The 54954-nt window shown below is 73.6% G+C and carries 59 protein-coding genes (1 of these 59 only partly in view); 19 read left to right on the forward strand and 40 right to left on the reverse strand.

What is annotated here, in order from left to right; all coding sequences use genetic code 11:
• The 16 genes from E1284_RS03325 to E1284_RS03400 form a co-directional block, all read right to left on the reverse strand.
• On the reverse strand, nucleotides 1–1898 hold a 1898-nt coding region (locus E1284_RS03325), incomplete at its 3' end, for a [protein-PII] uridylyltransferase (RefSeq protein ID WP_243714220.1).
• A gap of 8 nt (nucleotides 1899–1906) precedes the next feature.
• Entirely contained in the window at nucleotides 1907–2245 is a 339-nt protein-coding gene (locus tag E1284_RS03330) for a P-II family nitrogen regulator (protein WP_067632136.1), read from the reverse strand.
• A gap of 2 nt (nucleotides 2246–2247) precedes the next feature.
• The gene (locus E1284_RS03335; RefSeq protein ID WP_131936904.1) at nucleotides 2248–3585 is read right to left on the reverse strand and encodes an ammonium transporter; all 1338 of its coding nucleotides are present in this window, start codon (nucleotides 3583–3585) and stop codon (nucleotides 2248–2250) included.
• A gap of 170 nt (nucleotides 3586–3755) precedes the next feature.
• Nucleotides 3756–4910, reverse strand: a complete 1155-nt coding sequence (ftsY, locus tag E1284_RS03340) for a signal recognition particle-docking protein FtsY (protein WP_131936906.1) — start codon at nucleotides 4908–4910, stop codon at nucleotides 3756–3758.
• Between the two features lie 110 nt (nucleotides 4911–5020).
• Nucleotides 5021–8674: a chromosome segregation protein SMC gene (gene smc, locus E1284_RS03345; protein ID WP_131936908.1), complete on the reverse strand. Its 3654-nt coding sequence runs from the start codon at nucleotides 8672–8674 to the stop codon at nucleotides 5021–5023.
• Nucleotides 8675–9408: 734 nt separating this feature from the next.
• Nucleotides 9409–9606, reverse strand: a complete 198-nt coding sequence (locus E1284_RS03350) for a hypothetical protein (protein ID WP_083946295.1) — start codon at nucleotides 9604–9606, stop codon at nucleotides 9409–9411.
• Nucleotides 9607–9784: 178 nt separating this feature from the next.
• Nucleotides 9785–10075 (reverse strand): acylphosphatase, encoded by a 291-nt coding sequence (locus E1284_RS03355; protein WP_131937026.1) that lies wholly within the window; start codon nucleotides 10073–10075, stop codon nucleotides 9785–9787.
• Between the two features lie 14 nt (nucleotides 10076–10089).
• The gene (gene mutM, locus E1284_RS03360; protein WP_131936910.1) at nucleotides 10090–10968 is read right to left on the reverse strand and encodes a bifunctional DNA-formamidopyrimidine glycosylase/DNA-(apurinic or apyrimidinic site) lyase; all 879 of its coding nucleotides are present in this window, start codon (nucleotides 10966–10968) and stop codon (nucleotides 10090–10092) included.
• Entirely contained in the window at nucleotides 10961–11767 is an 807-nt protein-coding gene (gene rnc, locus E1284_RS03365; protein ID WP_131936912.1) for a ribonuclease III, read from the reverse strand. The genes mutM and rnc overlap by 8 nt, the downstream gene beginning before the upstream one ends.
• 284 nt (nucleotides 11768–12051) lie before the next feature.
• On the reverse strand, nucleotides 12052–12231 hold the full coding sequence (gene rpmF / locus E1284_RS03370; RefSeq protein ID WP_067632153.1) for a 50S ribosomal protein L32: 180 nt from the start codon (nucleotides 12229–12231) through the stop codon (nucleotides 12052–12054).
• A 1-nt stretch (nucleotide 12232) separates the two neighbouring features.
• The gene (locus tag E1284_RS03375; RefSeq protein WP_131936914.1) at nucleotides 12233–12877 is read right to left on the reverse strand and encodes a YceD family protein; all 645 of its coding nucleotides are present in this window, start codon (nucleotides 12875–12877) and stop codon (nucleotides 12233–12235) included.
• Between the two features lie 74 nt (nucleotides 12878–12951).
• A complete protein-coding gene (gene coaD, locus E1284_RS03380; RefSeq protein ID WP_131936916.1) occupies nucleotides 12952–13434 on the reverse strand; it encodes a pantetheine-phosphate adenylyltransferase in 483 nt (160 codons plus the stop codon).
• 120 nt (nucleotides 13435–13554) lie between these two features.
• Complete coding sequence (locus E1284_RS03385; RefSeq protein ID WP_243714221.1) at nucleotides 13555–15012, reverse strand: penicillin-binding transpeptidase domain-containing protein; 1458 nt, start codon at nucleotides 15010–15012, stop codon at nucleotides 13555–13557.
• 24 nt (nucleotides 15013–15036) lie between these two features.
• Nucleotides 15037–15603: a 16S rRNA (guanine(966)-N(2))-methyltransferase RsmD gene (gene rsmD / locus E1284_RS03390; protein ID WP_131936918.1), complete on the reverse strand. Its 567-nt coding sequence runs from the start codon at nucleotides 15601–15603 to the stop codon at nucleotides 15037–15039.
• Nucleotides 15600–17888, reverse strand: coding sequence for an ATP-dependent DNA helicase RecG (recG, locus tag E1284_RS03395; protein WP_279433016.1), 2289 nt, complete (start codon nucleotides 17886–17888; stop codon nucleotides 15600–15602). Before recG ends, rsmD begins: the two co-directional genes overlap by 4 nt.
• Nucleotides 17824–19398, reverse strand: a complete 1575-nt coding sequence (locus E1284_RS03400) for a DAK2 domain-containing protein (RefSeq protein ID WP_243714229.1) — start codon at nucleotides 19396–19398, stop codon at nucleotides 17824–17826. The genes recG and E1284_RS03400 overlap by 65 nt, the downstream gene beginning before the upstream one ends.
• Nucleotides 19399–19587: 189 nt before the next feature.
• Here E1284_RS03400 and rpmB point away from each other — a divergent pair, with 189 nt between their 5' ends.
• Complete coding sequence (gene rpmB / locus E1284_RS03405; protein ID WP_067632165.1) at nucleotides 19588–19782, forward strand: 50S ribosomal protein L28; 195 nt, start codon at nucleotides 19588–19590, stop codon at nucleotides 19780–19782.
• 89 nt (nucleotides 19783–19871) lie between these two features.
• Here the strand turns inward: rpmB and thiD are convergent, their stop codons facing one another.
• The 3 genes from thiD to E1284_RS03420 form a co-directional block, all read right to left on the reverse strand.
• On the reverse strand, nucleotides 19872–20684 hold the full coding sequence (gene thiD, locus E1284_RS03410) for a bifunctional hydroxymethylpyrimidine kinase/phosphomethylpyrimidine kinase (protein WP_131936924.1): 813 nt from the start codon (nucleotides 20682–20684) through the stop codon (nucleotides 19872–19874).
• Between the two features lie 40 nt (nucleotides 20685–20724).
• Entirely contained in the window at nucleotides 20725–21603 is an 879-nt protein-coding gene (locus E1284_RS03415) for a cellulose binding domain-containing protein (RefSeq protein ID WP_131936926.1), read from the reverse strand.
• A gap of 101 nt (nucleotides 21604–21704) precedes the next feature.
• Nucleotides 21705–22619 (reverse strand): thiamine-phosphate kinase, encoded by a 915-nt coding sequence (locus E1284_RS03420; protein ID WP_131936929.1) that lies wholly within the window; start codon nucleotides 22617–22619, stop codon nucleotides 21705–21707.
• A gap of 133 nt (nucleotides 22620–22752) precedes the next feature.
• On the opposite strand from E1284_RS03420, the gene E1284_RS03425 reads away from it, so the two are divergent.
• Both E1284_RS03425 and E1284_RS03430 read left to right on the forward strand, forming a co-directional pair.
• Nucleotides 22753–22986, forward strand: a complete 234-nt coding sequence (locus E1284_RS03425; RefSeq protein WP_131936931.1) for an Lrp/AsnC ligand binding domain-containing protein — start codon at nucleotides 22753–22755, stop codon at nucleotides 22984–22986.
• A 34-nt stretch (nucleotides 22987–23020) separates the two neighbouring features.
• Nucleotides 23021–23455: a DUF3515 domain-containing protein gene (locus tag E1284_RS03430; RefSeq protein ID WP_243714222.1), complete on the forward strand. Its 435-nt coding sequence runs from the start codon at nucleotides 23021–23023 to the stop codon at nucleotides 23453–23455.
• On the opposite strand, the gene E1284_RS03435 is transcribed toward E1284_RS03430, so the two are convergent.
• Genes E1284_RS03435 through E1284_RS03455 form a run of 6 tightly spaced genes read right to left on the reverse strand, consistent with a single transcriptional unit; the run spans nucleotide 23456 to nucleotide 28121 of the window.
• A complete protein-coding gene (locus E1284_RS03435) occupies nucleotides 23456–24007 on the reverse strand; it encodes a nuclear transport factor 2 family protein (RefSeq protein WP_131936935.1) in 552 nt (183 codons plus the stop codon). It lies immediately after the preceding gene.
• Nucleotides 24007–24213, reverse strand: a complete 207-nt coding sequence (locus E1284_RS42365; protein ID WP_207923540.1) for a ferredoxin — start codon at nucleotides 24211–24213, stop codon at nucleotides 24007–24009. Before E1284_RS42365 ends, E1284_RS03435 begins: the two co-directional genes overlap by 1 nt.
• Nucleotides 24210–25550: a cytochrome P450 gene (locus E1284_RS03440; protein ID WP_207923541.1), complete on the reverse strand. Its 1341-nt coding sequence runs from the start codon at nucleotides 25548–25550 to the stop codon at nucleotides 24210–24212. The genes E1284_RS42365 and E1284_RS03440 overlap by 4 nt, the downstream gene beginning before the upstream one ends.
• A complete protein-coding gene (locus E1284_RS03445; protein ID WP_131936937.1) occupies nucleotides 25547–26326 on the reverse strand; it encodes an SDR family oxidoreductase in 780 nt (259 codons plus the stop codon). Before E1284_RS03445 ends, E1284_RS03440 begins: the two co-directional genes overlap by 4 nt.
• Nucleotides 26327–27523: a cytochrome P450 gene (locus E1284_RS03450; RefSeq protein WP_207923542.1), complete on the reverse strand. Its 1197-nt coding sequence runs from the start codon at nucleotides 27521–27523 to the stop codon at nucleotides 26327–26329. It abuts the gene before it with no gap.
• A 10-nt stretch (nucleotides 27524–27533) separates the two neighbouring features.
• Nucleotides 27534–28121, reverse strand: a complete 588-nt coding sequence (locus E1284_RS03455; protein WP_243714223.1) for a TetR/AcrR family transcriptional regulator — start codon at nucleotides 28119–28121, stop codon at nucleotides 27534–27536.
• 194 nt (nucleotides 28122–28315) lie between these two features.
• On the opposite strand from E1284_RS03455, the gene E1284_RS03460 reads away from it, so the two are divergent.
• Genes E1284_RS03460 through E1284_RS03480 form a run of 5 tightly spaced genes read left to right on the forward strand, consistent with a single transcriptional unit; the run spans nucleotide 28316 to nucleotide 33622 of the window.
• Entirely contained in the window at nucleotides 28316–29776 is a 1461-nt protein-coding gene (locus E1284_RS03460; RefSeq protein ID WP_207923544.1) for an aldehyde dehydrogenase, read from the forward strand.
• Entirely contained in the window at nucleotides 29773–30507 is a 735-nt protein-coding gene (locus E1284_RS03465; protein ID WP_131936941.1) for an SDR family oxidoreductase, read from the forward strand. Before E1284_RS03460 ends, E1284_RS03465 begins: the two co-directional genes overlap by 4 nt.
• Nucleotides 30504–31400: an NAD(P)-dependent oxidoreductase gene (locus E1284_RS03470; protein WP_243714224.1), complete on the forward strand. Its 897-nt coding sequence runs from the start codon at nucleotides 30504–30506 to the stop codon at nucleotides 31398–31400. The genes E1284_RS03465 and E1284_RS03470 overlap by 4 nt, the downstream gene beginning before the upstream one ends.
• Nucleotides 31393–31764, forward strand: coding sequence for a carboxymuconolactone decarboxylase family protein (locus tag E1284_RS03475; protein WP_131936943.1), 372 nt, complete (start codon nucleotides 31393–31395; stop codon nucleotides 31762–31764). The genes E1284_RS03470 and E1284_RS03475 overlap by 8 nt, the downstream gene beginning before the upstream one ends.
• Nucleotides 31765–31798: 34 nt before the next feature.
• Nucleotides 31799–33622, forward strand: coding sequence for a beta-propeller domain-containing protein (locus tag E1284_RS03480; protein ID WP_131936945.1), 1824 nt, complete (start codon nucleotides 31799–31801; stop codon nucleotides 33620–33622).
• 23 nt (nucleotides 33623–33645) lie between these two features.
• Here the strand turns inward: E1284_RS03480 and E1284_RS03485 are convergent, their stop codons facing one another.
• The 3 genes from E1284_RS03485 to E1284_RS03495 form a co-directional block, all read right to left on the reverse strand.
• Nucleotides 33646–34767, reverse strand: a complete 1122-nt coding sequence (locus tag E1284_RS03485; protein ID WP_131936947.1) for a D-alanine--D-alanine ligase family protein — start codon at nucleotides 34765–34767, stop codon at nucleotides 33646–33648.
• 63 nt (nucleotides 34768–34830) lie between these two features.
• Entirely contained in the window at nucleotides 34831–35820 is a 990-nt protein-coding gene (locus tag E1284_RS03490) for an NAD(P)H-dependent glycerol-3-phosphate dehydrogenase (RefSeq protein WP_131937038.1), read from the reverse strand.
• 17 nt (nucleotides 35821–35837) lie between these two features.
• Nucleotides 35838–36686 carry a lysophospholipid acyltransferase family protein gene (locus E1284_RS03495; RefSeq protein WP_131936949.1) on the reverse strand — a complete coding sequence of 283 codons (849 nt, stop codon included), beginning with the start codon at nucleotides 36684–36686 and terminating at the stop codon, nucleotides 35838–35840.
• 101 nt (nucleotides 36687–36787) lie between these two features.
• Between E1284_RS03495 and cofC the strand changes: the two genes are divergently transcribed.
• Complete coding sequence (gene cofC / locus E1284_RS03500; protein ID WP_131936951.1) at nucleotides 36788–37465, forward strand: 2-phospho-L-lactate guanylyltransferase; 678 nt, start codon at nucleotides 36788–36790, stop codon at nucleotides 37463–37465.
• A gap of 9 nt (nucleotides 37466–37474) precedes the next feature.
• A complete protein-coding gene (locus E1284_RS03505; RefSeq protein WP_131936953.1) occupies nucleotides 37475–37681 on the forward strand; it encodes a hypothetical protein in 207 nt (68 codons plus the stop codon).
• Nucleotides 37682–37730: 49 nt separating this feature from the next.
• Here the strand turns inward: E1284_RS03505 and E1284_RS03510 are convergent, their stop codons facing one another.
• The 4 genes from E1284_RS03510 to leuC all read right to left on the reverse strand — a co-directional run bounded on the left by E1284_RS03510 (nucleotide 37731) and on the right by leuC (nucleotide 40630).
• A complete protein-coding gene (locus tag E1284_RS03510) occupies nucleotides 37731–38009 on the reverse strand; it encodes an HU family DNA-binding protein (protein WP_026403810.1) in 279 nt (92 codons plus the stop codon).
• A gap of 158 nt (nucleotides 38010–38167) precedes the next feature.
• Entirely contained in the window at nucleotides 38168–38401 is a 234-nt protein-coding gene (locus tag E1284_RS03515) for an SCO5555 family protein (RefSeq protein WP_481726172.1), read from the reverse strand.
• A 234-nt stretch (nucleotides 38402–38635) separates the two neighbouring features.
• Complete coding sequence (gene leuD / locus E1284_RS03520) at nucleotides 38636–39223, reverse strand: 3-isopropylmalate dehydratase small subunit (RefSeq protein WP_131936957.1); 588 nt, start codon at nucleotides 39221–39223, stop codon at nucleotides 38636–38638.
• 9 nt (nucleotides 39224–39232) lie between these two features.
• Nucleotides 39233–40630, reverse strand: a complete 1398-nt coding sequence (gene leuC / locus E1284_RS03525; protein WP_131936959.1) for a 3-isopropylmalate dehydratase large subunit — start codon at nucleotides 40628–40630, stop codon at nucleotides 39233–39235.
• Between the two features lie 110 nt (nucleotides 40631–40740).
• On the opposite strand from leuC, the gene E1284_RS03530 reads away from it, so the two are divergent.
• The 7 genes from E1284_RS03530 (at nucleotide 40741) to E1284_RS03555 (ending at nucleotide 46319) form a co-directional block, all read left to right on the forward strand.
• The gene (locus tag E1284_RS03530; protein ID WP_131936961.1) at nucleotides 40741–41460 is read left to right on the forward strand and encodes an IclR family transcriptional regulator; all 720 of its coding nucleotides are present in this window, start codon (nucleotides 40741–40743) and stop codon (nucleotides 41458–41460) included.
• 23 nt (nucleotides 41461–41483) lie between these two features.
• Nucleotides 41484–42413: a glycoside hydrolase family 3 protein gene (locus tag E1284_RS42870; protein ID WP_243714226.1), complete on the forward strand. Its 930-nt coding sequence runs from the start codon at nucleotides 41484–41486 to the stop codon at nucleotides 42411–42413.
• Nucleotides 42377–43513, forward strand: a complete 1137-nt coding sequence (locus E1284_RS42875) for a glycoside hydrolase family 3 protein (protein ID WP_243714227.1) — start codon at nucleotides 42377–42379, stop codon at nucleotides 43511–43513. The genes E1284_RS42870 and E1284_RS42875 overlap by 37 nt, the downstream gene beginning before the upstream one ends.
• A gap of 59 nt (nucleotides 43514–43572) precedes the next feature.
• Entirely contained in the window at nucleotides 43573–44202 is a 630-nt protein-coding gene (locus tag E1284_RS03540; RefSeq protein ID WP_131936963.1) for a MerR family transcriptional regulator, read from the forward strand.
• Between the two features lie 93 nt (nucleotides 44203–44295).
• The gene (locus tag E1284_RS03545; protein WP_131936965.1) at nucleotides 44296–44682 is read left to right on the forward strand and encodes a YidH family protein; all 387 of its coding nucleotides are present in this window, start codon (nucleotides 44296–44298) and stop codon (nucleotides 44680–44682) included.
• The gene (locus E1284_RS03550) at nucleotides 44679–45002 is read left to right on the forward strand and encodes a DUF202 domain-containing protein (RefSeq protein WP_131936967.1); all 324 of its coding nucleotides are present in this window, start codon (nucleotides 44679–44681) and stop codon (nucleotides 45000–45002) included. Before E1284_RS03545 ends, E1284_RS03550 begins: the two co-directional genes overlap by 4 nt.
• 81 nt (nucleotides 45003–45083) lie before the next feature.
• Nucleotides 45084–46319, forward strand: coding sequence for an NAD(P)-binding domain-containing protein (locus E1284_RS03555; RefSeq protein ID WP_131936969.1), 1236 nt, complete (start codon nucleotides 45084–45086; stop codon nucleotides 46317–46319).
• A 3-nt stretch (nucleotides 46320–46322) separates the two neighbouring features.
• Here E1284_RS03555 and E1284_RS03560 read toward each other — a convergent pair whose 3' ends face one another.
• Nucleotides 46323–47237: a LysR family transcriptional regulator gene (locus E1284_RS03560; RefSeq protein WP_131936971.1), complete on the reverse strand. Its 915-nt coding sequence runs from the start codon at nucleotides 47235–47237 to the stop codon at nucleotides 46323–46325.
• 106 nt (nucleotides 47238–47343) lie between these two features.
• Here E1284_RS03560 and E1284_RS03565 point away from each other — a divergent pair, with 106 nt between their 5' ends.
• Both E1284_RS03565 and E1284_RS03570 read left to right on the forward strand, forming a co-directional pair.
• Nucleotides 47344–48171 carry an SAM hydrolase/SAM-dependent halogenase family protein gene (locus tag E1284_RS03565; RefSeq protein WP_131936973.1) on the forward strand — a complete coding sequence of 276 codons (828 nt, stop codon included), beginning with the start codon at nucleotides 47344–47346 and terminating at the stop codon, nucleotides 48169–48171.
• Nucleotides 48172–48305: 134 nt separating this feature from the next.
• Nucleotides 48306–48707 (forward strand): NUDIX hydrolase, encoded by a 402-nt coding sequence (locus E1284_RS03570; protein WP_131936975.1) that lies wholly within the window; start codon nucleotides 48306–48308, stop codon nucleotides 48705–48707.
• Here the strand turns inward: E1284_RS03570 and E1284_RS03575 are convergent.
• The 7 genes in view from E1284_RS03575 to E1284_RS03605 are tightly spaced (at most 12 nt apart) and all read right to left on the reverse strand, a layout consistent with a single transcriptional unit that may run on beyond the window.
• Nucleotides 48697–50076 carry an NADH-quinone oxidoreductase subunit N gene (locus E1284_RS03575; RefSeq protein ID WP_131936977.1) on the reverse strand — a complete coding sequence of 460 codons (1380 nt, stop codon included), beginning with the start codon at nucleotides 50074–50076 and terminating at the stop codon, nucleotides 48697–48699. The two genes, E1284_RS03570 and E1284_RS03575, sit on opposite strands and share 11 nt — an antisense overlap.
• Nucleotides 50077–50085: 9 nt before the next feature.
• A complete protein-coding gene (locus tag E1284_RS03580; protein ID WP_131936979.1) occupies nucleotides 50086–51567 on the reverse strand; it encodes a complex I subunit 4 family protein in 1482 nt (493 codons plus the stop codon).
• Nucleotides 51568–51571: 4 nt separating this feature from the next.
• Nucleotides 51572–53191: a proton-conducting transporter transmembrane domain-containing protein gene (locus tag E1284_RS03585; protein ID WP_131936981.1), complete on the reverse strand. Its 1620-nt coding sequence runs from the start codon at nucleotides 53189–53191 to the stop codon at nucleotides 51572–51574.
• Nucleotides 53188–53493 (reverse strand): NADH-quinone oxidoreductase subunit NuoK, encoded by a 306-nt coding sequence (nuoK, locus tag E1284_RS03590; protein WP_131936983.1) that lies wholly within the window; start codon nucleotides 53491–53493, stop codon nucleotides 53188–53190. Before nuoK ends, E1284_RS03585 begins: the two co-directional genes overlap by 4 nt.
• Nucleotides 53483–53989 (reverse strand): NADH-quinone oxidoreductase subunit J family protein, encoded by a 507-nt coding sequence (locus E1284_RS03595; RefSeq protein WP_131936985.1) that lies wholly within the window; start codon nucleotides 53987–53989, stop codon nucleotides 53483–53485. The genes nuoK and E1284_RS03595 overlap by 11 nt, the downstream gene beginning before the upstream one ends.
• A gap of 12 nt (nucleotides 53990–54001) precedes the next feature.
• Nucleotides 54002–54865 (reverse strand): NADH-quinone oxidoreductase subunit H, encoded by an 864-nt coding sequence (locus E1284_RS03600; protein WP_131936987.1) that lies wholly within the window; start codon nucleotides 54863–54865, stop codon nucleotides 54002–54004.
• A protein-coding gene (locus E1284_RS03605; protein WP_131936989.1) for a hypothetical protein crosses the window boundary here: on the reverse strand, nucleotides 54858–54954 show its final stretch. The gene runs 716 nt beyond the window's last position; only the last 97 of its 813 coding nucleotides appear in the window; its start codon lies beyond the right edge, outside the window — the gene reads right to left on this strand; the stop codon is at nucleotides 54858–54860. The genes E1284_RS03600 and E1284_RS03605 overlap by 8 nt, the downstream gene beginning before the upstream one ends.

Genomic DNA, 54954 nt, shown 5'->3' on the forward strand with positions numbered 1-54954 from the left:
GGCGGGGGCGGCGGCGTCCCGCCCGCGAGCGCGGCCGCCGCGCGGCGGGCCAGTTCGGCGACGAGGCCGGCCTTCCACGCGCCCCAGGCGGCGGGGCCGGTGGCGGTGCCGTCGGCGATCGCGAGGGCGGCGAGCAGGTCGAGGATCTCGCGCTCGCGTCCCGGCACCCGGGACACGGCGTCGATGACGGTCTGGACGGTCACGGGGTCGTCGATGTCGCGGCGGGTGGCGGTGTCGGGGAGCAGCAGATGGTGGCGGACGAGCGTTTCGAGCACGCGGACGTCGTCCTCGGGGAAGCCCAGGCGGGTGCCGATGCCGCGGACGGCGGCGGCGCCCGCGGTGGAGTGGTCGCCGGGCCGGCCCTTGCCGATGTCGTGGAACAGGGCGCCGGTGAGCAGCAGGTCCGGGCGGGCGACCTCGCGGGTGAGGGAGGCGGCGCCGGCGGCGGTCTCCACGAGGTGGCGGTCGACGGTGAAGCGGTGGACGGGGTTGCGCTGCGGCCGGTTGCGGACATGTTCCCACTCGGGGAGCAGCCGGACGATCAGCCCGGCCCGGTCGAGGGCCTCCCAGACGGCGATGGCGGCGGAACCGGCACCGAGCAGGGAGACGAGCGCGTCGCGGGCGGCCGGGGGCCACGGCACGGGCGGCAGGGCGGCGTGTTCGGCGAGCCTGGCCGCGGTCGCGGGAGCGAGCGGCAGGCCGGCCTGGGCCGCGGCGGCGGCGACGCGCAGGACGAGGGCCGGGTCGCGGAGATCGGCGCTCCGCGCGAGCACGACCTCTCCCCCGTGCTCGACGGCGCCGTCGCCGACGGGCCGCCGCTCGACCCCTGGGCGCCGTCCGGCGTCCGCCGACCGCGTGCCCGGCCGTGCACCGGCCGGTTCGCGTGTCGCCGCCGGGCCGGGGTGATCGAGTTCGTTGCGGGAGCGGGTGGTCCTGGACCGGGTGACGCGGTCGACGCGCCGCCACAGGTTGGAGCCCGCGTAGGTGATCGTGCGGGCCGCGTCCACGATGGAGCGCTGCAGGACGTCCGCGTCCGGCAGGGCGAGCGCGCGCGCGACGGCGTCCTGTTCTTGGAGGACGAGGCGGTCGGTGGAGCGCCCGGTGACCTCGTGCAGAGCGTGCCGCACGTCGAGGAGCAGGTCGTGGGCGGCCCTGACCGGGCCGTCCGGGGCGGACGCCACCCAGGACGCGGCGACGGCGTGCATCACGTGGACGTCGCGCAGCCCCCCGTGGGCTTCCTTGACGTCGGGTTCGAGGAGGAAGGCCAGCTCGCCGCGGGTCTCCCACCGCTCCCGGCACATCGCGGACAGGTCGGGCAGCCGGACGGCGGCGTCGGCGCGCCAGTCGGCGAGGACGGCGGCGCGCAGTTCGTCCACCAGCGTGTGGTCGCCCGCGACGCGGCGCGCGGACAGCAGCCCGAGCGCGGCCTTCATGTCGGTGCGCGCGACCGTCCGGGCCTGGTGGACGGTGCGGACGGAGTGGTCGAGGCGTATCCCGGAGTCCCAGAGCGGGTACCAGACCCGGTCGGCGATCCCGGCGACGTCGGCCCGCCCCCGGTGCAGGAGGACGAGGTCGAGGTCGCCGCCGGGCGTCAGCTCGCGGCGCGCGTGGCTGCCGACCGCGACGAGCGCGACCCCCTCCAGAGCCTCGCTCCCGCCCCGGCCGGCGGCGGTGGGGTCTTCGCCGGTGAGCGCGCCGGCCAGGAGGGCGCTCAGGTGCCGGTCCAGGTCGGCGGCCCGGGCGGCCCGCGCCGCCGCGAGGGCGGCGCGGGCGGCGGCGGGCGCGCCGGCCGCCGTCCCGCCGGACCCGCCGCCCGGCGGCCGGGCGCGGTCGCGCTCGGCCGCGGCGGGCCGGGTGGGGTCGTCGTCCGGGATGACGGGCCGGCGGGTGCGGGACACGGCGCGGCCTAGAGGGCTTCCGGGCCGGTCTCGCCGGTGCGGACCCGGACGACCGTGTCGACCGGCACCGCCCACACCTTGCCGTCCCCGATCTTGTCCGTGCGGGCGGCGCGGACGATCACGTCGATGATGTCGTCGGCGTCGTCGGCGTCGACCAGGACCTCGATCCGGAGCTTGGGCACCAGGTCGACCTGGTACTCGGCGCCCCGGTACACCTCGGTGTGCCCCTTCTGCCGCCCGTAGCCGCTGGCCTCGCTGACGGTCATGCCCCTGACCCCGAAGGTCTCCAGGGCCTTCTTGACCTCGTCCAGCTTGAACGGCTTGATGACCGCCGTGATGAGCTTCATTCCTACGCCTCAACCTTCTTCGACGGGGCGGCGGGCGCCGCCGCGGTCGCCCCGGAGCCGGAGCCGATGCCCGCGCGGATCGTGCCGAAGTCGTAGGCGGTCTCCGCGTGCGCCGTGCTGTCGATGCCGGCGGCCTCGTCGTCGGCGCTGATCCGGAAGCCCATCGTCAGGTCGATGACCTTCGCGATCAGGTAGGTCACGGTGAACGAGTAGGCGAGCGTCGCGAGGACGGCGACGGCCTGCTTGCCGAGCAGCGCGAACCCGCCGCCGGCCAGCAGCCCGTCCGCGCCCGCGTCGTTGACCGCGGTGGTGGCCAGGAGGCCGATCAGCAGGGCGCCGACGATGCCGCCGACCATGTGGACGCCGACCACGTCGAGCGAGTCGTCGTAGCCGAGCCGGTACTTGAGCCCGACCGCGAACGCGCACACCGCGCCGGCGACGAGGCCGAGGGCGATGGCGCCGAGCGGGGTGACGAACGCGCAGGCCGGGGTGATGGCGACCAGCCCGGCGACGACGCCGGAGGCGATGCCGAGCGTGGTGGACGCGCCGTCGCGCAGCTTCTCGACGGCGATCCAGGCGAACGCGGCGGCGCAGGTCGCGGCGAGCGTGTTGATGAACGCGACGGCCGCGGTGGCGCCGGCCGACAGGGCGGATCCGGCGTTGAACCCGAACCACCCGAACCACAGCAGGCCGGCGCCGAGCAGGACGAACGGCAGGTTGTGCGGGCGCATCGGCTCCTTAGGCCAGCCCCGGCGCCTGCCGAGGACGAGCACGAGCGCGAGCGCCGCGACACCGGCGTTGATGTGGACGACGGTGCCGCCCGCGAAGTCGAGCGCGCCGAGGTCGAACAGCCACCCGGACTTGCCGCCGTCCTGGCCGTCCGACCACCACACCCAGTGCGCGATCGGGAAGTACACGAGCGTCGCCCAGACCAGGGTGAACACGACCCACGCGCCGAACTTGGCGCGGTCGGCGACGGCGCCGCTGATCAGCGCGACGGTGATGATGGCGAACGTCGCCTGGAAGGCCACGAACACCAGTTGCGGGATGCCCGTGCCGTCGCCGGCCGTGGCGGCCTTCTCCAGGCCGACGAGCCCCCAGTCGCCGAACCCGCCGATGACCGGGCTGAGCGGGCCGCCGTCGCCGAACGTAAGGGAGTAGCCGTAGACGACCCACGCCATGCCCACCACGGCGATGCTGACGAAGCTCATCATCATCATGTTGAGCACGCTCTTCGCGCGGCTCATGCCTCCGTAGAAGAAGGCGAGCCCGGGTGTCATCAGCAGGACGAGCGCGGTGCTCGTCAGCATCCATGCGGTACTACCGCTATCGATCTTCATCTCTGGGACAGTCCCTCCTCGCCAGGGAACTTCGAACTGCTCAGAGACTCGACCTCGGCGGTTTCGCGCGCGGGGCCCCCGCGTTTCGCGGGTGTGAAAACCCACTCCCGGGTGTTTCGCAGGTGTTTCTAAGTCCTCACATGCCGTTTTTAGTCATGGAAAGGTTGATTTCAGTCGCCCAGGATCGCGTCGACGAACGCCTCCGGCTCGAACGGCGCGAGGTCGTCCGGCCCCTCGCCCAGCCCGACCAGCTTCACCGGGACGCCGAGCTCCCGCTGCACCTGGACGACGATGCCGCCCTTCGCGGTGCCGTCCAGCTTCGTCAGGACCACGCCGGTCACGTTCACGACCTCGGCGAACACGCGGGCCTGCTGCATGCCGTTCTGGCCGGTCGTCGCGTCCAGGACGAGCAGGACCTCGTCCACCGCCGCCTGCTTCTCCACGACGCGCTTGACCTTGCCCAGCTCGTCCATCAGCCCGGTCTTGGTGTGCAGCCGGCCCGCGGTGTCGATGATCACCACGTTGACCTTGGACTCGATGCCCTGCTTCACCGCGTCGAACGCGACGCTCGCCGGGTCGGCGCCCTCGTCCTTGCGGACGACCTGCGCCCCGACCCGCGTCCCCCACGTCTCCAGCTGGTCGGCGGCGGCGGCGCGGAAGGTGTCGGCGGCGCCGAGCAGCACCGTGTTGCCGTCGCCGACGAGGACGCGGCCGAGCTTCCCGCAGGTGGTGGTCTTGCCGGTGCCGTTGACACCGACGACCATCAGCACGGCCGGGCGGTCGCCGTGCGCCTCGGTGCGCAGCGAGCGGTCCAGGTCGGGGCCGATCTGCTTGACCAGCTCCTCCTTCAGCAGCGCCCGGACCTCCCCCGGGCTGCGGGTGCCGAGCACCTGGACGCGGGTCCGCAGGTCGTCGGTGACCTGGCGGGCCACGGAGGTGCCCATGTCGGCGGTGATCAGGGTGTCCTCGATCTCCTCCCAGGCGTCCTCGTCGAGCGTGTCGCGCGACAGCAGGCCGAGGAGGGTCTTGCCGAACGTGTTCTGGGAGCGCGCGAGCCGCGCCCGCAGCCGGACCAGCCGCCCCGCGCCCGGCGGCGGCTTCTCGATCTCGACCGTGGGACGCGGCGCCGGCACCTCCGTCGGCGGCGCCCGCTCGATCGTGGGGGCCCCGGCCTCCGCCTCGTCGGCGGCGGTCGCGCCGCCGGTCCGTTCCGACGGCCGCTCCACCGGCGGGCGCGGGCGTGTGCGGCGTGGCCGCAGCAGGGTGATGCCGCCGATGATCAGTGCGACGGCGGCCAGCGCGGCGATGACGATCAGATATTCCATAGCCCCCTCAGCTTTTCATGTCCGCCGCGGGGGGTGTGTCCGGCCTGGGCGTCTCCGCTCCGCGCCGGCCCGACGGGGGCCTCCGGGCCGGGAGGAGGAGAGAAAGGCGATCAGCGGAGCCGCTGGCTGACGACCTGGGTGACGCCGTCTCCGCGCATGCTGACGCCGTAGAGGGCGTCGGCGCCCTCCATGGTGCGCTTCTGGTGGGTGATGACGATCAGCTGGGACGACTCGCGCAGCTCCTCGAAGACGGTGATGAGCCGCTGCGTGTTGGTGTCGTCCAGCGCGGCCTCGACCTCGTCCAGGACGTAGAACGGCGACGGGCGCGCCTTGAACACGGCGACGAGGAAGGCGATGGCGACCAGGGAGCGCTCGCCGCCGGACAGCAGCGACAGCCGCTTCACCTTCTTGCCGGGCGGCCGGGCCGCGACCTCGACGCCGGTCGTGAGCATGTCGCCGGGCTCGGTCAGCGAGAGGCTGCCCTCGCCGCCGGGGAACAGCCGCGCGAAGATCCGCTCGAACTCGCGGGCGGTGTCCTCGTAGGCGGTGCCGAACACCTCCTGGACGCGGTCGTCGACCTCCTTGACGAGGCCGAGCAGCTCCCGCTGGGTCTTCTTGAGGTCCTCCAGCTGCGAGGTGAGGAACGCGTGCCGCTCCTCCAGCGCCGCGAACTCCTCCAGCGCGAGCGGGTTGACCTTGCCGAGCTGGTTGAGCTGCCGCTCGGCGACCTTGGCGCGCTTCTCCTGGACCGTCCGGTCGTAGGGGACGGGCCGCGCGTCCTCCCCTTTCTCCGGGTCGGGCGGGACGAGCTGGTCGGGGCCGTACTCGGCGACGAGCGACTCGACCTCCAGCCCGAACTCCTCCAGCGCGCGCTGCTCGTACTGCTCCAGCCTGAGCCGCTGCTCGGCGCGGGCGACCTCGTTGCCGTGCACGACGTTGACCAGGCGCTCCAGGGTGGCCGACAACTCGCGGACCTGCGTCCGGACGACCTTCAGCTCGGCCTCGCGCGCGGCCTTGGCCTGCTCGGCGGCCTCGCGGCGGCGGACGGCGGCGGCGAGGGAGTGCTCGATGCGGTCGAGGGCCGTCCGGGCGCCCCGGTGGACGGCCTTGGCGATCCTCGCCTGCTCCTCCCGGCGGGCGCGGCGCTGGGCGGCGCGGGCGCGCTCCTCGCGTTCGCGGCGGGCGCCCCGCTCCAGGGCGTCGGCGCGGCCGGAGATGGCCTGGACGCGCTCCTCGGCGGTGCGGACCGACAGCCGCGCCTCCATCTCGGCCGAGCGCAGCTCCTGGACGCGGGCGTTCAGCTCGTCGCGCGCCTCGGTGTCGTGCCCGGCCTCGTCGGCGACCTCGGCGGCCTCCTCCGACTCGGCGAGCCGCATCGCCAGTTCCTCAGCCGCCTCGGTGTCGCGCTCCAGCGACTCGTTCGCGGCGTCGAGGGCCTTGGTGAGGCGCTCCACCTCGCCGCGCGCGGCGCGGGCGTCGGCCTCCAGGCGGGCGGCGCGCTTGGCCTCCTGTGCGGCCTGCGCGTCGAACTCGCGCAAGCGCGCGCGGACGCGGTCGAGCTCGCTCTGGGCCCGGTCGACGCTCGACTGGGCCTCCCCGGCCGCGGCCTCCGCGGCCTCCAGCGCGGTCTGGGCGGACTGCTCGCGCTCCATCGACGCGCTGAGCTCGTCGGCGGCGGCGCCCGCCGCGGTCTCCGCGGCGGCGAGGTCCTCGGTGGCCTCGTCGAGGGTCGCGCGCATCCGCAGGAGGCTCTGCCCGCCGCCGGCCGCGCCGCCCTGGGCCCAGTGCGCGCCGACGAGTTCGCCCTCCCGGGTCACCGCGCGCAGGGACGGCTCCCGGCGGACGAGCGACGCGGCCGACGGCACGTCGTCCACCACGGCCACGTCCCGCAGGAGATGCTCAAGGGCCGGCCGCACGGCGGCCGGGACGGTCACCGCATCGAGCGCGTAGTCGACGCCCGGCACCCGCCCGGACGGCGCCGCCGCTCCCCCGCCGATGAGCAGCCCGGCGCGTCCGGCGTCGCGGGAGCGCAGCAGCGCCAGCGCGGCCTCGGCGGTGTCCAGGGAGCCGACGGCGATGGCCTCGGCGGCGTTGCCGAGCGCGGCGGCGACCGCCGTCTCGTACCCGGGGCGGACGTTCAGCAGGGACGCGACCGTGCCCAGCACGCCGTCGAGCGTCCCGTCCGCGCCCGCCGACAGCAGCGCCTCGCCGCCGTCGGCGGCGCTGGCGAGCGTCAGGTTCAGGGCCTCGATCCGGGCCTGCAGCGCCGCGACCCTCTTCTGCGCGGCCTGGTCGGCGGACCGGGCCGACGCCACGGCGCCCCGCGCCTCCTTCAGCGCCCGGCGCGGGCCGTCCACGGCCGAGCGCGCGGCCTCGGCGGCGTCCTTGGCGGTGGCGAGGGCCTCCTGCACGACCTGGTGCTCGGCGGCGAGCGCCGGGTCCTCGACGACCTCGGCCTCGAACGCCTCGAACTCCACCCGGGCGTCCTCGGCGCGCTGCTCGGCCTCCTCGCGGGCCTCGGTGAGCCGCCCGATCTCCGACCGCCCGGCCTGCGCCTTGCTGCGCAGCGCCTCGACCCGGCCGCGCGTCCGCGCCAGCTCCTCGCGGCGGTCGGCGGCGGCGCGCGCGGCGGCCTGCAGGCGGCGCTCCTCGGCGGCGAGGGACTCCTCGACGCCGGTCCGCTGCTCCACGGCGTCGGCGAGGCCGTCCTGCGCCTCGTCCAGCGCGGCGCGGAGCATCTCCTCCTGCTCGCGGATCTCGGCGGCCTCGCGCTCCATGTCCTCGGGGTCGCGGCCGCGCCGCTCCTCCTCGCGCGCTTCGGCGGCGTTGCGGTGCCGCTCGGCGGCGAGGTCGGCGACGCCCCGGAGCCGCTCCTTCAGCGCCGACAGCCGGAACCAGGTGTCCTGGACCTGCGCGAGCTTCGGCGCCTGCTCGGCCTCCTCCGCCTCCAGGACGCCCTCGCGCTCCTGGGCTTCGGCGAGCGCCCGCTCGGTCTCGGTGCGGCGCTCCCGGATCGCGGCCTCGTCGGCGGCCTCCTGCTCCAGCCTCGTCCGCAGCGTGACGAGGTCGTCGGCCAGCAGCCGCAGCCGCGCGTCGCGCAGGTCGGCCTGGATCACCGCGGCGCGCCGCGCGATCTCGGCCTGCTTCCCGAGCGGCTTCAGCTGCCGCCGCAGCTCACCGGTCAGGTCTTGGACGCGGGTGAGGTTGCCCTGCATCGCGTCCAGCTTGCGGAGCGCCTTCTCCTTGCGCTTGCGGTGCTTGAGGACGCCGGCCGCCTCCTCGATGACCGCGCGGCGCCCCTCGGGGCCCGAGTGCAGGACGCGGTCGAGCTGCCCCTGCCCGATGATGACGTGCATCTCGCGGCCGATGCCGGAGTCCGACAGCAGCTCCTGGATGTCCAGCAGGCGGCACCCGTCGCCGTTGATCGCGTACTCGCTCGACCCGGACCGGAACATCAGCCGGCTGATCGTCACCTCGGTGTAGTCGATCGGCAGGGCCCCGTCGGAGTTGTCGATCGTCAGCACGACCTCGGCGCGGCCGAGCGGCGCCCGGTTCGCCGTGCCGGCGAAGATGACGTCCTCCATCTTGCCGCCGCGCAGCGACTTGGCGCCCTGCTCGCCCATGACCCAGGCCAGCGCGTCCACGACGTTGGACTTGCCCGACCCGTTCGGCCCGACGACCGCCGTGATCCCCGGCTCGAACTTCAGCGTGGTGGAGGACGCGAAGGACTTGAAGCCGCGCAACGTCAAGGTCTTCAGGTACAAACCCTCGCCATCCTCCCTGCTCCGCGCCGGTGCCGGACGCCGGGCGCGCACCGGTCCGGCGCCCGACCGCAACGCTAGAGGCTATCGCGTACCTGCGCCGACGGCCCCGGCGTCGGCCGCACCGGCCGCCGCACCCGTCAGATGCCGCAATTCCACAGATCAACACGAAACGGCCATATTCGGTCGGCCCGAAAGAGGGAGAACCTTTACCGCACCTTGCACGAACCCGGCCCCGAACGGACCGACGGCCGCGCCCCGAAGACGACACCGCGACACGGGGCTAAAAGGCGACACTCTCCGGAACGCGAGGAAAGTCCACCGACCCTATGACCAGGGAATTCAAGCCCCGAGTACGGCGATGCGCCGTCCTTCTCCACTGCGGCACCCGCGGCGGACGGCCACCCGCCGGGCCCGGCGTTGCGAACGTGCGCGAAGCCGGGCGTCCGTCGCACCACACCGAGCCGGACCGTGACGGCCACGGCCGGCTCGGGGATCGAAGATTCGAAGGCCCAGCGCCGCCGGTGGTAGCGGCGTCTGGGCCGGGAGTTCTAAGCTCGACCTCCCACCGACCTCAGCGTTGCGATCGCGTCCGAAGGCAAGTTCGAGCCCGCGAGAACTTGATCGCGCAGCGAGCCCCCAGGGCGAGCCGGAGCGATGCCAGCGATCGCCCTTTGCTCGACGATAGAGGGCCGCCAGGCCCGAAGGAGGAGAGCAAAGAATGAACAGAGCGCCGATCAGGTCAGCGCGGGTTCGCGGTCCTTGACCGCAAGGGACATCACATCGTCGTCCGGCGCCGTCGCGAGCGCGTCGTTCTCTGCCTGAAGCCGTACGAGCTCGGCTTCCAGATCACGTACGCGCTGCTGCAGGCGCCGCATCTCCGCGACCATCCGGGGGTCGGGACCGCCGACGTGGCCGAGTAGAGCCTTCGCCATGACTAAGGGTCCTCCACGCTGAGTAACCAGCAGGGATCGCGCACGAGAATCAACTGAAGTCGGTGCGCGTATCGTCTAGAGTCGCACCGGCCGGTGTCCTGGTCAAGCCGCACATCACAGGCCGGTAACAACCTTCCTCTACTAGTTTAGCAGGTGCGAACCGGAACGCCCTACCCGGTCACCGCTCCAGAAAACCGGCGGCCTCGCCGCGCGGCTCGCTCCAGCGCTCGGTCACGCCCGCGACCCTGCCCGGACGCCCGGCGCCGTCACCGCCCAGCAGTTCGAGCAGGCGCAGGCATCTGCCGCGCGGGCCCTCCGCCACGACCTCGACGCGCCCGTCGCTCAGGTTCGTCGCGCTGCCGGCCAGGCCGAGCTCCAGCGCCCGCGACCGCACCCACCAGCGGAACCCGACGCCCTGGACGCGGCCGCGCACCCAGGCGGTGAGCCGCACGATCTCCTCGTCGTCCATCACGCTCCGGAACCCTAGTAGCGGGCCCGCCTCGGGCGCGGCTGGCACACCGGGCAGCTGTAGGACGAGCGGTTCATGAACTCGTCGCGGCGGATCGCGGTGCCGCAGCGGCGGCACGGCTCGTCGCGGCGGCCGTAGGCGTCCAGGGACCGCTCGAAGTAGCCGCTCTCGCCGTTCACGTTGACGTAGAGGCTGTCGAAGGACGTCCCGCCGACGGCGAGCGCGGCCCCCATGACGTCCCGTGCGGCCGCCAGGACGCGCGCGGCCTCCGCCCGCGTCATCGTGTCGGTGGGCCGGGCCCAGTGCAGCCTCGCGCGCCACAGCGCCTCGTCGGCGTAGATGTTGCCGACCCCGCTGATCAGCGACTGGTCGAGCAGCGCCCGTTTGATCCCGGTCCTGCGGCGGCGCAGCGCGCGGAAGAACGCCTCGGCGTCGAAGGCGTCCTCCAGCGGGTCGGCCGCGATGTGCACGATCGGCTCCGGGACGGTCGAACCGGCGCCGAACGCGTCCGGGACGAGGTCGGCGAGCATGAGGTGCCCGAACGTCCGCTGGTCGACGAAGCGCAGGTCGTGGCCGCCGTCCTCGAACAGGACCCGGACCCGCAGGTGCTTCTCGCGCTCGCGGCCGGGCTCCCCGACGAGCAGCTGCCCGCTCATGCCGAGATGCGCCAGCACCGCCTCGGACCCGTCGTCCAGCGGGATCCACAGGTACTTGCCGCGGCGGCGGGGCGCCCGCATCGTGCGGCCGGCGAGGCGCGCGGCGAAGTCCGCCGGGCCTGCCGCGTGGCGGCGCACCGAGCGGGGGTGCAGGACCTCGGCGGACGCGACCGCCCGCCCTGCCGTCCAGCGCTCCAGGCCCCGCCGGACGACCTCGACCTCGGGCAGCTCAGGCACCGGCCTGGGCCTCCTGCGCGGCCTGCCCGCCCGGATCGCCCGGCCCGCCCGATTCGCCCTGAGCCTCGGCCTGCGCCGCGGCCTCCCGCTGCACGACGATCGCGCGGATCTCGTTCCAGGCGGCCTCGGCGGCGTGCTGCTCGGCCTCCTTCTTGCTGCGGCCCTCGCCCGACCCGTAGGTCTTGCCGCCGACCCGCACCGACGCGCGGAACGTCTTCTGGTGGTCGGGGCCGCTCTCGGCGACGTGGTACTCGGGGACGCCGAGCTCCTCCACCGCCGTGAGCTCCTGCAGCGAGGTCTTCCAGTCGAGCCCGGCGCCGAGCCCCGCCGACCGGGTGATCAGCGAGTCGAACAGCCGGTGCACGAGCGCGGACGCCTCGTCCAGGCCGCGGTCCAGGTAGACGGCGCCGATCAGCGCCTCCAGGGTGTCGGCCAGTATCGAGGCCTTGTCGCGGCCGCCGGTGCCCTCCTCGCCGCGGCCGAGCCGGATGTGGGCGCCGACGCCGAGGCCGCGGGCGACGCCCGCGAGGGCGCGCATGTTCACCACGGCGGCGCGCAGCTTGGCGAGCTGCCCCTCGGGCAGGTCGGGGTGGCCCCGGAACAGGGTGTCGGTGACGACGAGCCCGAGCACCGAGTCGCCGAGGAACTCCAGGCGCTCGTTGGTGGGCAGGCCGCCGTTCTCGTAGGCGTAGGAACGGTGCGTCAGCGCCCGTTCGAGCAGGTCGCCGGTCACTTCGACGCCGAGCGCCGCGGTCAGTTCCGCCGGGTCCGGCGTGGGTGCGCTCTTCTTGGCGCTCACGGGCCCTCCTCGCAGGCCGTGCACCGCGCATGGCGCGGTCGCTGGAGCGGCGCGCCGGCCGCAGCGGCCGGGACGGCGAGGACGCGCGGCGAGGAGGATGTCCGCGAAGACGAGGTGCGCGCCGGTCTGCTGATCCCGGCGTGCACCACGGCTCCGGGCGCGGGCTCCGCGCCGGTCACCACGCCGACGTCGCGCGCCGGGGTGGTCGGGGTGGGAAGTCCGTCCCGCACCGTGGGGGGCGGGCCGCGCCGCGCGCGGATCCGCCCCCCAGGATGCGAGAAGACTCAGGCCGACGGGGCGATGACCTGCCGCCGGTCGTAGGTGCCGCATGTCGCGCACGCGGTGTGCGGCAGCTTGTGGTCGCGGCACGTCGGGCACTCGACCAGGTTCGGCGCCGCGGTCTTCCACTGCGAGCGCCGGTGCCGCGTGTTGCTGCGCGACTTCTTCCGCTTGGGGACGGCCACGTCAGCCCTCCTGCTTTCCTTCTCGTCGGTCGGATCCACGGAAGCCGGAGCTTCCGTTCCCCCTTTCGGGGGAGTCCGGCGCCATGTCGCCGGCAAGGTCCCGCAGCGCCGCCCACCTGGGGTCGGCGACGTCGTGGTGGTGCCCGGGCTCGACGTCGGCGAGCCGCGCACCGCAGTCCGGGCACAGGCCCGGGCAGTCGTCCCGGCACAGCGGGGACAGCGGCAGTGCGAGCAGCACCGCGTCCCGCAGGACCGGTTCGAGGTCGATGAGGTCGCCCTCGAGGCGGAGCTCGTCGTCGTCGGCGTTCCCGCCCGAGCGGGTGTCGTCGTAGACGAAGAGCTCCTGGAAGTCCGCCTCGAAGGTCGAGGCGATCGGGTCGAGGCAGCGGGAGCACTCCCCCCGGAGGGGGACCGTCGCCGTGCCGGTGACGAGCACCCCCTCGAGGACCGCTTCGAGCCGGAGGTCCAGCTCGATCGCGGCGCCTTCGGGGACGCCCACCATCTCGACGCCGAAGTTCTCCGGTGCCGGCACGGTCAGCCGCTCCTCCCGCGACGACCCGGGTTGCCTGCCCAGAGCTCGGGTGTCGAGCACGAGAGGGGCATTGGGATCGAGGCGAGTCAGCGGATTCCTGCTTCCGTGAGGCATGGTGAACAGCGGCCGCCTGTGATGGCCGATGTCCCAGGGTACCGCCCCCGGGGCACTGGCCCAACTCGCGGCGGTCAGCCCTGCTGCCGGAGTCGTTCGACCAGCCGGTCGTGGACGCTGTCGGGGACGAGCCCGGAGATGTCCCCGCCGAACTTCACGACCTCCTTCATGAGGCTGGACGACAGGAACGCGTACTCCGGGTTCGTCGCCATGAACAGCGTCTCCACCCCGGCTATCCGGTGGTTCATCTGGGCCATCTGCAGCTCGTACTCGTAGTCGCTGACGGCCCGCAGCCCCCGGACGATGACCGGGATGTCCTGTTCCTTGCAGTAGTCGACGGTGAGCCCGTAGAACTTGTCGACCTTGACGTTGCCGTACTCCCGCGTGACCTCCTCGATCATGTCGGCGCGCTCGTCCACGGTGAACAGGCTCTTCTTGTTCTTGTTGATCAGCACCGCGACGACCACCTCGTCGTACAGACGGGAGGCGCGGCTGATGATGTCGAGATGCCCGTTGGTGACGGGGTCGAACGATCCCGGACAGACGACACGGCGCACGACGCGAACCCCTTCGGTCCCGGTTTCTGACCTGCGGCGTGAACGTACCAAATCCCATTCGGCCCGGTTTCACCCGGGACCGGCACACCGTGACCCGGTCCGTTCCCGCCGGGTCCCGGTTCAGTCGCCCAGCGCGTCGATGATCTTCGCGGCGATCGGGCCGGACTCGATGCCGTAGCCGGGCGCCTCGGTCATCACCGCGACCGCGTACTTCGGGTCGCTGCGCGGCCCGAAGCCGATGAACCAGCGGTCGTTGTAGGAGGCGCCCTCGACGTCGGCGGTCCCGGTCTTGCCGCCGAGGATGGAGGTGCCCCTCAGGGTCTTGCCCGTGCCCCGCTGGACGACGGCCTTCATCATGTCCCGCATCTGCTTCGCCTGGTCGGCCGTCAGGGCGCGCGACATCCGCTTCGGCGCGATGGTGTCGACCGTGGAGCCGCTGGGGGCGCGCAGCTTCTCGACGAGGTGCGGCTGCATGACCTCGCCGTCGTTGAGGACGGCGCCGGCCACCATCGCCATCTGCAGCGGGGTCGCGACCGTGCTGCCCTGCCCGATGGAGCCGAGCGCGCTGAGCACCGGCTGGTCCGTCGTGGGGAACGAGCTGGCGGCGCTCAGCAGCCCGTCGGCGTACTCGATCCGGTCACCGAACCCGAAGGCGCCCGCCGCCTTGTGGACGGCGCCGTTGCCGGGCTCCTCCGCTCCCATGAAGGCGAAGGTCGTGTTGCAGGACTGCGCGTACGCCTCGATCAGCGGGATCTGGCCCAGGTCGCAGGAGCCGCCGATGTCGCCTGCGTCGTTGCTGATCGGCTGCCCGCCGCGCGGCGGCTGGTAGCTGCGCCCGGCCCTGACCCTCGTGCTCTCGCTCGCGCCGGCCTCCAGCGCCGACGCGGCGACGACGGTCTTGAACGTGGAGCCGGGCGGGAACAGCTCCCGGGTCGCCTTGTCGAGCAGCGGCTTGAGCTTCTCGGCGTTGAGCCGCTCGAAGGCGCGCTCCGCCTTGTCCCCGTCGAGCGTCGAGACGTCGTTCGGGTCGTAGGAGGGCGTCGACGCCATCACCAGCACCGCGCCGGTGTCCGCGTCCAGGACGACGGCCGCCGCGCGGCGCGCGCCCGCCGACCGCAGCGCCTTGTAGGCGACGCGCTGCGCCTTGACGTCGACGGTGGCCTCGACCGTCCCGCCGGGGACGTGGTTGCCGATGATCTTGTCGACGAGGTTCCGGGTGGCGAGGCGGTCGTCGGTGCCGTCGAGGAAGTGGTTCTGGGCCTCCTCGATGCCGGTCTGGGAGAACACCGAGAAGTAGCCGGTGATCGGCGCGAACACCGGGCCGTCGGCGTAGTGGCGCTGGTAGCGGTCGCCGCCGGTCTTCTCCGACCAGGCGAGCCGCTCGCCGTCCGCGGTGATCGGCCCCCGGTCGATCTTGAAGCGGTCCTGCAGCCGGCGGGCGTTGAGGGAGTCGTCGCGCAGGTCCTGCGCCTCGAAGCCCTGGACATAGGTGATGTTCGCCATCAGCGCGACGGCCATCACCAGGGCGACGACCCAGGTACGTCCCACCGCGCGGTCGATCCCGGGCTTCATGGGCATGCCTTTACCCGATCTCCTCCCGTGTCAACGGCCCTCCGCGCGGCCGTACCAGAAAATCGCCTCGCCGTAGCGGCGGTCGCGCTCGGCCTCGTAGCCGTCCGGCCAGCGCAGCGCGGGCCCGCGCGCGGCGCGCTCCACGACGACCAGCGCGTCCGGAGCCGCCCAGCCGTGGTCGCGGAGGTCCTCCAGCAGGCCGGTGACGGACGCGTCCGCGAGCGCGTACGGCGGGTCGGCGAAGATCAGGTCGTAGGGCTCGTCGGGCTTCCCGCGGACGAGCCGCTCCACCTTCTCCGGGGCCGGGACGGCGCCGGGCAGCCCGAGCGCCTCGGCGTTCTGCCGGATGACCCGGACCGCGCGCGGATGCGACTCGACGAGCAGCGCGTGCGCGGCGCCCCGGGACAGGGCCTCGAACCCGACCGCGCCCGATCCGGCGTACAGGTCGGCGACGCGGAGGCCGTCCAGTGGGCCGAGCAGGGCGAGGACGGTGGAGAACAGGCCCTCCCTGGCGCGGTCGCTGGTCGGTCGGGTGTCCCGGCCCGGCGGGGCGGCGAGCCGCCGCCCGCCCGCGCTGCCCGCGATGATCCGCGTCATGCCTTCTCCAGGAAGTCGGCGCGGTCCTCGTCCAGGAGCGAGGACAGGACGGTGGCGAGGCCCGGATGCTCCTTCAGGCCGGGGTCGGCCTCGACGAGCGCCGTCGCCTCCTCGCGGGCGTCGCGGATGACGTCCTCGTCCCGCTGGAGGGTGAGCAGGCGCAGGCTGGACGCCCGGCCGGCCTGCGCGGCGCCCAGCACGTCGCCCTCGCGGCGCTGCTCCAGGTCGAGGCGCGACAGCTTGAACCCGTCGGTGGTGGAGGCGACGGCGTCGAGCCGCTCGCGGGCCTTGCTGCCGGGTTCGGCGTCGGTCACGAGCAGGCAGAGGCCGTGCAGGGAGCCGCGTCCGACGCGCCCGCGCAACTGGTGGAGCTGGGACACGCCGAACCGGTCGGCGTCCATGATGACCATGACGGTGGCGTTGGGGACGTCCACGCCGACCTCGATGACCGTGGTGGCGAGCAGGACGTCCAGGTCCCGCTCGGTGAAGCGGCGCATGACCGCGTCCTTCTCGTCGGGGTGCAGCTTGCCGTGCAGGACGCCGATGCGCAGGCCGGACAGGAGCTCCTCCAGCTTCGGCAGCACCTCCATGATGCCGAGCGGCGACCTGCGCTCCCCCTCCTCCGCGGCCACGGCGTCGCCCTCGTCGCCCTCCTGCTCGCCGATGCGCGGGCAGACGATGTAGACCTGCCGCCCCTTCCCGGCCTCCTCCTTGATGCGCTCCCAGATGCGCGCGAAGAACGCGGGCTTCTCGGGCGGCACCACGTGGGTCTGGATCTCCGACCGCCCCGCCGGGAGCTGCCCCAGGACCGACGTCTCCAGGTCGCCGAAGACGGTCATCGCGACCGTGCGCGGGATCGGCGTCGCCGTCATGACCAGCACGTGCGGGCGCCCGCCGCCGACCTTCTCGCGCAGCGCGTCCCGCTGCTCGACGCCGAAGCGGTGCTGCTCGTCCACGACGACGAGGCCGAGGTCGGCGAACTGGACGCTCTCCTGCAGCAGCGCGTGCGTGCCGACGACGATCCCGGCGGCGCCGGACGCCGCGTCCAGCAGCGCCTCCTTACGCGCCTTCGCGCCCTGCGACCCGGTCAGCAGCGCGACGCGGGTGGCGTGCTCCGCGCCGCCGATCTGCCCGCCCAGGGCGAGGTCGCCGAGCATCCCGCTGATCGACCGGTAGTGCTGCTGCGCGAGGACCTCGGTCGGCGCCAGCAGCGCCGCCTGCCCGCCCCCGTCCACGACCTGCAGCATCGCCCGCAACGCCACGATCGTCTTGCCGGCTCCGACATCGCCTTGGAGGAGGCGGTGCATGGGGTGCTCTCCGGCGAGGTCGGCGGCTATCTCGTCGCCGACCCGGCGCTGGCCCTCGGTGAGTTCGAAGGGGAGGCGCGCGTCGAACTCCGCCTGGAGGCCGCCGAACGCCGGGGGGCGCGGCTTGGCCGGGAGTGCCGCCGCGGCGAGGCGGCGCTGGGCCAGCGCGATCTGGACGACGAACGCCTCGTCCCACTTGAGGCGCTTCCTGGCGCGGCCGAGCTCGTCCCAGCTCGTCGGGCGGTGGATGCCCTCGTACGCCTCGCGCAGGCCGATGAGGCCGCGCCGCTTCAGGAGGGCCTCGGGGACCGGGTCGGCGGGCAGGTCCAGCTGCGCCAGGACGGTCTCGACGGACGTGCCGATCGTCTCGATGGGCAGCGCCTTCGTGGACGGGTAGATCGGGATGATCTCGTCGGCCCACTCCTGCGCGGCCTGCTCGGCGCTCCGCTCGTGGACGACCTTGTACTGCGGGTGGGCGAGCTGCCGGACGACGTTCCCGCTGCGCGGCCGGTAGGTGCTGATCTTGCCGGCGAACAGCCCGCGGGTGCCGGGCGACAGGTCCTTCTCGGCCCTGTAGGAGCCCTTGCGGCCGAAGAAGCTGAGCTTGAGCTGCCCCGTGCCGTCGGTGACGGTGATCTCCAGGACGTAGCCGGGGTTGCGCGTCAGGGTGCGGCCCTGGACCTTGACGACCTCGGCCATGACCGTGACGTGCTCGCCGTCCTCCAGCCCGCTCAGCCGGGTCAGCTCGCCGCGGTGGGCGTAGCGGCGCGGGTAGTGGTGCAGCAGGTCGCCGACCGTGCGCAGGTCGAGGCCCTTCTCCAGGGCCTTGGCCGTCTTGTCGCCGAGGACCTTGCGCAACGGCTCGTCGAGATTCGCCACGCACTCTTTTCTAGCCCATGGGGACGACGGGGCATCACTCAACGCCGATGAGCAACGGATATCGTTCCTGGCCGCCGTCGTAGACGCCGACCTCCACATCGGGGTGGTCCCGGCGGAGGTGCTCTTCGAGGGCCTCTGCAAGGCCGGCCGGGGCGTGGGCGCCGGCGATCAGCGTGACGAGCTCGCCGCCGCCCGACAGCATCCGGTCCAGGACACCGCGGGCCACCTCCCCGACGTCGGCGCCGATCGTCGCGACGTCGCCCTCGATCAGGCCGAGGACGTCGCCCGGCTGGCACAGCCCGACGCTCGTCACCGCCTCCTGCCCGGCGACCTCCAGATGGCCGAAGCGGGTCGCGCCGGCGGCCCGGGTCATCTCGATGACGTCCTCGCCGAAGCGGCGCAGCGGGTCGTGCACCGCCAGCGCCGCCATCCCCTGGACGGACGCCTTCGTCGGCACCACCGCGATCCGCGCGCCGGCGTCCCGTGCGCGCTCGGCGGCGGCCTCGGCGAGCGCCAGGACCTCGGGTTCGTTCGGCAGGACGGCCACCTCGTCGCCCGCCGCGAGGATCGCCTCCGCCAGCACGGCGAGCGGCGGCATCGCGCCCGGCTCCCGGCGGACGACCCGCGCGCCGCACCCCTCGAACAGCGCGGCCAGCCCGTCGGCGGCGGTCACGGCGATCACCGCGCGGCCCGTGTGCGGCGCGTGCGGCTCCCCCGGCTCCGCGTGCAGGTAGCCGACCCGGATCCGGTGCGGGCGCCCGGCCGCCATGCCCGCCTCGATCGCGGCCCCGGCGTCGTCCACGTGGACGTGGACGTTCCAGAGGCCGTCACCGCCCACCACGACGAGGGAGTCGCCGAGGGCGTCGAGCCTCGCGCGCAGGGCTGCGACGGCGTCGTCCGGCGCGTCCAGCAGGTACATGACCTCGAAGCCGGGGCCCCGCGGTTCCGCGCGGTCGGGGACGAGCGGCGCCGTCCCGGCGGCGCGGGCGGGCACCTCGTACCGCTCGGGATACTCCTCGGTGACCACGGCGGCCAGCGCGTCGAGGACCACGCACAGCCCGGCGGCGCCCGCGTCGACCACGCCGCTGCGGGCCAGCACGTCCAGCTGCCCGGTGGTCCGGCGCAGCGCCCGCCGGGCTCCTCCGGCGGCGGCCAGGCACGCCTCGGGGAGCCCGGGTCCGGTGCACGACGCGGCGGCCTCGGCGAGGACGCTCAGGATCGTCCCCTCCACAGGATGCTCCACGGCGCCGCGCGCCAGCCCGGACGCGTGCCCCAGGGCCCCCGCGAACACGGCGCCGCCGGGCGGCGACTCCAGCGGGCCGAGGACGTCCGCGAGGCCGCGGAGCACCTGGCTGAGGATCACGCCGGAGTTGCCCCGCGCGCCGAGCAGCGCGCCCCGCGCCAGCGCCCGCCACGTCTCGGCGAGGCCCGCGCCGCCCGGCAGCTCGTCCAGCGCGTCCGCCGCCGCGATCACCGTCATGTGCAGGTTGGTGCCGGTGTCCCCGTCCGGGACGGGGAACACGTTGAGCGCGTCGATCTCGCTCCTGGTGCGGCCGAGTGCCTCCGCCGCCAGCCGGCACCAGCGGCGCACCGCCGCCGCGTCGAGCACCTCGCCCAAGGACCCGCTCCCCTGCTCGTCCGGCCGCCGGCGATTCGCCTACCGGCGGGCTGTCGGCTAGTCTGGTCCGCGCGCCTCTTTCCGAGGCGCCCATTAGTGAGCACCCATGATGCCCGGCCCGCCCGTCGGCGGCACCGGGCGGCGCTCCGGCCAGAGCATCGACACCACTTGGAGTTTCCCGTGGCTTCCGTCTGCGACGTCTGCGGCAAGGGACCCGGTTTCGGCATGCGCGTCTCCCACTCGCACCGCCGCACCCCGCGCCGCTGGAACCCCAACATCCAGCGGGTGCGCGCCGTCGTGAACGGCAGCACCAAGCGCATCAACGCCTGCACGTCCTGCATCAAGGCCGGCAAGATCGTCAAGCCCACGGTCTGACCCGGTCCGGGCGGCGAGCCCGCCCGCGACCTTCAGAGTCGGCTCATCGGAACCTCGATGAGCCGACTTTCTCATGCCCGGAGGACGGGTCAGCGGCGGTATCGCCAGGCGTGGTCGACCGGGCCGATGCCGGCGCCCAGCGGGAAGCCCGCCGCGATCGCGCCCGTCACGTACTCCTTGGCCTTCGCCACCGCCGCGGGGACGTCCTCGCCCAAGGCCAGGTTGGACGCGATCGCGGAGGCGAGGGTGCAGCCCGTGCCGTGGGTGTGGCGGTTGTCGTACCGGGGTGCGGTGAAGCGGTGCTCGTGCTCGCCGTCGAAGAGGAGGTCGGCGGGCTCGCCCGGCAGGTGGCCGCCCTTGATCAGGACCCATTCGGGGCCGAGCGCCTTGACGGCCTCGGCCGCCTCGCGCAGGCCGGACTCGTCCACGACCTTGACGCCGGTCAGCTGCTCCACCTCGTAGAGGTTGGGGGTGACGACGGTCGCGGCCGGGAGCAGGGTCGCGCGGACGGCGTCGACCGCGTCGGGGGCCAGCAGCGAGTCGCCGTGCTTGGAGACGCCCACCGGGTCGACGACGGCGGGCGCGTCGGAGGCCGCGATGGCCTCGGCGACGGTCTCGACCAGCACCGTGGACGCCAGCATCCCCGTCTTGAGCGCGTGCACGCCGATGTCGGACAGGACGGAGTCGAGCTGCGCGCGCACCGCCTCGGGCGGCAGCTCCCAGTAGCCCTGGACGCCGAGGGAGTTCTGCGCGGTGACGGCGGCGATGACGCTCATGCCGTGGACGCCGTGGGCGAGCATGGTCTTCAGGTCCGCCTGGATGCCGGCACCGCCGCCGGAGTCCGAGCCCGCGATGGTGAGCACGAGCGGCGGGGTCTGGGGCGAGGACGGGGTACTCGGCATACCGCCCACCATAGGACGCTCTGACCGGTTCGGCGATTCGTCAGACGAGGGCGCAGGGGAGCTTGTTGAGGATGCAGGAGGACGGCTTGGCGGCGGTGCCGCGCGCGGTGAACACGATCCGGACCTCGGCGCCGGGCGCGATCGCCTCGCGGCCCCGGACGTAGGGGACACTGCCGGTCCGGACGACGGTGGCGCCGCTGACCGCGGTGACCGAGGCGCCCTTGATCTTGAAGGCGAGCGCCCACCCGGTGACGGGCTGCGCGCCCTGGTTGGCGATGGTGGCGGTGGCCTTGAAGCCGCCGGGCGTCTTGGCGACGGCGCGGAAGGCGATGACGAGGCCGTCGGCGCGGGCCGCCCCGCGGCCGGCGCGCTCGCCCGGACCGCGCTGGGAGACCTGGCTGTCGCGCGGGTTCGTCACGGTGTCGCGGGGGGCGCCGCCGGCGAAGTTGAGCGAGATCTGCTGCGTGCTCAGCGCGTAGGAGACGATGCCGACCGCGATGACGAGCGCGACGATCGGCAGCAGCGGGAGCGGCAGCATGGAGACGAACCTGGTGAAGCCGCGCCCGCGGGCTGGTTCGGCGAAGGCCGTCTTCGGCCCGTCCGGCGGTTCCAGGGGATCCGGGGGCTCGTCGGGAGCGGCGGCGGGGGCACCGGGGTAGTCGCCCGGGTAGTCGCCGGGGAGCGGGTCGAACCGGTACCCGCCGGGCGGTCCGTGCTGGCGCTCCGCGGCGGGCGGCGGGCCCGGTCTGGGCCGCTCGTACGACGACACGAACACCCGGTCGTCGGTCGGCCCCGAGAACGCCTCGAACGAGGGGTCGGAGGACGGGTCGGAGAGAGCCCCGTAGTACGGCCCGCGGGACGCCGGGGCGCCGGGAGCGGGTTCGTCGTCCGGTGGCTCGTGCCTCGTGTGTCGTCCCATCCCATCCTTCTTCGATCACAGGATGTATACCAAACCCGTACCAAACCTGCCTACTGGATGCGTCAACGCACACGCCTGTACGCGGTCCGTGCGGGGGCCGTTCAGACGGCGAAGTGATCCCAGGCGCCGGAGGGCGGTTCGCGTCCGTCCACGCGCACTCCCGATCCCGTCGTCACGACGCCGATGCGCGACCAGGACGGCGGCACCGAGCCGGGGAACGTCCCGGCGAACGCGTGGTCCTCGCCACCGGTGAGCGCGTGCCGCAGCCCGTCCGGCCCGAGGACGTCCGGGACGGGCACGGACGCCGAGTCGATCTCGATCCGCACGCCGCTCGCGTCGGCGATGTGCCCGAGGTCCTGGACGAGCCCGTCGCTCACGTCCAGCAGCGCGGTGGCGCCGTGGGCCCGCGCCTCACCGCCGGCGCCGTAGGGCGGTTCGGGGCGCCGGTGCGCCGCGATGAGCTCCTCCGCCCCGGCGCGCCCCTCGGTGAGCAGTTCCAGCCCGGCGGAGGCGAACCCGAGCCGTCCCCGGACGGCCACGATGTCGCCCGGGCGCGCCCCGGACCGGGTGAGCGGCGCCGCGCCGCCGAGGTCGCCGAGCGCGGTGACCGCGAGCATGATCTGCGGCGCGGAGACGACGTCGCCGCCCACGACCGACGCCCCGGCCTCGCGGCACTCGTCCGCGAACCCGTCGTAGAGCCGCTCGGCCCAGCCGGTCTCGGTCGCGGCCGGCGCCGCGAAGCCGATCAGGAGCGCGGTGGGCCGGGCGCCCATCGCGACGACGTCGGCGAGGTTCTGCGCGGCGGCCTTGCGCCCGATGTCGTAGGGGCCGGACCAGTCGCGGCGGAAGTGCCGCCCGTCCACCAGCAGGTCGGTGGTGGCGACGACGCGCCCGTCCGGCGCGGCGACGACGGCCGCGTCGTCGCCGGGGCCGAGGCGGACCGCCGGGCCCTGCGGCAGCCGCCGCGTCAGCCGGCCGATCAACCCGAACTCGCCCAGCTCGCCGATCATGCCCATCCGCGCCCGTCCCCCGTGTTCCGCCTGCTCGGCCCGCCTCCGCGCGGAACCCGGTACCCCGGGCCCCCGTCGCGGCGCGTAACACGATACGGTGAACCGTCCGACGGTTGATTCTCCGCTTGGGGAGGACGTGATGGTGCAGGCCTACATCCTCATCCAGACCGAAGTCGGTAAGGCCGCCGAGGTGGCGGGCCACATCTCCGGCGTGACGGGTGTCACCCTGGCGGAGGACGTCACGGGTCCCTACGACGTGATCGTCCGAGCGGAGGCGCGCAATGTCGACGAGCTGGGCAAGCTCGTCGTGGCGCAGATCCAGTCGGTGGAAGGCATCACCCGCACCCTCACCTGCCCGATTGTCCACATTTAAACGGCTCGGCCGACCAGGGCCGTGGCCTTGGGCGGTGCTCGCCGGGGTGGCGGTGCTGGCGGCGGCCTGCGGCGGCGGTGCCGTGCAGGTGCCCGTGCCGAGCCCGGACGCGGCCGGCGCCCGGCTGTGCCAGGGTCTGCGGCTGCCCGAGAAGGTGCACGGGCAGGAGCGCCGCGACACCTCCCCGAGCTCGCCGCTGACCGCCGCGTGGGGGTCGCCCGCGATCGCGCTGCGCTGCGGCGTGCCCCGCCCGGCCTCGCTTCAGCCCACGTCCCAGCTGGTGACGATCAACGGGATCGACTGGTTCGGCACGCCCACCGACCGCCCGGTCACGTGGACGGCGGTGGGCCGCCAGGCGTACGTGGAGATCACGGTGCCGCCGAAGTACGACCCGGCCGGGGACGTGCTGATCGAGCTGGGGCCGCCGATCAAGGCGACGATCCCGGCCAAGCCCGAGGGCCAGATCTGATCACCAGATCGGGACCGGGCTCTCCCCGCGCGGGTAGTAGCCGGGGATCGGCTCGCCGGACGCGGCCCGCTCCAGGCGCCGCTTCATCCCGTCCGACAGCACGTCCGCCTTCATCATCTCGACGAACACGGACGTGACGTTGCCGAGGTCGAACCAGTCGCGCTGCCACGACCACTGCCGGTTCCCCGCGTACCGGAACCAGGACCCGCCGATGCCGAGGACCTCGTAGGGCGTCCCGTCGGGACGGTTCGCGTCGGCGACCTGCTTCCAGAACCCGACGACCTCGCCCTTCGCCTCGTCGACGAGGATGCTCTGGTAGGGGTACGTCCAGCCGTCGAGGCCGCCCATCTCCGAGCCGAGCGCGAGGTCGCGGATCTCGTCGCGGCCGACGGCCATGAAGTCCTGGTTCGGCCCGATGTTCCAGCCGTAGGTGGCGTCCTCGGTGTAGAGGTCGGCCAGCGGACGCCAGTCGCCGGCCTCCTCGCAGCGGCGGTTCTCGGCCAGCCAGTGCTCGACCATCGCGTCGAGTTCGTCACGGGGGAACGCGGGCATCACGCCTCCAGCAGTTTGAGGGCCTGGGTGGGGCAGTAGCGGGCGGCGGCGGCCACCTCGGCGCGCTTGTCCTCGGGCGGCTCGGGGTCCAGGACGCGCACCTTGCCCTTGTCCGGGCCCTTGTCCGGGACTTCGAAGACGTCGGGGGCCTCCAGCTCGCACATGGCGTGGCCCTGGCAGAGGTCCAGGTCGGCCTCGATCCTCACCGGCGCCTCCTGCGGTAGCGGACGGCGCACGGCTGGGCGAGCTGGACGACCATCTTGGAGTGGTCGTTGCGGTAGGTCTCGGGCGGCTGCGCGGGCTCGAACTCCCAGTCCCGCAGCAGCACCGAGAAGATGGCCTTGAGCTGCATCATCGCGAAGTTCGCGCCGACGCAGCGGTGCCGTCCGGCGCCGAACGGCACCCACGTCCAGCGGTTGAGGAGGTCCTCCTCGCGGGGCGCGATGTAGCGGTCGGGGACGAACGCGTCCGGGTCGGGGAAGTCGCTCTCGATCCGGTTGGAGACGGCGAGGCTGCAGCCGACCATCGTCCCGGCGGGGATGCGGTGGCCGCACACCTCCTGGTCGGACTGCGCGACCCGCAGCAGCAGGATCAGCGGCGGGTGCAGGCGCAGCGCCTCCTTGATCGCCGACTCCAGCTCGGGTATGGCGCGCAGCGCCTGGAACGACACCTCGCGGCCGTCGGCGTACAGCTCGTCCAGCTCCGCGACGACGCCGTCGAGCACGCCGGGGTGGCGGAGCAGCTCGATGAGCGTCCAGGCGGCGGTGCCGGACGTGGTGTGGTGCCCGGCGAACATCATCGAGATGAACATGCCGGTGACCTGGTCGGCGTCGAACTTGAGCGTGCCGTCGGCGTCCTTGATCGACATGAGGACGTCGAGGAGGTCGCGGTCCTCCTTCGGCGGCTTCGGGGGCCGGCTGTCCATGATCCCCTGGACGAGCTGGACGAGCCCCGCCCGGGCCGCGTCGCGCTTGCGGAAGCTCTCGATGTCGGCGTACGGGTCGACGTAGGCGATCGCGTCGGTGCCGCGCTCCAGGTCGTGGTACAGGTCGGCGAACCGGCGGTCGAGCTGCTCGCGGAACTTGCGCCCGATGAGGCAGGCCGACGAGGTGTAGATCGTCAGCTCGGCGAAGAAGTCGAGCAGGTCGATCTCGCCCTCGTCGCCCCATCCGGCGACCATCCGGTCGACCTCGGCGGAGATCGTCGCGGCGTGGCCCTTCATGAACGAGCCCTTGAGCGCCTGGTTGTGCAGGGCCTCGCGGCGCTGCTCGGGGGTGGCGTCGAACACCACGCCCTCCCCGAAGATCGGCGTCATGAACGGGTACGCCTCGGCCTGGTCGAGCACCTCGTCGGGGGCGCGGAAGAAGAACTCGTTGGCCTCGGCGCCCGACAGCAGGACGACGCGCTGCCCGGCGAGGACGAACTCGCCGACGTCGCCGCACTCGTCCCGGACGCGGCGCATCAGCCCGATCGGGTCGGTGCGCAGCTCCTCCAGATGGTCGGGACCGCCCGACACGACGCGCGGCTCCACCAAAGCGGTCATGATTCCTCCAGGGGGGCTTCGGGCTGCACTTCGACGAGCCGGAGATGGGCGCCGCGCGGCGTCGCGACGATCGCGGCGACGGCGGCGGCGACGTCGGACGGCCGCAGGAAGTAGGGGTGGCGGGCGTGGCCCCACTTCGCCCAGTCCTCCAGGACGGCGCCGGTGGTGTCGGCGTCCCAGGTCATGCCCATGCCGGTCGCGGTGGGGCCGGGCCGGACGATGGACGCGCGCACGCCCGTCCCCTCCAGTTCCATCTGCATGGTGCGGGCCATGCCCTCGACGCCGTTCTTGGCCGCGACGTAGGCGCCCGTCCAGGAGCGCGGGACGGGGACGGTGTCGGACGAGATGAACACGATGTCGCCGCGCCGCCGCTCCACCATCTGCGGGACGAAGTGCGACACGAGCCGGTGCGCGCCCACGAGGTGGACCTGCACCTGCGCGAGGAAGTCGCCGGAGTCGAGTTCGTGGAGCCGCTTGGCGGACAGGTCGCCGGCGCTGGAGACGACGACCTCGATCGGGCCGAGCGCGTCGCCCGCCGCCGCGGCGAACGCCTTGACGGAGTCGGAGTCGGCGACGTCGAGGGGGTGCGCGAACGCCTCTCCCCCGCCGGCCCGGATCGTCGCGGCCAGCTCCTCGCACTTCTCGGCGCGCCGCGCGCCGAGCGCGACCGGGTGGCCGGCCATCGCCAGCGCCGTGGCCGTGGCCGCGCCGATGCCGGACGACGCGCCGGCCACCACGGCCGGGCGCCGCTCCGGATGGGGGTCGAACCGGGGCATCTACCGCACCTCCACACGCACGGGCAGGGCCGCGAACCCGCGGACGTTCACCGAGTGCACCCGCTCGGCCTTCGCGAAGTCGACCTCGTAGGAGGCGACCTTCCGCACGAACTCGGTCAGCGCGATGCGCGCCTCCAGCCGGGCCAGGTTCGCGCCGAGGCAGAAGTGCCGCCCGCCGCCGAAGCTGACGAGCTGGGAGGTGTCGCGGTCGAGGTCGTAGGCGTCGGCGTCGGCGAACACGCGCGGGTCGCGGTTGGCCGACCCGACCAGCAGCAGTATCCGGTCGCCCGCGGGCACGCGCCGCCCGTGCAGCTCGACGTCCTTCACGACCTTGCGGGCCAGCATCTGGCTGGAGGTGTCGTAGCGGAGCGTCTCCTCCACCCAGTCGTCGACCCGTGCCGGATCGCCCAGCGGCTTCGCCGCCTCGGCGGGGTTGCGCGTGCCCCAGTACAGGGCGTTGGCGAGCAGCTTCGTCGTGGTCTCGTTGCCGGCGACGACCATCAGGAACAGGAACGCGATGATCTCGGTGTCGTCCAGCCGGTCGCCGTCGATCTCGGCGTCCAGCAGCGCGGACGTCAGGTCGCCGGACGGCTTGCGGCGCCGCTCGGCGACCATGTCCTGGTAGTAGCCGACGAGGGTGAGGGCCGCGTCCATCCCGGCGGGCGGGACGTCGTTGAGGCCCTCCTCCCGGTGGACGACGGTGTCGGCGAGCCGGCGCACCTCCACGCGGTCGGCCTCGGGGACGCCCATCATCTCGGAGATGACGTCCATGGGCAGCAGGCCCGCGAAGTCGGCGACGAAGTCGAACTCGCCCTTGTCCAGGGCGGGCTCCAAGTGCCGCAGCGTCAGCGCCCTGATGCCGTCCGCCATCTCCTTGACGCGCCGCGGCGTGAAGCCCTTCGACACGAGCGCGCGCATCCGCGTGTGCCGCGGCGGGTCGAGCGCGAGGAACGACATCGTCCGGTGCGCGTGCGGGCCCCAGGCGCTCGGCTCCAGCGAGACGCCGTGCGAGCTGGAGAACGTCGCGTGGTCGCGGAAGGCCGCCGCGACGTCGGCGTGCCGGGACAGCGCCCAGAAGCCGAGCTCGTCGTTGCGGTAGACGGGCGCCTCCTCGCGGAGGCGCTCGTAGAAGGGGTAGGGGTCTTCATGGACGGCGTAGTCGAACGGGCTGTAGGAGACCTGCGCGGCAGGGTCCACGGCCGTCACCTCACTCCGGGGGGTCGGGCAGGATGAGCTCCGCCATCTCGGCGAGCCGGTCGGCCATGCGGGCGTAGGAGGTGTAGCCCATGCCCGCGTGCACGAGCGCGCCGGTGTAGGCCAGCTCCAGCGCGCCCAGGATCTTGGGGTCGTCCCGGTCGCGGAGCGCGGCCCGCAGCCGCTCGCGGATCGCGACGCCGATCCGCACCCGCAGTTCGCGGACGTCGGGGTCGGTGCCGAGCAGGGCGGTGGTGCACGCCGCCGCCAGCTCCGGCTCGTCCGACACCAGCAGCGCGATCTCGCGCAGCGTCTCCACCACGCGTTCGAGCAGCGCGCCGTCGGCCTCCACCGGCGGCAGCGCGCTGAGCCGCCGCCAGAACACCTCCGTGATCAGATGGTTCTTGGAGGCGAAGTAGGTGTAGGCGGTCGCGGGGGCGACCCCGGCGCGCTTGGCCACGTTGCGGACGGTCAGTCCCTCGTAGCCGGTCTCGCCGACCTCCGCCACGGCGGCGTCGGTCAGCCGCCGCACCGTGTCGGCCTGCCGCTCGGTGAGGCGGCGGCGGGTGGGCTCGGTCGTCAGCCGCTCGTTACCGGACACGTGTCCAGACATTAGTTCAGAAACAGGCGCCGCGCAACGACCCGGTGATGGCGGGGCGGGTGGGATCCGAACCCGGAGCGTCCACTTCCTGAGAGTGGCCCCTCTGCCGGTTGGGGCCGCAATGGGTTTTCCCGGACGAATTCCGGCGGTCCGGGCCTTGCGCTCCGGCGCCGGCTGAACTGTAGTCTGGACAAGTGTCCAGAACAATCGATCGCCTGCTTCTGCTGGACGGGCGGCTCGTCCCCGGGACGGGCGGCGCCTTCGAGACGGTCAATCCCGCGACCGAGGAGGTGCTCGGCACCGCCGCCGACGCCACCGCCGACGACATGGACCGCGCGATCGGCGCCGCCCGGCGCGCGTTCGACGAGACGTCCTGGTCCACCGACCACGCGTTCCGCGTGCGCTGCCTGCGGCAGCTCAGGGAGGGTCTGCAACGCCGGGGCGAGGAACTGCGCGAGCTGACGATCAAGGAGGTGGGCGCGCCGCGGTTCCTGACCTTCGGGGCGCAGCTGGACGCGCCCGTCGACGATCTCGGGTGGTTCGCCGACCTCGTCGAGTCCTACGCGTGGGAACGGGACCTCGGCCGGGCCGAGCCGATGGGGATGCCGAGCGACCGGCGGGTCCGCCGCGAGGCGGCGGGCGTGGTCGGCGCCATCACCCCGTGGAACTTCCCCCACCAGATCAACCTCGCCAAGCTGGGCCCGGCGCTCGCGGCGGGGAACACGGTGGTGCTGAAGCCGGCGCCCGACACGCCCTGGTGCGCGGCGGTGCTCGGCGAGGTCATCGCCGAGGAGACCGACATCCCGGCGGGCGTCGTGAACGTGGTGACGTCGTCCGACCACGGGCTCGGCGCTCAGCTGACGCGGGACCCGCGCGTGGACCTGGTGTCGTTCACCGGGTCCACGGCGACGGGGCGCAACGTGATGACCAGCGCCGCCGGCACGCTCAAGCGGGTGTTCCTGGAGCTGGGCGGCAAGTCGGCGTTCGTGGTGCTGGACGACGCCGACCTGCGGGCCGCGTGCTCGTACGCGGCGTTCTCCGGCGTCGCGCACGCCGGGCAGGGCTGCGCGATCACGACGCGGATCCTCGTCCCGCGCGACCGCTACGACGAGGCCGCCGAGATCACGGCGGGCACGCTGACCAGGCTCGGCGTCGGCGACCCCGGCGACGACCGGACGGTCTGCGGCCCGGTCATCTCCGCGAAGCAGCGCGAGCGCGTCGAGGGCTACCTGGAGCTGGCCGTCCAGGAGGGCGGCTCGTTCGCGTGCGGCGGCGGGCGCCCGGAGGGCCGCGGCACGGGCTTCTGGATCGAGCCGACGCTGATCACCGGGCTCACCAACGACGCCCGCGCGGCCCGCGAGGAGATCTTCGGCCCGGTGCTGACCCTGCTGCCGCACGACGGCGACGACGACGCGGTGCGGATCGCGAACGACTCGCCGTACGGGCTGTCGGGCGCGGTGCACGGCGGCGACGCGGAACGGGCGCGGGCGGTCGCGCGGCGGCTGCGCGCCGGGACGGTGAGCGTGAACGGCGGCGTCTGGTACGGCGCGGACGTCCCGTTCGGCGGCTACAAGCAGTCGGGCATCGGCCGCGAGATGGGCGTGGCCGGGTTCGAGGAGTACCTGGAGACCAAGGCGATCGCGGAGGGCGCATGAGGTTCGAGGGAAGGGTCGCGGTCGTCACCGGGGCCGCGCAGGGCATCGGCGAGGCGTACGCAAGGGCGCTGGCCGCCGAGGGCGCGCACGTCGTCGTCGCCGACGTGGACGAGCGCGGGCAGGGCGTGGCCGACGACATCAAGGGCCTGTTCGTCCGGACCGACGTGTCCGACCCCGCGTCGGTGGAGGCCATGGCGGCGGCCGCGAAGGAGCGGTTCGGCGGGATCGACCACCTCGTCAACAACGCCGCCATCTTCGGCACGATGAAGCTGGACTTCCTCTTCACGGTCGACTGGGACTACTACAAGAAGTTCATGGCCGTGAACATGGACGGCGCGCTGCTGTGCGCACGCGCCTGCCACCCCCACATGCAGGAGCGCGGCGGCGGCTCCATCGTGAACCAGTCGTCCACGGCGGCGTGGCAGTACTCCGGCTTCTACGGGCTGGCCAAGGTCGGCGTCAACGGGCTCACGCAGCAGCTCGCGCACGAGTTCGGCAGCATGAACATCCGCGTGAACGCGATCGCGCCCGGCCCGATCGACACCGAGGCGAACCGCACCGTCGTGCCGGGCAACATGTCGCAGAAGATCGTCCAGGACAAAATGGCGCTGAAGCGCATGGGGTCGCCCGAGGACCTCGTCGGCGCCTGCCTGTTCCTGCTGTCGGACGACGCGGCGTGGATCACCGGGCAGATCGTCAACGTCGACGGGGGCGAGGTGTTCCGCGCATGAGCGAAGCGAACCGGCAGGCGCGGGGGGTCGTCCCCCCGCAAGAGAAACGCATGAAGGTCGGGTTCATCGGGCTCGGCCAGATGGGCGCGCCGATGGCGGGGCATCTCGCCGGCGACGGCGTGGTCGTCTACGACGCGCGCCCGGAGGCGATGGCGCCGCTGGTGAAGGCGGGCGCGCGGGCGGCCGGGAGCGTGGCCGAGGTCGCCGCGCACGCCGACCTCGTCTCGATCATGGTGCGGGACGACGAGCAGGTGAACGAGGTCGGCGACGAGGTGCTCGCGAGCGCCCGCCCGGGCACGGTGCTGGCGATCCACTCCACGATCCGCGCGCGGACGGCCGAGAACCTCGCGGCGCGGGCCCGGCGGTACGCGATCGAGGTCGTGGACGCGCCGGTCAGCGGCGGGTTCATGGGGGCGAGCGCGGGCAGCCTCGCGGTGATGGTCGGCGGTACGGACGAGGCGTTCGAGCGCTGCCGGGAGCCGTTCGGCGCCTGGGCCGGCCTCGTCCTGCACATGGGCCCGGTCGGCGCGGGCACCCGCACGAAGCTGGCCCGCAACATGCTGCACTTCATCTCGTTCACGGCCGCCGCCGAGGCGCAGCGGCTGGCGGAGGCGTCGGGGGTGTCGCTGCGCAAGCTGGGCCGGGTCGTCCGGCACACCGACGCGATCACCGGCGGCGCGGGGTCGATCATGCTGCGCCCGACGACCGCGCCGCTGGATCCGGACGACGACCTGTACGGCATCCTGTGCCACACCCGCGACCTCGGCGAGAAGGACCTGTCGCTCGCCTTGGAACTGGCGGACGAACTGGGCGTCGACGTGCCCCTCGCCCGCATCGCCCGCGACCGCTTCGGCCCCGGCCTCGGCCTGGGCGAGGGAGACACCGATGGATGAGCGGCGCGAGCGCGGCCTGGAGATGATGCGGCAGGTCTACGGGTGGGAGATCGGGGACGCGCCCGGCGACTTCTTCGGCATCACCGTCGACCATCTGTTCGGCGACATCTGGACGCGTCCGGGCCTCACCCTGCGCGACCGGCGCCTGCTGCTCATCGGCATGCTCGCGGGCCAGGGGCTCAACGACGTCCTCGACATCCAGATCCCGGCGGCGCTGGCCAACGGCGAGGTGTCCCCGGACGAGCTGCGCGAGATCGGCATCTTCCTGACCCACTACGTCGGCTGGCCGCTCGGCTCCCGGCTGAGCGTCCAGATCGACACGCTGATCGCCAAGCACGAGAAGCAGAAGAAAAAGGACGAATAGGCAACCGGGCGGCCGGTGCGGGCGTCCAACGTCCATGCGTGGTCGTCTCTTCGCACCGGCCGCGACGATGCTGCTGCTGGCCGGGACCGCCGGGTGCTCCGGAGCGTCCGGCCCCCGGCCGGGCCCGGCACCGCCGGCGCGGCTCGTCGCCTACGGCGGCTGCGACGCCCTGCTGGAGGATCTGCGCAGCGCCACGGCCGACAAGGTCGGGCCCACCGGATTCGAGGACATGCCCCTCCTGCCGAAGGACGGGGTCTGGGCGCTCGGGGGCGGCAAGCTCCCGGCCGACGCGCTCCCGGCGCAGGAGCATTCGACGACCAACGCTCACGAACCAGGCGCGGACGAGCCGGACTTGGTCAAGACCGACGGCCGCAGGATCGTGGCGGTCGCGAACCAGCGCCTGCGGGTCATCGACCCGGCCGGCCGCAAGATCACGCACACGCTGAAGCTGCCCGGCTCCACCCGTTTCGACCACGGCGAACTTCTCCTCAGCGGCGACCGCGCGCTCGTGCTGGCGGACCACGTGCCGCCGGTCGCGGGCGGGGAGCCCCCGCCGGGGCACGCCGGCCGGGCGACGCGGCTGACGCTGGTCGACCTCTCCGGCACGCCGAAGATCATCGGCACGATGACGTCCGACACCGAGTACCTGGACGCGCGGCAGCACGGCTCGACCGTCCGCGTCGTGGTGCGGCGGACGCACCCGAGGATCGCCCTGCCCGGCGGCACCGACCGGGAGGACGCGATCGAGGAGAACCGGGTGGAGGTCTGGAAGGCCCCGCTCGAAGCATGGCTTCCCGCCTTCCGCCTGGGCGACGGGAGGACGTACCGGACGCCGTGCGACCAGGTCAGCCGCCCGTCCGCGTACAAGGGCACATCGACGGTGACCGTGCTGACGCTCGACCTGGCCAAGGGCCTCGGCGATCCGCAGGCCGTCACGATCACGGCCGAAGGGTCGACCGTCTACGGCAACGGCCAGAGCCTGTACGTGACCGGCATGGACATGGCGCCGTTCAGATCGCAGGCCAGGAAGGCCCCTGAGCCGGCCACCGACATCTACAAGTTCGACGTGAGCGGCAACGGCCGTCCGCGCTACGCGGCGTCAGGGTCGGTCAAGGGCTTCCTGCTCAACCAGTACTCCATGTCGGACTACAACGGGAACCTCCGCCTCGCCACGACCACCGACCGGAACAGCCCCACATCGCAGAGCTCGGTGCACGTCCTCGCGCAGCACGGCGAAAGGCTCGACCAGGTCGGGCGGATCGACGGGCTCGGCAGGGGCGAGCGCATCCACTCCGTCCGGTTCATCGGCTCGGCGGCCTATGTGGTGACGTTCCGGCGGACCGACCCGCTGTACGTGCTCGACCTGGCGAACCCGGGCCGTCCCGTCCGCACCGGCGAACTGAAGATCACCGGCTACTCGGCGTACCTGCACCCCGTGGCCGGCGGCAGGCTCCTCGGCGTCGGCCAGGACGCCGGCGCCTCCGGCCGCACGACCGGCCTCCAGGTCTCCCTCTTCGACGTCTCCGGCGCACCCCGCCGCATCGACGCCTACACGGTCCCCGGCACCACCTCCCAGGTGGAGTTCGACCCGCACGCCTTCCTGTACCGGCCGAAGTCGGGCCTCACCGTCGTGCCGATGACGCGACCGGGCGCCAGGACCGCCGAGGCGCTCGCCCTCAAGGTCACCGGCGACGCCGTCACCAAGGTCGGCACCGTCCGGCACCCCGGCCTGTACCTGGGCAACGCCGTCACGCGCTCACTGATCGTCGGCGGCACCCTCTGGACGACCTCCGAGGCGGGCGCGTACGCGACCGACGCCGCCACCCTGGAGAACGGCGACTGGCTCCCCTACGACTAGCGCCGCCGCCTGGCCCGCTCCGGCTAGCGCAGGCCGGTCGAGCGCTTCAGCGCCGTCTGGATGAGCCGGTCTACCAGCGCCGGGTAGTCCAGCCCGGTCGCCGCCCACATCTGCGGGAACGCCGACGTCGGCGTGAAGCCCGGCATGGTGTTGATCTCGTTGAGGATCCACCGGCCGTCGGGCGTGTGGAAGAAGTCGACGCGGGCGAGGCCCTCGCAGTCGAGCGCCTCGAACGCCTGCACGGCGACGCGGCGGACCTCCTCGATCTCCGCGGGCGGCAGGTCCGGCGGGATCGCGAGGCCGGTCGAGCCGTCGATGTACTTGGTCTCGAAGTCGTAGAAGTCGTGCTCGCCCGCCATCACGATCTCGGCGGGCAGGCTGGCCTCGGCGGGGCCGTCGTCCTCGCCCTGCAGGACGCCGCACTCGATCTCGCGGCCCTCGATCGCGGCCTCCACGACCACCTTCGGGTCGTGCTCGCGCGCCGCGTCGACCGCCGCCTCCAGGTCGGCCTCGTCGGTGACGCGGGTGATGCCCATGCTCGACCCGGCGCGGGCCGGCTTGACGAACACCGGGGTGCCGTCCGCGAGGCCCAGCTCCTTGATCTCGTCGATCTTGCGCTTGCGCTCGCGCCGCCACTCCCGGTCGCCGACCAGCACGTACGGGCCGACGGGCAGGCCGCGCGCCTGCCAGACGAGCTTCATGTAGCCCTTGTCCATGCCGACGGCGCTGGCCAGCACCCCGGCGCCGACGTACCGGACGCCGGCGAGGTCGAGCAGGCCCTGGATGGTGCCGTCCTCGCCGTAGGGTCCGTGCAGCAGCGGCAGGACGACGTCGACCTCGGCGAGCGTCTCGGGGATCTCGCCCGGCTGGACGACCATCAGCCCGCGGCTGTCGGGGTCGAACGGCAGCGCGAGGACGCCGCCGGAGCCGGTCACCTCGGGCAGCCGGCCGTCCTCGATCGCGAGCGTCAGGTCGGCGGGCGGGAGCACCCAGCGGCCGTCGCGGGCGATGCCGATCGGCACCACGTCGTAGCGGTCCCGGTCGATGGCGGCCATGACGGCGCCCGCGGTGACGCAGGAGATCGCGTGCTCGGAGCTGCGCCCGCCGAAGACCACGGCCACGCGGATCCTAGAAACCTGGGACATGACGTCCGACCCTACCGGTGATCAACCTGTGCGGGCCACGAGCGGACCTGGCGCGACCCCACGTCACACCCCGTACCGCTCGGGCTTCGGGGAGCGCGAGATCAGCGACACCGCGGCCTCCTTGATCGGCATGCCGTGGTGCAGGACGGCGGTGACCGCCTCGGTGATCGGCATTTCCACGTTGTGCTTGCGGGCGAGCGCCAGCACCGCCTCCGACGACTTGACGCCCTCGGCGGTCTGCCGGGTGACGGCGATGACCTCGTCGAGGGTCATGCCGCGGCCGAGGTTCTCGCCGAACGTCCGGTTCCGCGACAGCGGCGAGATGCACGTCCCGACGAGGTCGCCCATCCCGGCGAGGCCGGCGAACGTGTGCTCGTCGGCGCCGAGCGCGGCGCCCAGCCGGGCGATCTCGGCGAGCCCGCGGGTGATCAGCAGCGCCTGGGTGCTGGCGCCGAACCCGAGCCCGACCGACATGCCGACGCACAGCGCGACGATGTTCTTCACCGCGCCGCCGAGCTCGCAGCCGACCATGTCGGTGGAGGTGTAGACGCGGAAGTACGGGGTCATGGTGGCGGCCTGGAGGCGCTGCGCGACCGCCTCGTCCACGCACGCGGCGACCGCGGCGCCGGGCTCGCCGCTCGCGATCTCCCGGGCGAGGTTGGGGCCGCAGAACACGCCGACGCGCTCCTGCGGGATGCCGGCGACCTCGCGGATCACCTCCGACATCCGCAGCGACGTGCCGATCTCGACGCCCTTCATCAGGCTGACGAGGACCGCGTCCGGCGGCAGGTGCGGCAGCCAGTCCCCGAGGTTGCGGCGAAGCGTCTGCGCGGGCACGGCGAGCGCGACGAAGTCGGCGCCCTTGAGCGCCTCCGCCGGGTCCAGCGTGGCGCGGACGCCCACCGGCAGCGTGACGCCCGGCAGGTAGTCGGGGTTCTCGTGCCGCTCGTTGACCGCCTCGACGACCTCGGGGCGGCGGCCCCACAGGACCACGTCGCCGCCGGCGTCGCGCAGCAGCTTGGTGAACGTCGTCCCCCAGGATCCGGCGCCCATGACCGCGGTACGGAAGGTCACGAGTCGGCCGCCTTCCGCTTCACCGCGGGCCCGGTCTCCGGCGCGGCCGGCCGGGCCGGCTCCGGAACGCCGGCCCTGGCCGCCGCGGCGGCGCGGCGGCGCTCCTCCAGCACCCGGTGGTGGTCGTAGCGCTCGGCGGGCGGCTCCTCGCCGCGCAGCTCGCCGAGCAGCCCGGCGATCGCCGTCATGATGTCGTCGGTCGCGGCCCGCAGCGTCTCCCTGCTGAGCGGCAGCCCCGCGTACTCCGACAGGTCCACGGGCGGTCCGGCGATCACCCGCATCGTCTTGCGGGGCAGCGGGTGGAACCCCTTCTTCAGGCTCCCCGCGAGGCCCTTCTGCTCGCCCTTCTTGTACGGCATCAGCTCGTGCGCGCCCCAGCTCGCCACCGGGACGACCTTCGCGCCGGTCTTCAGCGCCATCCGGGCGACGCCCGTCTGGCCGGTCATGGGCCACAGCTCGGGGTCACGGGTGCAGCTGCCCTCCGGGTAGAACATCAGGCATTCGCCGTCCACCAGCGCCTTCTCCGCGTCCTTGAGGGCCTCTGCCGCGTCGGCGCGGTCGCGGTACACGGGGATCTGGCCGGTGCCGCGCAGCACGGCGCCGATGAACCGCACGTCGAACAGCGTCGACTTGGCCAGGTAGACCGGATAGCGGCCCGACTCGTAGACGAAGTGGGCGAGCGCGAGGGGGTCGGACTCGGAGATGTGGTTGGCGGCGATGATGACGCCGCCCTTCCCGGGTACGTTGCCCCGGCCCCGCCAGTCGCGTTTCAGGAGCCCGAACAGCAGCGGGCGCAGGATGACGATCGTGAGCTTCCGCCAGCCCGGCGAGTACCCGTGGCTCATGCCCGTCCCCTCCTCATTCCGTCCCCTCCTCGGTTCATCCCCCGGATGAACATGGGGTGTCCTCAAGTGTCGCGGTTGCGTGCGCATAGTGTCGAGTTGCCATGTCTACATCAGCACGGCCCGCCGCGGCGCACGGCGGGCCTCATCTCCACTGGTCGCTCGTCGTCCCGGTCAAGGTCCTGGCCAGGGCCAAGACCCGGATGGCCGCCGCGGCGGGCCCCCACCGGGAGGCGCTCGCGCTGGCGGTGGCGGCCGACACGGTCGCCGCGGCGCTGCGCTGCACCCGGGTCCGCGACGTGATCGTTGTCACCGACGATCCCCTTCCGGCGGCCGACCTCGCCGCCCTCGGCGCCCGCATCGTGCCCGACGTGCCGGACGCGGGCCTGAACCCGGCGCTGGTGTACGGCGCCGGCCGGGGGCGCGAGCTGTCCCCGGACGCGGGCGTCGGCGCGCTGTCGGCAGACCTGCCCGCTCTGCGGCCGGATGAACTCGCCCGCGTCCTCGACGCCGCCGCGGCCGAGCCCGAGGCGTTCGTGCCGGACGCGGCGGGCATCGGCACGACCCTCTACACGGCCCGCCCCGGCGTCGCGTTCGCCCCGGCGTTCGGCGGCGGCTCCCGCGCGGCGCACCGCTCCCGCGGCGCCGCGGAGATCCTTCTGCCCGCCACCGACAGCGTACGCCGCGACGTCGACACCCCGGAGGACCTCCGCGCCGCGCTCGCGCTCGGCACCGGCCCCCGCACCGCCGAGGTCGCGGCGCGCCTGCCGTCGCTGGCCTAGAGTTCCCCCATGCAGGCGACGGTGAAGGCGTTCGACGCGGAGACCCGGTCGGGGAGCGTGCTGCTCGACGACGGGACGGAGCTGGCGTTCGACGCGGACGCGTTCGCGGCGGGCGGGCTGCGGCTGCTGCGCTTCGGGCAGCGGGTGCGGCTGGCCGTCGCGGAGGACGGGCGGGTCTCGGCGATCACGCTGTCGACGTTCCCGCTGCCGTCCTGAACGCGACAGCGCCCGGGACCTCGCGGTCCCGGGCGCTGTCGCGGTGAGGCTACTTCTTGCCGGCCACCAGGTTCTTGAAGTCGGCGCCGGCCTTGAACTTCGGCACGGACGTCGCGGGAACCTCGATGGTCTTGCCCGTTGCGGGGTTGCGGGCCGTACGGGCAGGCCGGTCGGCCTTCTCGAACGAACCGAACCCGGTGATCGCGACCTTGTCGCCCTTGGCGACGGCGGTCTGGATCGCCTCCAGGATCGCGTCGACGGCCTCGGCTGCGGCCTTCTTGCTGCCCAGCCGGTCAGAGATGGCGTCGACCAGCTCACGCTTGTTCATGGGTTACTCCTCTAGTTCCCCCCTTGCCCGACCGAAACTAAGGGACCTGCGGCATGGACACAATCACCTGCACACAGAAGTTGGCGTGTCGCTGGCGTTTTTGTCGGCCTCGCCCCTGTCTCGCCGGGTGACCGGACCAGATCCGGCCACTGCGCACGCTAACCGACGTCGGGCCCCTCGTGGAAATCGGCGAGGAACCCCTCCAGCCTGCGCGCCGCCAGTCCGGCGTCCCGTTTCGCCAGATCGGTGATCGCCAGCAGGTGCCGGATGAGCCGCTGCCGGGTCTCCGGCGGAAGCGGCGCGACGGCCTTGTGAGCGTCACGCAACTGCCGCGCGAGCTGGGTCAACGCGGGATCGTCCCACTTAGGCCCCGCCCACGGAAGGGCACTCAATTCCATTCCCCCAAACGCTCGGCGAGCATGTCACTACAGGAAATTGTCCCTGGTGCCCATACCGCTCCACACGTCCGGGGGTGCATCAAGCGTGGCCCATGCCGCCCGGCGGCTGGATGCGCGGGGCGGCACGGGCCATGTCGACGATCACCGCTCACGGGAAGCGGCATGTTTCCGCTGGTCAGCGGCTTGTTTCAGGGACGCGGCCGGCAGGCCGCCACCTGAGTCGCGCCGTCAGACCGTGGTGGGGAGCCAGGGGCGGCGGGATTCCTCGTAGGTGCCGATGTCCTCGGCGTGGCGGAGGGTGAGGCCGATGTCGTCCAGGCCCTCCATGAGACGCCAGCGGGTGTAGTCGTCGATGTCGAAGGCCGCGACGACGTCCGCGTAGCGGACCTCGCGCTTGTCGAGGTCGACGGTGATCTCCAGGGTGGGGTCCTTCTCGACGCGGGCCTGGAGGTCCTCGACCTGGTCGCCGGTCAGGATGACGGGCAGCAGGCCCATCTTGGTGGAGTTGTTGCGGAAGATGTCGCCGAAGCGCGGCGCGATGATGACGCGGAACCCGTACTGCTGCAGGGCCCAGACGGCGTGCTCGCGGGACGAGCCGGTGCCGAAGTCGGGCCCGGCGACCAGGATGCCGGCGCCGTCGTACTGGGGCTGGTTCAGGACGAACCCGGGGTCCTCGCGCCAGGCGGAGAACAGGCCCTTGTCGAACCCGGTGCGGCTGACCTGCTTCAGCCAGACGGCCGGGATGATCTGGTCGGTGTCGACGTTGCTGCGGCGCAGCGGGACCGCGCGCCCGGTGTAGGTGGTGAACGCTTCCATCGTGGTTCCTTAGAGGTCGGCAGGGGCGGTCAGGCGGCCGGTGACGGCGGTCGCGGCGGCGACGGCGGGCGACACCAGGTGGGTGCGGCCGCCGGGGCCCTGCCGGCCCTCGAAGTTGCGGTTGGACGTGGACGCGCTGCGCTCGCCGGGCGTGAGCTTGTCGGGGTTCATCGCCAGGCACATGGAGCAGCCGGCCTCGCGCCATTCGGCGCCGGAGGCGGCGATGACCTCGTCGAGGCCCTCCCCCTCGGCCTGCTTCTTGACCTTCATGGAGCCGGGGACGACCAGCATGCGGACGCCGTCGGCGACCTTGCGGCCCCGCAGCACGCCGGCGACGGCGCGGAGGTCCTCGATGCGGCCGTTGGTGCAGGACCCGACGAAGACGGTGTCGACCGCGATCTCGCGCAGCGGCGTCCCGGCGGTGAGGCCCATGTAGTCCAGGGCGCGCTCGGCGGCCTGGCGCTGGACGGGGTCGGCGAACGAGGCCGGGTCGGGCACGGAGCCGCCGAGCGGCAGTCCCTGGCCGGGGTTGGTGCCCCAGGTGACGAACGGGGTCAGCTCGGCCGCGTCGATCACGACCTCGGTGTCGAAGACCGCGTCGTCGTCGGTGCGCAGGGACGTCCAGTACTCGACGGCCCGGTCCCAGTCGGCGCCCCGCGGGGCATGCGGGCGGCCCTTGAGGTAGGCGAAGGTGGTCTCGTCCGGGGCGATCATCCCGGCGCGGGCGCCGGCCTCGATGGACATGTTGCAGACCGTCATGCGGCCCTCCATCGACAGGGAGCGGATCGCCTCGCCGCGGTACTCGATGATGTGGCCCTGGCCGCCGCCGGTGCCGATGCGGGCGATGATCGCGAGGATCAGGTCCTTCGCGGTGACGCCCTCCGGCAGCGCGCCGTTCACGGTGACGGCCATCGTCTTCGGCTGGACCTGCGGCAGCGTCTGGGTGGCGAGGACGTGCTCGACCTCGCTGGTGCCGATCCCGAACGCCAGGGCGCCGAACGCGCCGTGGGTGGAGGTGTGCGAGTCGCCGCAGACGACGGTCATGCCGGGCTGGGTGAGGCCGAGCTGCGGGCCGATGACGTGCACGATGCCCTGGCCCTCGTCGCCCATCGGGTGCAGCCGGATCCCGAAGTCGGAGCAGTTCTTGCGCAGCGTCTCGACCTGGGTGCGCGACACCGGGTCGGCGATGGGCTTGAGCAGGTCCGTCGTCGGGACGTTGTGGTCCTCGGTGGCGATGGTCAGGTCGGGGCGGCGGACCTCGCGGCCGGTCATCCGCAGCCCGTCGAACGCCTGCGGGCTCGTCACCTCGTGGACGAGGTGCAGGTCGATGTAGAGGAGGTCCGGCTCACCTTCGGCACGCCGTACGACGTGCGCGTCGTAGACCTTCTCGGCCAGTGTTCGGCCCATCACTCCCACCTCACCTGTCATGATCGGCGGCGTCCGGTGCTCGCCCGGCGCGCCGTGGTCTCGGTCACCTCGACTTGCAATCTCATATTACGAGACGGCAATATCAAGACATGGACAACTCTAGCGGAGTCGGCGTACTTGACAAAGCCGTTCTCGTTCTGAATGCGCTGGAGGCCGGCCCGGCCTCGCTCGCCCAGCTCGTCCAGACCACCGGGCTGGCCCGCCCCACGGCGCACCGGCTGGCCGTCGCGCTGGAGCACCACCGCCTCGTGCACCGGGACACCCAGGGCCGCTTCATCCTCGGGCCGCGGCTCGCCGAGCTGGCCGTCGCCGCCGGCGAGGACCGCCTCCTCGCGATCGCCCAGCCCATCCTGGCCCAGCTGCGCGACCTCACCGGCGAGAGCGCCTCCCTGTTCCGCCGCCAGGGGGACGTCAGGGTATGCGTCGCCGCGGCCGAGCGGACCAGCGGCCTGCGCGACACCATCCCGGTCGGCGCCGCGCTGCCGATGACGGCGGGCTCGGCCGCGCAGATCCTGCTGGCCTGGGAGGAGCCCGACCGGCTGCACCGGGGGCTGCGCAACGCCAAGTTCGAGGCGACGACGCTGGCGTCCGTCCGGCGGCGCGGCTGGGCGCAGAGCGTCGGGGAGCGCGAGCAGGGCGTCGGGTCGGTGTCGGCTCCGATCCGCGGCGCGGGCGGGCGGGTGATCGCCGCCGTCTCGGTGTCCGGGCCCCTCGAGCGCCTGACGCGCTCCCCCGGGCGCCTGCACGCCGCCCCCGTGGCCGCCGCCGCCGAGAAGATCTCCGAGGGGATGCGCCGCACCGCCTCCTGACCCCCCGAACATAGAGTCGGCGAATGGACGAATCCCGGCTGCGCGACCGGCTCGCGGACCTCACCCTCCAGGAGAAGGTCCACCTGCTCACCGGTGACGGATTCTGGACCCTGCGCCCCATCCCCCGGATCGGGTTGCGGGGTCTCGTCATGTCGGACGGGCCGTCCGGCGTGCGGGGCACGGCCTGGGACGAGCGGAGCACGAGCCTGCTGTTCCCGAACCCGACGGCGCTCGCCGCGGCGTGGGATCCCGGACTCGCGGAGCGGATCGGGCGGCTGAACGGCGCGCAGGCGCGCGACAAGGGCGTGCACGTCCAGCTCGCGCCGACGGTCAACCTGCACCGGACGCCGCTGGGCGGACGGCACTTCGAGAACTACTCCGAGGACCCGCTGCTCACTGCGCGCATCGGCGCCGCGTTCGTGCGCGGGGTCCAGTCGGCGGGCGTCGCGGCGGCGGTGAAGCACTTCGTCGGCAACGACTCCGAGACCGCCCGCATGTCCTACGACGCGCGCATCGGCGGGGACGCCCTGGGCGAGGTGTACCTGCGCCCGTTCGAGGAGGCCGTGAAGGCGGGCGCGTGGGCGGTGATGGCCGCGTACAACAAGGTCAACGGCACGTCCATGACGGAGAACCGCGAGCTGCTGACCGGCGTGCTGAAGGAGCGCTGGGGGTTCGACGGCGTCCTGGTCTCCGACTGGACGGCGATCCGCTCCACCGAGGCGAGTGCCGAAGCGGGCATGGACGTGGAGATGCCGGGCCTGCCCACCAGCCCGTGGCGGGACAGGCTCGTCGACGCCGTCCGCGCGGGAAGGGTCGCCGAGGAGCTGATCGACGACAAGGTGCTGCGCGTCCTGCGGCTGGCCGCGCGGGTGGGCGCGCTCGACGGCCTTCCCGGCCCGGCGCCGGTGAGCGCGGGGTGCGGCTGGAGTTCTTCGGGGCCGGCGGCGCCCTGATCGAGTCGCAGCACCGCAGGGCGGCGCATTTCGTCTTCCTCGGCGGGATCCCCGGGGGCACCGCCCGGATCGTCGCCCGGACCCTGATGGCGCCGGCCGAGGACGGCGTCCACACGTTCGCGATCGCGGGCGCCGGCGAGTACGAGCTGCGCGTTGGCGAGACCCTGGCGGCGGTGACGCCGGATCCCGGCCACGGCGATCCGGTGGAGGCGCTGCTGCGTCCGCCCGAGCACCGGATCGAGGTCGAGCTGAAGGCGGGCACGGCCGTTCCGGTCGAGTTGCGCTGCACCCACGCGCCCGGACGGTTCGGGACGGCGTTCGGTATCGGCCACCACGCCCCGCACCTGGACGAGGACGACGCGCTCGCCGCCGCGGTGGCCGCCGCCCGCGACGCCGAGGCCGCCGTCGTGGTCGTCGGGACGAACGACGACGTGGAGAGCGAGGGCTTCGACCGCACGACCCTCGCCCTGCCCGGCCGCCAGGACGAGCTGGTCTCCGCCGTCGCCGCCGCCAATCCGCGCACCATCGTGGTGGTGAACGCGGGCGCGCCGGTGCTGATGCCCTGGCGGGAGGAGGTCGCCGCCGTGCTGTGGGCGTGGCTGCCGGGCCAGGAGGGCGGCGACGCGGTCGCGGACGTCCTCACCGGCGCGGCCGAGCCGGGCGGGCGGCTGCCCACCACGTTCCCCGCGTCGCACGACGGCGTCCTGTCGCCGGTACCGGCCGAGGACGGGACGCTGCCCTATGCCGAGGGCACCGCGATCGGCTACCGGCATTACGCGCCCGGCCAGGTCGCGTACCCGTTCGGGCACGGGCTCGGCTACACGACCTGGGAGTACGTGTCGGTCGCGGTCTCGGGCGATGCGGCCGAGGTGACCGTCCGCAACACCGGGAGCCGGGCCGGGCGCGAGGTCGTCCAGTGCTACGCCGTCGCGGACGGGACGGTCCGGCTCGCGGGCTTCGCCGCCGCCGAGGCCGCCCCCGGCGACGCAGTCACGGTCCGGGTCGCGCTGGACGAGCGGGCCCCCGTCCCGTGCGTGCTCTGGGCGGGCCGGTCGGTCACCGACCTTCGAATCAGCACAACTCGGACAGACATTGGATAGTGCCGGTATCCAATCCCCCGCCCTCGCTACCGTTGGCCCCCGGTGGAGGGGGTTCGACGGTGCAGATCTCCGAGCTCAGCGATCGGAGCGGGCTGACGGTTCAGACGATCAAGTTCTACATCCGGGAGGGCCTGCTCCCCAAGGGCTCGGCGGTGAGCGCGACCCGCTCGGAGTACGACGGCCGGCACCTGGAGCGGCTGCGGCTGATCAACGCGCTGCGCGAGGTCGGTGACCTGCCGGTCGCGGCGATCCAGCGGATCATCGAGGCCGTCGAGGACGACCGGGTCGGCCTGCACGACCTGTTCGCCACCGCCCGGCACGCGATCGGCCCGCACGTCGCGGCGCCGCACGACCCGCACTGGCGCGCCGCCCGCGAGGACGTCGACGCCCTCGTCCTCGAACTCGGCTGGACCGTCGGCGCGGACGCCCCGGCCCGCGACCTGCTCGCGCACACCTTCACGGCGCTGCGCCGCCTCGGCTACCCGATCACGCTCAAGGACCTGCGGCCCTACGTGCGGGCCGCCGCCGGCGTCGCCGAGCACGAGATCGGCCGGGTCGCGGGCGGGGCGCCGCGCGGCCGGGCCGCCCACGCGCTGCTCGTCTCGACCGTCCTCTACGAGCAGGTCCTCACGGCCCTGCACCGGCTGGCCCAGGAGGACGCCTCGGCCCGCCGCTTCGGCGCCGGCTGACCCCGCCACCAGGCATTCCCGAGATAATCAATCGGAATTGGCATTCATGGGCGACATTAAGGCATTAAGTTTCATCGCCTAATATGAATGGCGATGACCGCGACAGAGGGCCGCAACCCGGGCGGCAGGTGGACCGACCGCCTGCTCGCCGAGGGCAGCGATCCCGATCCCCGCTTCACGCTCGCCAACGAGCGCACGTTCCTGGCCTGGATCCGGACGGCGCTGGCGCTCATCGCGGGCGGCATCGGCGTCGCGCTCGCCGGCGACTTCGTCGGGCCGGTGCTGCGGCACGGCCTCGCGGTCGTGTTCGCCGCGACCGGCGCGCTCGTCGCCGCGCTCGCGTTCCGCCGCTGGCTGCGCACCGAGCGGGCGCTGCGCCGCGAGGAGACGCTGCCGCCGCCCGTGCTCGCACCGGTCATGGCCTACGGCATCGCGATCGCCTCGATCGTCCTGCTGGTCGCCATCCTGGTCACCCAGTGAAGCCCGGCCGTCCGGGCGGGCTCGGGGACCGCGGGGCGCAGCCGGAGCGGACGGCGCTCGCCTGGTCGCGCACCACCCTCTCGCTGATCGTCGCGGGGCTGCTGTGCGTGCGGTTCGCGCCCTCGGCGCCCGGCGCGGCCACCGCGGCGGCGGTCGTCTGCGGCGGCGCCGCGCTGCTGCTGCGCCGCAGCCGGGCCGGCCTGCGCGCCCGGCGGCACCAGGTCCCCGCCGGGCGCGGCGCCGCCGACCCGGTCTCCGTCCTGCTCATGACGGGCCTCGCGCTGCTCCTCGCCGCGGTGACGCTCCTCTTCGCCTTCTGAGACCCATGCGCGTCTCGCATGCCTGCCGTGCGAACTCTTCGCTGGTGTCATGGCTGTACGGCGCTTAACGTCGATTCCGCCATGACAAGAATCGCTTTTCTCGGACTGGGGCGCATGGGCGCCCCCATGGCCGGGCGGCTCCTGGCCGCCGGTCATGACGTATCCGTATGGAACCGGACACCCGGCAGGGCCGCACCGCTCGCGGGGGCCGGCGCCGCCGTGCACGCCACGCCCGCAGAGGCCGCCGCGGGCCGCGACCTGGTGATCACCATGCTCACCGACGCGGACGCCGTCGAGGACGTCCTGTTCGGGCCCGGCGGCGGGGGCGGCGCCGTCCGGGCGCTGGAGCCCGGCGCCGTGATCGCCGACATGTCCACGATCGGCCCGGACGCCGTACGCCGCGTCCGGGACCGGCTGCCCGCGGGCATCGGCCACGTCGACGCGCCCGTCTCCGGGAGCGTCCCGCAGGCGGAGGCGGGCGAACTGGTGATCCTCGCCGGCGCCGCGGACGCCGACCTGGCGCGCTGCGCGGCCGCGTTCGAGGCGCTCGGAACCGTCCGGCACGTCGGCCCGCCCGGCTCCGGCGCCGCGCTGAAGGTGGTGGTCAACAGCGTGCTCGTCGGCAACGTCGCCGTCCTCGGCGAGGCGCTCGCCATCGCCGACCGGCTCGGCGTCGACACCGGCCTCGCCCTGGACGCCCTGTCCCGCACCAGCCCGCAGGCCCGGCGGCTGCTGGACGGCGCCGGCCCGCCCCGCTTCACCCTCGCCCTCGCCGCCAAGGACCTCGCCCTCGCCCTCGGCGGTTCCGGGCGACCGGGCGTCCTCTCGGCCGTCCGGTCCCGGACGGAGAGCGCGCTCGCCGCCGGGCTCGCCTCCGAAGACCTCACCGCACTCGCAGACCACATCAGGAGAACCGCACACATGCGCGTCACCCTCGGCAACCCGGCGACCGTCCCCGCGCCGCCGAACCCCGCCTACTCCCACACCGCGTACGTCACGCAGGGGCCGATGCTGTACGTGTCGGGGCAGATCGCGCTGGACGAGAACGGCGAGGTGGACGCCCCCGGCGACATGACCCGCCAGTCGGAGGTCGTGATGTCGCTGCTCGAACGCATCCTCGCCGCGCACGGCGCGGGCTTCGGCGACGTCGTCGGCATCCGCTCGTTCCTCACCGACATCGACCTGCGCGCCGAGTACGGGGCCGTCCGGGCGCGGTACTTCACCGGCGCGCCGCCGACCAGCACGACCGTCGAGGTGCCCCGCCTCTTCCACCCGGACGCCCTGCTCGAGGTCGAGATCGTCGCCGCGGTCCCCTGACCGCTAGGGCCGCAGGTCCCCGGCCGCCTCCCGCAGGTCCGCGAGGAACGCGGTGGCGGCCGGGGACCTGCGCGCGTGCCGGCCCACCGCCGCGTAGACGGAGCGGCGCGGCCCGCGGCCCGACGCCACCGCGCGCAGCACGACGCCGTCCCGCGCGAGGGCGGTGGCCGCGAGCGCGGGCACGAGCGTCACGCCGAACCCCGCCGCGACCAGGCCCAGCTTGGAGATCCACTCGGCGACCCGCAGCGGCGTCTGCGGGACGAACCCGGCCGCCTCGCACCGGGCGCGCAGCGCGGCGACCGCCTCCGGGTCGTCGGCCACGATCCACGGCTCGTCCGCAAGCTCGCGCAGCGGGACGCGGTCGCGCCCGGCGAGCCGGTGCCCGGCCGGCAGCGCGACCAGCAGCGCGTCGTCCAGCAGCGCCACCAGGTTCTCGGCGTCGATCGACGGATGCTTGTGCGTACTGACCAGCGCGATGTCGAGGTCTCCCGCCTCCAGCATCGGCAGCAGCCGCTCGGTCGTCCCCTCGCGCAGCACCGCCCGCACACCCGGGTGCCGCTCCCGGAAGCGGGCGAGGGCGCGCGGCACGAGCGCGGCGTTGGCGGTCGGGAACGCGCCGATCCGCAGCGTCCCGGTGTCGAGGCGGCGCAGCCCGTCGAGGGCGCGGGCGGTGTCGGCGAGCCGGTCGAGGAGGGCGCGGGCGTGCGGCAGCAGGTACTCCCCCGCCGGGGTCGGCCGGACGCCGCGGGCGCCGCGCGCGAACAGCTCGACGCCGCAGACGTCCTCCAGCGCCGCGATCTGCCGGGAGACCGCCGACTGCGTGTAGCCGCCGGCGGCCGCGGCGGCGGTGAACGAACCGAGTTCGGCGACGGCGACGAACGTCCGCAGCAGTACCGGATCGAGGGCCTCAGCGCGCATCCTGTGAAGGATACGAGGCCGCCGCGATGCCGGGGTGATCCATCGGCTTGGTACCCTTCTGCCCTCACCCTCCGTCATCCCCGCAGGTCCGCGCCGAGGTCGCCCCATGTCCGAGAGCCGTCCGTTCGTCAGCCTGGCGACCGATTTCGGCGCCGCCTACACCGCCATCTGCGCCGGCGTCGTGTCCAGGATCGCGCCGGCGGCGAACGTGCTCGTGCTGAGCGACGAGATCACCCCGTTCGACGTGCGCGAGGGCGCGATGCTGCTGCGGCAGGCGCTCCCCTACCTCCCGGTCGGCGTCCACACCGGGATCGTCGACCCCGGCGTCGGCACGCCGCGCCGCCCGGTCGCGGTCGAGACCGGGCGCGGGGACCTGCTCGTCGGCCCCGACAACGGGCTGCTCGTCCCGGCCGCCGAGAAGCTCGGCGGCGTCGTCCGGGCGCACGCGCTGGAGAACCCCGCCTACCGGCTGCCGGAGGTGTCGACGTCCTTCCACGGCCGCGACATCTTCTCCCCCGCCGCCGCGCACCTCGCGAACGGCCTCGACGCGGCCGAGCTCGGCGCGCCGGTCGAACTCCTCCCGCTGGACCTCCCGGCCCCGGTGGCCGGCGAGGGCGAGCTGACCGCCCCGGTCCTCTACACCGACCGGTTCGGCAGCCTGGTCCTCGGCGCCGAGCCCGCCGACCTCGCCGCCGCGTTCGGCGAGCTCGCGCCCGGCACCCCGCTGGACGCCGCCTGGACCGTTCCCGAACCCGGCTCGGCACGCCTCACGTTCGAGGAGACCTTCGGCGCCGTCGCACCCGGCGAGCCGCTGCTGTGGGTCGACTCGTCCGGCTGGCTCGGCCTCGCCGTCAACCAGGGCTCGGCCACCGACGCCCTCGGCCTGGCGGGCGTGCGGACCCTCACCCTGCGCGCCGCCACCCCCCGCCTCTGACCAGGAGAAGCCCGCTGCAGGCACTCGTGAACCGCCGCCGCCCGTCGGCCGTCCTGACCGGACCGGCCGCCCTCGCCGTCACCGCCTGCGCCCCGTAGGAGGTCGACGCCGCCGCCTGTAGGAGACTGGTCGCCGTGGAGGATCTCGACGTGGTGGCGTGGGTGCAGGTGTCGGACGGCCGCATGCTCGCCGTCCGTTCTCGCGGGCGTGACCTGCTCTACCTGCCGGGCGGCAAGCGGGAGCCGGGCGAGGACGACTGGTCGGCCCTGTCCCGCGAGGTCCGGGAGGAGCTCGATCTGGAGCTCGACCGGCCGTCCTTCCGGGAGCTGGGCGTCGTCCGGGCGCCCGCCCATGACCAGCCCGCCTTCACCCATGTCCGCATGGCGTGCTTCACCGCCTCCTACCGCGGCGCCATGACGGCCGCCGGGGAGGTCGACGAATTCGTCTACGTGGGACGCGGGGACCGGCGTCTGCTCGCGCCCGCGGCCCGGGCGGCGCTCGACCTCGCCGGGGAGCACGGCCTGCTCACGTCGTGAGCGCGAGGCCGCTGCCGATCCCGAGGGCCAGCGAGAACAGCGCGGCGGCGACGGCCACCGCGCGGGCGCCGGCGGCCGGGCGGGACGGTCCGTCCGGCCGCCGGAACAGCGGGACGATCCAGCGCAGGTAGTAGAAGACGCTCGCGACCGAGTTCACGGCGGCGACCACGGCGAGCCAGCCGTAGCCGCCGTCCAGGGCCGCGCCGAACATCAGGACCTTCCCGACGAACACGGCGGTCGGCGGGGTGCCGACGAAGCCGAGCAGGCAGACGACCAGCGACAGCCCGAGCAGCGGGGAGCCGCGCATCAGCCCGGCGTACCCGGCGAGGTCGTCGCGCCCGTGGGCGAGGACGACCGCGAAGGCGCCCAGGTTCGTCACCGCGTAGGCGGCGACGTAGTACAGCAGCGCGGGCTCGGCGAGGCCGGTGCGTCCGGCCATCGTGACCGGGACGAGCAGGTAGCCCGCCTGACTGACGGTCGAGTAGGCCAGCAGGCGCCGGACGTTGTCCTGCCCGAACGCGGCGAGGTTGCCGAGCGTCATCGTGACCGCCGCGACGACGGCCACGAGCGCCGCCCATCCGGCGGCGCCCGGCGGGAGCGCCTCGGCGGCGAACCGGTAGAGGGCGGCGAACGCCCCGATCTTCGGGACGGTCGTGACGAACGCGGCGATGGCGGGCGGGGCGCCCTCGGTGACGTCCGGTACCCAGAAGTGGCCGGGGACGGCGCCCGCCTTGAACAGCAGCCCGGCGAGCAGCGCGACGACGCCGACGGCGACGGCCGCCGGCGGGGCGCCGGACAGCCCGGCGCGCAGCACCGGGTAGTCGGTGCCGCGCCCCACCCCGAACAGCAGCGTGACCCCCGCGAGCATGAAGACACCGAGCAGCGCGCTCATGAGGTAGTACTTCAGCGCGGCCTCGGTGCCGGGCGCGTCCTTGGCGAAACCGGCGAGGGCGTAGGCGGGGATGCTCGCCAGCAGGTACGCCGCGACCAGCACCAGCAGGTCGGAGGCGGCGCCCAGCACGATCGCGCCGAGCGCCGCCAGCAGGATCAGGACGTAGTGCTCGCTCTCCCGGGGATGGTCGCGCACCCGACCGGCGGCCAGGACCAGTACGCCGAGGGTCGCGCCGAGCACCGTGATCCGGGTGACGTGCGTGATCGGGTCGAGAGCGAGCGAGTCGAACACCGTCAGGTCGGCGCGGGTCGCGGCGACGCCGGCGACGGCCAGTCCGGCGACGAGCCCGGCCGCGCAGACCACCGCGACGCGCCACTGCCGCTCGCGGGGCAGGAAGAGCCCGTTGACCAGGCCGAGGACGGCGGCGATCAGCACGCACAGTTCGGGTGCGAGGTCGGCGGGGTTCTCGCTGGTCACCGTCCCGGGTCACCGTCCCACGAGCGCGACGACGGCCGCCGACAGCGGCTCGATCGTGTCGAGCAGGCCGCGCGGCGCGACGCCGATGAGCAGCGACAGGAGCAGCAGCGGGACGAGCGCGGCGAGTTCGGGCCGCCGCACGTCGGTGACCCGCCCGGTCAGCTCGCCGGGCGGGCCGAGCACGGCCCGGTGCAGGACGCGCAGGAACAGCGCCGCGGTGATCAGGATCCCGAGGACGGCGAGCGCGCCGGTCACGGCGGCGGCCGCCGTGCCGCTCCCGATCGTCCCGGCGAAGATCTGGAACTCGGCGATGAACCCGGACAGGCCGGGCAGCCCGAGCGATGCGAACGCCGCCACCGCGATCAGCCCCGCGAACACGGGCGCGCCGCGCGCGATGCCGCCGAACCGCCGGAGGTCGTAGCTCCCGGCCCGGTCGTGCAGGACCCCGCACAGCAGGAACAGCGCGCCGGTGACGAGCCCGTGGCTGACCATCTGCGTCACCGCGCCGGTCACCGCGAGCCGCCGCGCGCCCGCGTCGCCGGAGGCGTACCCGGCCGCGCCCAGCGCGAGGACGATGTAGCCCATGTGGTTCACCGACGTGTAGGCGACGAGACGCTTGACGTCGTCCTGCGCGAGCGCGACCAGCGCCCCGTACAGGACGCCGACCAGGCCGGCGATCAGGAAGACGAGCGCGTAGCGGCGCCAGGCGTCCGGCAGCATCGGCATGGCGATCCGGACGAGCCCGTACGTGCCCATCTTCAGCATCACGCCCGCGAGGATCGCCGACCCGGCGGCGGGAGCGTCGGTGTGCGCGGGCGGCAGCCAGGTGTGGAACGGGACGACGGGCGTCTTGATGCCGAGGCCGATCCCGACGGCGAGGAGTGTCAGCCCGGCGAGGCCGCCGTGCAGCGGCGGGCTGCGGGTGAGGTCGACCATGTCGAACGTGTGCGGGTCGGCGCCCAGGTAGAGGCCGATGAACCCCAGCAGCAGGACGAGTGACCCGAGGAAGGTGTAGAGGAAGAACTTCAGCGCCGACCTCGACCGGTCGCCGTGCCCCCACAGCAGGATCACGAAGTACATGCCGACGATCGACAGGTCGAAGAACACGAAGAACAGGAGGAGGTCGAGGGCCGCGAACAGGCCGAGGCACACGGCCTCCAGGAAGAGGAACAGCATCGCGAACGCCCGCACCCGGTGCGTCTGCCTCAGCGAGTACACGGCGCAGGCGGCGAACAGCACGGCGGTGAGGGTGATGAGCGGCAGCGAGAGGCCGTCGACGCCGACGTGGTAACCGGCCCGGACGGACGGGATCCACCGGACGTCCGTCTCGTAGGAGATCCCGGCGCCCGTCCCGTGCGCGGCCCACATCCAGGCGGCGAGGGCGGTCTCGGCGAGGGTGACGGCGATCCACGTCCACGGCACCGCGCGGCGCGGGACGGCCGGCAGCGCGGCGGCGACGGCGAGCGGCAGGAAGATCACGATCGTCAGCATCGGCTCACCCCGCCAGCACGGCGATGACGGCGAGCACCGCGAGCACCACGGCGGCCTGGGCGAAGTAGATGTGGACCTGCCCGGTCTGCGGAGACCGGGCCAACGCCGCGAGCCGCTGGGCGGCCCGGCCGACCCCGCCGACCAGGCCGTCCACCCGGATCTCGATCCGGCGCCCGGTCAGGCCCGCCGCCCACCGGCCGCCGCGCGCGACGCCCCGGACGGCACCGTCCACGACCCGGTCGTCGAACCGGGCCAGCGCCCGCGCGACGGCGAACGCCGGGCGCACCACGGCGGCGTCGGCCGCCCGCTCCAGGTACAGCCACTCCGCCGCCCACGCGGGCGACGGCACCCGCCGGGCGATCCGGACCGCGCCGACCGTGACCACCGCCAAGGCTCCGGAGAGGACGGTCAGCCAGACCGCGGGCCCGCCCTCGCGCGGCGCCCCGAGCATCTCGCGCCAGGCTTCGGCGACCGGGGGAAGGCCGAGCACGCCGAGCCCGGCCGCCGCGAAGGCCAGCACGACCAGCGGCACCTGACCGACGAGGGGCACCCGCACGGCCGCCCCCTCGGCGGGACGGAACACCGCGAACAGGGCCTTCGCCGCATAGGCGGCCGACAGCACGGAGGCCGCGAGCCCCACCGCGAGCAGGGCGGCCGGGCGGCCGGCCAGCACCTCGTCCTTCGTCACCCACAGCGACAGGGGCGGGACGCCCGCCAGCGCGAGCGCCCCCGCCCCGAACGCGGCGCCGGCGACCCGGTGCCGCCGGGCCGCGCCCCGCAACTCGTCCAGCCGCTGGGTTCCGAGGACGCTCACCCAGGCGCCCGCGCACAGGAACAGCAGGCTCTTCACCGCCGCGTGCGCGACAAGCTGGGCCGTCCCGCCGGCCACCGAGCCCGCACCGGCGCCGAGCACCATGAGGCCGATCTGCGCGCAGGTGGACGCGGCGAGAAGCTGCTTGAGGTCGCGCTGCGCCAGCGCGACCGCCCCCATGACCAGGGCGGTGACCGCGCCCGTCCAGGCGACGAGCGCGTCGGCCCAGCCGGTCGCGGCCAGCAGCGGATGCACGCGCGTCAGCAGGTACGCGCCGGCGGCGACCATCGTCGCCGAATGCAGCAGCGCCGACACCGTGCTGGGACCCGACATGGCCCGCGCCAACCAGAACGAGAACGGGAGCTGCGCCGACTTGCCCAGCGCGGACAGCACGATCCCGGCAGCGATCAGGTCCCGCCAGGGGGTGTCGGCGTCCGCCAGCGCGTCGAGGCGCAGCGAGTGCGCACCGGCGAGGGCGAACCCGGCGGCCGCGTAGAGCCCCATGTCGGCGGCGCGGGTCGTCAGGAACGCGACGTCCGCCGACCGGACCCGTTCCGCGTCCGACCACACATAGCCGATGAGCGCGTACGACATCGCACCCATGACCTCCCAGCCCATCAGCAGCATGACCAGGTCCGTCGCGGTGACCGTGACCGCCATCGCCGCCGCGAACAGCAGCATCAGCCCGTAGAAGCGGACGCGGTACCGCTCGCCCGCCGCGAAGGCGAGCACCGCAGCCAGGGCGACGGCCAGGGTCACGAGCAGGACGGCGGACAACCCGTCCACCGCGAGCCCGCCCAGCCGAAGACTCATCCGCGCAGATCTCCCGCGTCATCGGTCATATCGACGTCACGGGCCCGGAACAGCGCGGTGACGACGGCGAAGCCCATCGCCATCTCCAGCGCCATCACGGTGATCGCGACGAGCACGAGGACCTGCCCGTCCGGCATGCCGGGCGACACCCAGAACCAGAACCCGGCCGCCGCGGCCACCACACCGTTGATCATGAGTTCGAGGCCCATCATCAGCATCACGACCGACTGCTGGGACAGCGCGCCGAACAGCCCCACGCAGAACAGCGCGGCGCCGAGCAGCAGGAACGTCTCAAGCGCCATCGCCGTACCGCCCCCGGTGGGTGGCCAGCACCACGGTCGCGATCATGGTGGCCAGGATCGCGATCCCGATCACCATCATGACCGGCATCTTCGGCCCCATGATCGACTCGCCGAGCGCGAACGTCGGATCGCGCGGCGGGCGCCCGGCGCGCTCGGGCCACGGAACCGCGAAGATCCCCGCCGCCAGCGCCGCGAACAGCCCGCCGGAGATGGCGAGCGCGCCGCGCCGGTTGTGCACCATCGACATCGGCATCAGCCCGGCCGGGTTCATCATGTACATGACCATGAAGACCGCCATCACCAGCATCTCCATGATCATCATCAGGATCACCAGCACGCCCAGGTAGTGCAGGTCGATGAGCAGCAGCTCCGCCCCGACGCACAGGAAGGACGCGAGCAGCGAGAACGTGGCCCGCGCCATCGAGTCCACGATGAAGACCGCGGCGCCGAACCCGACCGCGGCGATGGCGAGCACCCAGAACGCGGCGTCCTCCACGGTTCCCCTCCCTCAGACGACGACGATCCCGACGACGAGCATCTGCAGCAGCACGACGGGGATCAGCACCGTCCACGCCGCCGCCATGAAACGGTCCATGCGCAGCACCGGCATCCGGCCGCGCGTCCACACGAGCAGCGCCAGGACGGCGCACGTCTTCAGCAGCGACCACAGCCATCCCGGCAGCAGCGGCCCGGCCCCGCCGCCGAGGAACAGCGGGACGGCGACGGCCGCCGCCACCGCGAGCAGCCCGTACCGTCCGGCCAGGAAGACGAGCCGGTCGGGCCCGGACAGCTCGGCGATCGCGCCCCCGGCCAGGTCGGCGCCCACGGAATGGCCGAACGGGCCCCAGAACGTCATCGCGAGCGCCGAGACCAGGTAGACGGCGAACGCGACCGGCATCCAGACCGCGAACCACAGCCCGTCCTGCGCCGCCGCGATGGCCCGCAGGTCCAGGGAGTGGGCGGCGAGCGCGGCGGTGATGAGGGCGAACATGTGCGGCAGTTCGTAGGCGAGGCCCTGCGCGAGGAACCGGTACCCGCCGGCCAGCGCGTACGCCGAGTTGACCCCCCACCCCGCGAGCCACACCGACGCCCAGGCGACGACCTCCATCGCGTTGAACCAGACGACGCCGACGCTCGATCCGACCGCCGCCCGGCCGCCGAACGGCACGACCAGCGCCGCGAGCGCCGCCGCCACCGGCAGCGAGATCACGCCGATCCTGGTCAGCAGCCGGTCGGACGTCGCCGTCACGCGCCGCTGCACGGTCAGCAGCCGCACCGCCTCCTGGAACGGCGCGGCGGGGCGTCCGGCCAACGCCCCGCCGAGCGTCGCCGCAGCGACCGCCAGCACGCCGAGGACGACGACCTCAACCATCGTTCGCCCCGAGGTCCGGATCGAGGCTCGCCACGATCAGCCGCGCCTCGGCCAGCCCCGCCCCTTCGAGCAGCGAGGGGAGCACGTCG

The organism is Actinomadura bangladeshensis (genome assembly GCF_004348335.1).
GTDB classification, from domain to species: Bacteria; Actinomycetota; Actinomycetes; order Streptosporangiales; family Streptosporangiaceae; genus Spirillospora; species Spirillospora bangladeshensis.

Bases quoted from the DNA above. Each gene is read 5' to 3' on its own strand.
- E1284_RS03495 (WP_131936949.1), bottom strand. From the start codon at position 36,686: ATGAGCCACGGGTACTCGCCGGGCTGGCGGAAGCTCACGATCGTCATC.
- E1284_RS03505 (WP_131936953.1), top strand. From the start codon at position 37,475: ATGCAGGCGACGGTGAAGGCGTTCGACGCGGAGACCCGGTCGGGGAGC.
- E1284_RS03480 (WP_131936945.1), top strand. From the start codon at position 31,799: ATGCGTGGTCGTCTCTTCGCACCGGCCGCGACGATGCTGCTGCTGGCC.
- E1284_RS03475 (WP_131936943.1), top strand. From the start codon at position 31,393: ATGGATGAGCGGCGCGAGCGCGGCCTGGAGATGATGCGGCAGGTCTAC.
- E1284_RS03470 (WP_243714224.1), top strand. From the start codon at position 30,504: ATGAGCGAAGCGAACCGGCAGGCGCGGGGGGTCGTCCCCCCGCAAGAG.
- E1284_RS03355 (WP_131937026.1), bottom strand. From the start codon at position 10,075: ATGGACGACGAGGAGATCGTGCGGCTCACCGCCTGGGTGCGCGGCCGC.
- leuD (WP_131936957.1), bottom strand. From the start codon at position 39,223: ATGGAAGCGTTCACCACCTACACCGGGCGCGCGGTCCCGCTGCGCCGC.
- E1284_RS03440 (WP_207923541.1), bottom strand. From the start codon at position 25,550: ATGACCGCTTTGGTGGAGCCGCGCGTCGTGTCGGGCGGTCCCGACCAT.
- nuoK (WP_131936983.1), bottom strand. From the start codon at position 53,493: ATGGCGCTTGAGACGTTCCTGCTGCTCGGCGCCGCGCTGTTCTGCGTG.
- E1284_RS03425 (WP_131936931.1), top strand. From the start codon at position 22,753: ATGGTGCAGGCCTACATCCTCATCCAGACCGAAGTCGGTAAGGCCGCC.
- recG (WP_279433016.1), bottom strand. From the start codon at position 17,888: ATGTGGAGGTCGGCGTCTACGACGGCGGCCAGGAACGATATCCGTTGC.
- thiD (WP_131936924.1), bottom strand. From the start codon at position 20,684: ATGCCGAGTACCCCGTCCTCGCCCCAGACCCCGCCGCTCGTGCTCACC.
- E1284_RS03585 (WP_131936981.1), bottom strand. From the start codon at position 53,191: ATGAGTCTTCGGCTGGGCGGGCTCGCGGTGGACGGGTTGTCCGCCGTC.
- E1284_RS03375 (WP_131936914.1), bottom strand. From the start codon at position 12,877: ATGCCTCACGGAAGCAGGAATCCGCTGACTCGCCTCGATCCCAATGCC.
- E1284_RS03600 (WP_131936987.1), bottom strand. From the start codon at position 54,865: ATGGTTGAGGTCGTCGTCCTCGGCGTGCTGGCGGTCGCTGCGGCGACG.
- E1284_RS03415 (WP_131936926.1), bottom strand. From the start codon at position 21,603: ATGGGACGACACACGAGGCACGAGCCACCGGACGACGAACCCGCTCCC.
- cofC (WP_131936951.1), top strand. From the start codon at position 36,788: ATGTCTACATCAGCACGGCCCGCCGCGGCGCACGGCGGGCCTCATCTC.
- E1284_RS03580 (WP_131936979.1), bottom strand. From the start codon at position 51,567: ATGCTGACGATCGTGATCTTCCTGCCGCTCGCCGTCGCCGCCGCGCTG.
- E1284_RS03445 (WP_131936937.1), bottom strand. From the start codon at position 26,326: ATGCCCCGGTTCGACCCCCATCCGGAGCGGCGCCCGGCCGTGGTGGCC.
- E1284_RS03435 (WP_131936935.1), bottom strand. From the start codon at position 24,007: ATGCCCGCGTTCCCCCGTGACGAACTCGACGCGATGGTCGAGCACTGG.
- E1284_RS03335 (WP_131936904.1), bottom strand. From the start codon at position 3,585: ATGAAGATCGATAGCGGTAGTACCGCATGGATGCTGACGAGCACCGCG.
- rsmD (WP_131936918.1), bottom strand. From the start codon at position 15,603: ATGACGCGGATCATCGCGGGCAGCGCGGGCGGGCGGCGGCTCGCCGCC.
- E1284_RS03420 (WP_131936929.1), bottom strand. From the start codon at position 22,619: ATGGGCATGATCGGCGAGCTGGGCGAGTTCGGGTTGATCGGCCGGCTG.
- E1284_RS03485 (WP_131936947.1), bottom strand. From the start codon at position 34,767: ATGTCCCAGGTTTCTAGGATCCGCGTGGCCGTGGTCTTCGGCGGGCGC.
- leuC (WP_131936959.1), bottom strand. From the start codon at position 40,630: ATGGGCCGAACACTGGCCGAGAAGGTCTACGACGCGCACGTCGTACGG.
- E1284_RS03555 (WP_131936969.1), top strand. From the start codon at position 45,084: ATGACAAGAATCGCTTTTCTCGGACTGGGGCGCATGGGCGCCCCCATG.
- E1284_RS03465 (WP_131936941.1), top strand. From the start codon at position 29,773: ATGAGGTTCGAGGGAAGGGTCGCGGTCGTCACCGGGGCCGCGCAGGGC.
- E1284_RS03545 (WP_131936965.1), top strand. From the start codon at position 44,296: ATGACCGCGACAGAGGGCCGCAACCCGGGCGGCAGGTGGACCGACCGC.
- ftsY (WP_131936906.1), bottom strand. From the start codon at position 4,910: ATGGAATATCTGATCGTCATCGCCGCGCTGGCCGCCGTCGCACTGATC.
- E1284_RS03350 (WP_083946295.1), bottom strand. From the start codon at position 9,606: ATGGCGAAGGCTCTACTCGGCCACGTCGGCGGTCCCGACCCCCGGATG.
- E1284_RS03530 (WP_131936961.1), top strand. From the start codon at position 40,741: ATGGACAACTCTAGCGGAGTCGGCGTACTTGACAAAGCCGTTCTCGTT.
- E1284_RS03385 (WP_243714221.1), bottom strand. From the start codon at position 15,012: ATGCCCATGAAGCCCGGGATCGACCGCGCGGTGGGACGTACCTGGGTC.
- E1284_RS03490 (WP_131937038.1), bottom strand. From the start codon at position 35,820: ATGGGCGCCGGATCCTGGGGGACGACGTTCACCAAGCTGCTGCGCGAC.
- E1284_RS03560 (WP_131936971.1), bottom strand. From the start codon at position 47,237: ATGCGCGCTGAGGCCCTCGATCCGGTACTGCTGCGGACGTTCGTCGCC.
- E1284_RS03330 (WP_067632136.1), bottom strand. From the start codon at position 2,245: ATGAAGCTCATCACGGCGGTCATCAAGCCGTTCAAGCTGGACGAGGTC.
- E1284_RS03565 (WP_131936973.1), top strand. From the start codon at position 47,344: ATGTCCGAGAGCCGTCCGTTCGTCAGCCTGGCGACCGATTTCGGCGCC.
- E1284_RS42870 (WP_243714226.1), top strand. From the start codon at position 41,484: ATGGACGAATCCCGGCTGCGCGACCGGCTCGCGGACCTCACCCTCCAG.
- E1284_RS03510 (WP_026403810.1), bottom strand. From the start codon at position 38,009: ATGAACAAGCGTGAGCTGGTCGACGCCATCTCTGACCGGCTGGGCAGC.